We start from the raw sequence: 56,797 nt of genomic DNA, 5'->3' as shown, positions 1-56,797 counted from the left end.
ACCAGCGGGTCGTGGGGGAAAGGGGTGTCCATGCGCGGATTATCGCGCATGCGCCGCGCGGCCGGCGTGCGCCGGGCATGCGCGCCGGCGGACAGCCGCGGCTCAGCCGCCGCCGAGCGCGTGCACGATCTCCACCCGGTCGCCGGCGGCCAGCACCTGGCTGGCGTGCTGTGCGCGCGGGAGGATGCGCCCGTTGAGTTCGACCGCGACCCGCCGCCCGGCCAGGCCGGTGTGTTCGAGCAGGTCGGCCACGCGGGTGCCGGGAGCGACCGGATGCGGCTGTCCGTTGAGCACGATCTCCATGCGCGGATTGTCCCATGCCGGGCGCGCGCCGGCAGCCTCCTGCGCGTCCGGGCGGGGCGCTGCGCGGCGTGACGCGCTGCAGCGTGAGACGATGACGGAACGATGAAACCATTTCACCATGCGCCGTCGTATCGTCCGCGCCCCAACCCGAGGAACCCCATGAAGCCCCGATTCCTGCGCACTGCCCTGGCCGCCGCCCTCGCCCTCGCCGCGCTGCCCCTCGCGGCGCAGGCCGCCGACCGCTCGCCGTTCACCAAGACCATCTTCTTCGGCGACAGCCTGACCGACGGCGGCTACTTCCGCCCCATGCTGATCCAGATGCTCGGCCCGAACGGCGCGCTGGTCGGCCAGTTCACCACCAACCCCGGCTATGTCTGGGCGCAGTACCTGGCCGACTACTACGGCAGCAACGCGCAGCCGGCCTGGACCGGCAACACCACCGCCACCCCGACCCCGGCCTCCGGCAACAACTGGGCGGTCGGCGGCGCCCGCAACGGCACCAGCTACGTCGGCGGCCTCGGCTACACGCCCTCGCTGACCGCGCAGTACCAGGCCTACCTGGCGGCCGGCAACAAGGTCGATCCGGGCGCGCTGTACACCGTGTGGGGCGGCGCCAACGACCTGTTCGCGGTGCAGGCCAACCCGAGCCAGGCGCAGAGCATCATCTCCGGTGCGGTCAGTGCCCAGGTCGGGCTGATCGGCGCGCTGACCCAGGCCGGTGCGCAGTACATCCTGGTGCCGAACATCCCCGACCTCGGCCTGACCCCGTCGGCGCGCGCCGGCGGCGCCGCCGCCATGGCGCAGGGCACCGCCCTGGCCAATACCTACAACAGCGGCCTGTTCGGCGCGCTGGCCTCGGCCAACCTGCGGGTGATCCCGCTGGACACCTTCCACTTCCTGCAGGAGGTGGTGGCCAGCCCGGCTGCGTTCGGCCTGACCAACGTCACCTCGCCGGCCTGCGTCAGCCAGCCGGCCCCGGCCGGGGACTCCTCGCTGTTCTGCAACCCGTACTCGACGGTGCCGGGCGGGGCGACCAACTACCTGTTCGCGGACGGGGTGCACCCGACCACGGCGGCGCAGCGGGCGCTGGCGGATTTTGCGATCTCGGTGATCGAGGGCCCGCGCCAGATCGCGCTGCTGCCGCACTCGGCCGCGGTCACCGGGCGCGCGCGCGCGCAGCTGGTGCAGGCCGCGACCGCCGACTTGCTGGCGCAGGACGGCGACGGCATGCGCTGGTGGGGCAGCCTGTCCGGCGTGCAGCAGCGCTACGGCGCGCCGTTCCACTACGACGGGATCGGCCCGGCCGGCACCTTCGGGGTCGGCTGGCGCAGCGGCAACCTCGCCTACGGCGGGTTCGTGGCCTATGGCCGCCAGGACCAGGATTTCGGCCTGCGCCGCGGCAAGTTCCGCCAGAGCGACGCCAGCCTCGGCGGCTACCTCGGCTGGCGCTCCGGCCCGCTGTGGGCGGACGCCCAGCTGAGCTGGACCAAGCTGTCCTACGACGTGCGCCGGCAGGTCAACCTCGGCCAGGCGGTGCGCGTGCATTCCGGCTCGCCCGGCGGCGACAACCTCAGCGCCGGCGCCGATGCCGGCTGGGAGTTCGGCCAGGGGGCGTTCCGCCACGGCCCGGTGGTCGGCCTGCTGGCGCAGCGGATCACGGTAGACGGCTATGCCGAGAGCGACCCCACTCTGTCCACCTCGCTGGCCTATCCCAAGCAGCGGGTGGACTCGCTGATCGGCAGCGCCGGCTGGCAGGCGAGCTACGCCATCCACGAGGACCTGGTGCCGTATGCGCGGCTGACCTGGGACCACGACTTCAAGGCCAACCCGGCGCAGGCGTTCGCGCAGGCGCAGTCGATGCCGGGCACCCTGCCGTACGCGGTCCCGGGGCAGCCGTTCGACCGCACCTACGCCACCCTGAGCTACGGCGTGCGCAGCCGGGTGCTGGGGCTGGACGTGGCGACCGGCAGCCAGCTCACGGTCGGCCAGAAGGGCGGCAACGACGCCAGCTTCTACCTGACCGTCGGCGGCCGCTTCTGAGGGCCGCAGCCGGCACCGACGGATTGTCAGCGCGGCCAGCGCCGGCTTAGACTTCGCCCCGTCGCGGGTGTAGTTCAATGGTAGAACTGCAGCTTCCCAAGCTGCTAACGTGGGTTCGATTCCCATCACCCGCTCCATGACCGCAAGGGCGGCCCTCCGGGGCCGCCCTTTTCCATGCCGGCCGGGGGCGCCTTCACGCGGCTGCAACCCGTGCGCCGGATGCTGCTGGCGCAAGGCGATGCGATGAAGCTGGCGATCCTCTCCCGCAACGGCAAGCTGTATTCGACCCGCCGCCTGGCCGAGGCCGCGCGCGCGCGCGGGCACAGCGTGCGCGTGCTCGATCCCTTGCGCTGTTACCTCAAGATCGGCGAGGACGGCTTCGAGATGCACTACAAGGGCGCGCGGGTGACCGGCTACGCGGCGGTGGTGCCGCGGATCGGCGCCTCGGTCACCCGCTACGGTTGCGCGGTGCTGCGCCAGTTCGAGCTGATGGGCAGCGCCACCCCGAGCAGCGCGGACGCGATCGCGCGCGCGCGCGACAAGCTGCACGCGCACCAGCTGCTGGCCGCGCAGGGCATCGGCCTGCCGCGCACGGTGTTCGGCGACAACCCGGACGACACCACCGACCTGCTGGCGATGCTCGGGCCGCCGCCGCACGTGATCAAGCTCAACGAGGGCGCGCAGGGGGCGGGGGTGATGCTGACCGAGAAGCTGTCCGCCTCGCGCGGGGCGATCGAGACCCTGCGCGGGCTGTACGCCAACTTCCTGGTGCAGGAGTTCATCGCCGAGGCCAAGGGCGCCGACCTGCGCTGCTTCGTGGTCGGCGGGCGGGTGGTGGCGGCGATGCGCCGGCAGGCGGCCAAGGGCGACTTCCGCTCCAACCTGCACCGCGGCGGCACCGCGCGCGCGGCGCGCCTGAGCCGCGAGGAAGCGGCCACTGCGGTGCGCGCGGCGGCGGTGCTCGGCCTCGGCGTGGCCGGGGTGGACATGCTGCGCAGCCAGCGCGGCCCGCTGGTGCTGGAGGTCAATTCCTCGCCGGGGCTGGAAGGCATCGAGACCGCGACCGGGATCGACGTGGCCGGCTGCATCGTGGACTACGTCGCCGGGCTGGCCGGCGCGCGCCGCAAACGAACCGCGAACGCGGGCTTTACGGACGTTTAATCGCGCCTGCCGCATCGTGTGCATGCCGAGGCCCACTCCCCCGGGCCGTCGGCAGGGCAGCAGTGACCATCCTTCCGATGGTGTTAGGCCCGGGCGCGCAGGCGCCCGGGCCTTTGTTTGTCGGCCCGTGCGCCACGGCCCGCGCACAGGCGCGCGGGCATGTCGCCGCCGCCCGGCGCTGTGCCAGAATCGGGGGCATCCCGCGCGGGCGGGCCTCGCGGCCCGGCCGGGCCGCCTGCAAGGACCGACCATGCGCATCCTGGTGATCGAAGACAACGCCGACATCGCCGCCAACCTCGGCGACTACCTCGAGGACCGCGGCCATACCGTAGACTTCGCCGCGGACGGGGTGACCGGGCTGCACCTGGCGGTGGTCAACGATTTCGACGCGATCGTGCTCGACCTCAACCTGCCGGGCATGGACGGGCTGGAGGTCTGCCGCAAGCTGCGCAACGAGGCGCGCAAGCAGACCCCGGTGCTGATGCTGACCGCGCGCGACTCGCTCGAGAACAAGCTGTCCGGCTTCGATTCCGGGGCCGACGACTACCTGATCAAGCCGTTCGCGCTGCAGGAAGTGGACGTGCGCCTGCAGGCGCTGGCGCGGCGCGCGCGCGGGCCGCAGGCGCGGGTGCTCACCGTCGGCGAGCTGGAATACAACCTCGACACCCTGGAGGTGCGCCGCGAGGGCCGCCTGCTGCAGCTGAACCCCACCGCGCTGAAGATCCTGCAGGCGCTGATGGAGGCCTCCCCGGCGGTGGTCACCCGCCAGGACCTGGAGACCCGGGTGTGGGGCGAGGAGCTGCCCGACTCCGACTCGCTGCGGGTGCACATCCACGGCCTGCGCGCGGCGGTCGACAAGCCGTTCGCCAAGCCGATGATCCAGACCCGGCACGGCATCGGCTACCGGATCGCGCCGCCCGATGCCGACGGCTGAGGCACCCGCGGCGCGGCGCCCGGCGCGCGTCCGCCGCCGCCTGCGCACCCGCATCATCCTGTCGTTCGCGGTGTTCGGGCTGGCGCTGACCGCGCTGATCGCCGCCACCACCGTGTACCTGCGCAACCGGGTCGAGAACCAGGTCCTCGGCGCCGCGCTGGAGAAGAACAACAACGCCTTCGCCGAGGGCTTCTACCTGAACCCGAACGCGGTCGGCATCCCGTTCGAGAAGATCCAGGGCCGCCAGTTCAGCACCCGCAAGCTGGACCGGGTGCCGCCGGAGTGGCGCGACTTGCCCAACGGCGTGCACGAGATCAGCATGCGCGACCCGGTCACCCACCAGACCCGCGCCTACAAGCTGGCGGTGCGCAAGGATCCGGACTACTGGTTCTTCCTGGCCTACGACATCGCCGAGGAGCGCGAGAGCCAGCGCCAGCTGGTGCATGCGCTGATCGCCAGCGTCGGCGTGTTCACCCTGCTGTCGCTGCTGATCGGCTGGTGGTCGGCGTCGCGGGTGATGAGCCCGGTGACCGAACTGGCGCAGCGCCTGCGCCGCTCCGGCGCCAGCTCGGCGCCGGCGCCGCTGGCCCCGCATTTCGCCGACGACGAGGTGGGCGAGCTGGCGCGCGCCCTGGACGACTATGCCGCGCGCCTGACCGAGGTCGTGCAGCGCGACCGCGAGTTCAACGCCGACGTCAGCCACGAGCTGCGCACCCCGCTGGCGGTGATCCGCGGCGCGGTCGAGCTGCTGCTGGCCAAGCCCGACCTCGACGAGCGCACCCGCGTGCGCCTGCTGCGCATCCAGCGCGCCGAGCAGCAGTGCAGCGACCTGATCGGCGCGCTGCTGCTGCTGTCGCGCAACGAGCGCGGGGTCGGCCAGTGCGACGCGGCCAAGGTCGCCCAGCAGCTGCTCGACAGCCACCGCGCGCAGCTCGGCAGCAAGCCGCTGGAACTGCGCCTGGAGGGGCGGCCGAGCCTGCCGGTGGAGGTGCCGGAACCGGTGCTGGCGGTCGCGCTCGGCAACCTGATCGGCAACGCGGTCAAGTACACCCCCAGCGGCGCGGTGGTGGTGCGGGTGCTGGACGCCGCGGTGGAGGTGGTCGATTCCGGCCCGGGCCTGAGCGCCGAGGACGCCGCGCGCCTGTTCGAGCGCGGCTACCGCGGCACCCATGCCGGGCTTTCCCAGGGCGGCGGCATCGGCCTGTCGATCGTGCGCCGCCTCTGCGCGCTGTACGGCTGGGACGTGCAGGTGCGGCCGGGCGCGGAGAAGGGCGTGGTCGCCACCCTGCGCTTCGCGCCCGGGCGCGCTGCCCAGGCTCAGGCGTCGACCGGTTCCAGCCAGCCGTAGCGGTCCGGCGTGCGGCCGTCGAACAGTCCGAAGAACAGCGCCTGCATGCGCCGGGTGAGCGGGCCGGCCTTGCCGTCGCCGATCTGGCGGCCGTCCACCGAGCGGATCGGGGTGATCTCCGCCGCGGTGCCGCACATGAACAGCTCGTCGCACAGATAGAGGTATTCGCGCGGCAGGTCGCGCTCCACCACCGGGATGCCGGCGTCGCGGGCGAGCGTGATCAGGCTGTGGCGGGTGATGCCGTTGAGCAGCGCGGCGCTGACTGGCGGGGTGTGCAGCGCGCCGTCGAACACCAGGAACAGGTTCTCGCCGGCGCCCTCGCTGAGCAGGCCGCTGGCGGCCAGTGCGATGCCCTCGCCAAACCCGAGCCGGCGCGCCTCGCGCGCGACCAAGCTGCCGGAGAGGTAGTTGCCGCCGGCCTTGGCACCGGCCGGGATGGTGTTCGGCGCGAACCGCTGCCAGCTCGATACGCAGGCGTCGATGCCGGTCTCGAGCACGCCCTCGCCGAGGTACTTGCCCATTTTCCAGCTGGCCACCGCCACGTCCACCGGGGTGTCGGCCGACAGCCCCAGCCCGCCGAGGCCGCGGAACGCGACCGGGCGCAGGTAGTCGGTGGCGTAGCCGTTGGCGCGGATCACCTCGCGGCAGGCCGCGTTGATCTGCTCCAGCGAGTAGGGGATCGCGATCTCGTGGATCTTGGCGGAGGCGAACAGGCGCCGGTTGTGGTCGCTCAGGCGGAAGATCGCCGGGCCGCGCGCGGTGTCGTAGCAGCGGATGCCCTCGAACACCGAGGAGCCGTAGTGCAGGGCGTGCGCCATCACGTGGGTAGTCGCCTCGGCCCAGGGCTTGATCGCGCCGTTGTGCCAGATCCAGTCGGGGTAGTGCATGCCGCCGCTCCGCGTCGCTGCCGAAAGCGCCCATTGTGCCGCAAGCGTGGCGGCGTGCCTTGTTCGCGCAGGTCAGAGGCGGATCCACCAGCAGCCGTAGCGGCGGCTGAGGCCGAACAGCACCCGGCTCGGGGTGTGGCCGTCGGCCAGGGTCTGCTCCACCTGCAACCCGCGCAGGCGCGGGGGCGGCGGCGGTGCGGCCGGCGCGGGGGCGCCCGATTCGGCGGCCGGCGCCGGCAGCGGCGCGTCCGCGGGCGGTACGGCGTAGGCCGGCTGCACGTCCACCAGCGGCCGCGCGGCGATCGCCTGCAGCCGCTCCATCAGCCGGTAGCCGTCGGCGGTGCGCATCCCGCTCCAGTCGTACCAGGCGGCGAGGCGGTTGGCATCCCCCGCCTGCAGCGCCTCCTGCACCGCATAGGCCAGGTCCTCCACGCTGCGTGCGCAGGTCGGGCGCACGCCGGTGGCCGCATCGCCGCCGCGCGGCGGCGCCGGCGGCAGGCGCTCGCGCGCGCCGATCGCCTCGCAGGCGCGGTCGGTATAGACCTCGGTGCCGTCGGCCTGCACGCAGCGGCGGACCTGGGCCGAGGCCGGCCACGCCCATGGCAGCGCGAGGACGGCCAGCAGCATGGCGGGCAGGAAGCGTGGGAGCGGGCGCATCCGCGCAAGCTTACGCGCCGGCGCGCGCGCGGACTGCGGCGGCGGTCACTGCAGGCGCGCCAGCACCGCCAGGGTCGGCCGGGCCAGGTTCAGCGTATAGAAATGCAGGGCGGGCGCGCCGCCGTCGAGCAGGCGCCGGCACAGCGCGGCGACCAGGTCGGCGGCGAACGCACGCACCGCGTCGGCGTCGTCGCCGAACGCGCGCATGCGGCGGTCGATCCAGCGCGGGATCTCGGCCCCGCAGGCCTCCGAGAACCGGCGCAGCTGCGCGTAGTTGGAGATCGGCATGATCCCCGGCACGATCGGGATCTCCACCCCCAGCCGGCGCACGTCCTCGACGAAGCGGAAGTAGGCGTCGGCGTTGTAGAAGTACTGGGTGATGGCGCCGTCCGCGCCGGCCTCGACCTTGGCCTTGAAGTGGCGCAGGTCGGCCAGCGCGTCCTCGGCCTGCGGATGGAACTCCGGGTAGGCGGCGACCTCGACGTGGAAGTGCGCGCCATGCTCGGCGCGGATCAGCGCCACCAGTTCGCTGGCGTGGCGCAGGTCGCCGCTGCGCGCCATGCCGGAGGGCAGATCGCCGCGCAGCGCCACCACCCGGTCGCAGCCGAGCGCGCGGTACAGCTTGAGCAACGCGCGCAGCTCCTCGCGGCTGCCGCCGACGCAGCTGATGTGCGGCACCGCGGGGACCCCGTGGGTGTGGCGCAGGCGCTGCACGGTCTCCGGGGTGTGGCTGAGGGTGGAGCCTCCGGCGCCGAAGGTGACCGACATGAACTGCGCGCCCCACGGCGCCAGCCGCGCCACGGTACGGTCGAGCTGCGCGCGCTGCTCCTCGGTCTTGGGCGGATAGAACTCGAACGAGATGGGCAGCATGGCGTGGACGCTGGCGGGGATGGCGGGACTATATCGCTTCATGCGGATGCAATCTGCGCCGGGGAGGCAGGGCGAGCGGCGGGCGGTAGTGGGGGCGGGATGACCCTGCCGATGGGTTCACGCATGATGGGGTTCCATCGCCACCTGCGCCGAGCGCGTTGCCCGCATGACTTCGCCTTCGCCCCCGACCGCCCCCGATCCCGACGCCGAGCTGCAGCAGCGGCGCAGCTTCGTCCTCAGCGTGGTGCAGCCGGGGCTGGAAGGCCTGATGGACGGCTCGATCTCGTCGCTGGCCCCGCTGTTCGCGGCGGCGCTGGCCACCCACGACAGCCGCACCACCTTCCTGGTCGGGCTGGCGACCGCGGTCGGCGCCGGCATCAGCATGGCGTTCTCAGAAGGCCTGTCGGACGACGGCAAGCTCAGCGGGCGCGGCGATCCCTGGCTGCGCGGGGCGGTGTGCGGCGGCATGACCTTCCTCGGCGCGATTGGCCACACCCTGCCGTTCCTGCTGCCGTCCTTCACCACCGCGCTGGTGCTGGCGGTCGCGGTGGTGGTGGTGGAGCTGCTGGTGATCGCCTGGATCCGCCACCGCTACATGGACACCCCGCTCGGCTCGGCCGCGGTGCAGGTGATCGTGGGCGGGGTGATCGTGTTCGTCGCCGGGCTGGTGATCGGCAGTTCCTGACCCGCCACGCGAACGGGCGCCGCGCGGCACCCGTTCCCGTGTCCGCCGCCGGTGCGGGTCAGGATCAGTAGCGGTAGTGCGCCGGCTTGAACGGGCCGTCCTGCGGCACGCCGAGGTACTCCGCCTGCGACTTGCTCAGCCGGGTCAGCTTGACCCCGATCTTCTCCAGGTGCAGGCGCGCCACTTCCTCGTCCAGCTTCTTCGGCAGGATGTAGACCTTGGGGTCGTAGAACTCGCGGTTGGCCCACAGGTCGATCTGCGCCAGGGTCTGGTTGCTGAAGCTGTTGCTCATCACGAAGCTGGGATGCCCGGTGGCGCAGCCGAGGTTGACCAGGCGGCCTTCGGCCAGCAGGAAGATGCTGTGGCCGTCGGCGAAGGTGTACTTGTCCACCTGCGGCTTGATGTTGGTCTTCACCGCGCCGCTGGCGTTGAGGCGGTCGACCTGGATCTCGTTGTCGAAGTGGCCGATGTTGCAGACGATGGCCTGGTCCTTCATCGCCTGCATGTGCTCGAGGGTGATGATGTCGCGGTTGCCGGTGCAGGTGACGTAGATGTCGGCGGTGCCGAGGGTGTCCTCGACGGTCTTCACCTCGAAGCCCTCCATCGCCGCCTGCAGCGCACAGATCGGGTCGATCTCGGTGACGATCACGCGGCAGCCGTAGGCGCGCAGCGAGTGGGCGCTGCCCTTGCCGACGTCGCCATAGCCGCACACCACCGCCACCTTGCCGGCCAGCATCACGTCCATCGCGCGCTTCAGGCCGTCGGCCAGCGACTCGCGGCAGCCGTACAGGTTGTCGAACTTGCTCTTGGTGACCGAGTCGTTGACGTTGATCGCCGGCACCAGCAGCTTGCCGGCCTCGGCCAGCTGGTACAGGCGGTGCACGCCGGTGGTGGTCTCCTCGGACACGCCCTTCCAGTCCTTCACCACCCGCGTCCAGTAGCCGGGGCGCTCCTTGGCGACGCGCTTGAGCAGGTCCTTGATCACCTGCTCCTCGTGGCTGGTGGAGGGCGCGTTCACCCAGCGCTCGTCGCCCTGCTCCAGCTCGTAGCCCTTGTGGATCAGCAGGGTGACGTCGCCGCCGTCGTCCACCACCAGCTGCGGGCCGCCCAGGGTGCCGTCGGGCAGGGGGAAGGTCAGCGCGGCCAGGGTGCAGTCCCAGTATTCCTCCAGGGTCTCGCCCTTCCAGGCGAACACCGGGGTGCCGGACGCGGCGATCGCGGCGGCGGCGTGGTCCTGGGTGCTGAAGATGTTGCAGGAGGCCCAGCGCACGTCGGCGCCGAGGTCCTTCAGGGTCTCGATCAGCACCGCGGTCTGGATGGTCATGTGCAGCGAGCCGGTCACGCGCACGCCCTTGAGCGGCTGCTGCGGCGCGTACTTGGCGCGGATCGCCATCAGGCCGGGCATCTCGTGCTCGGCGATCTCGATTTCCTTGCGGCCCCAGTCGGCCAGCGAGATGTCGGCCACCTTGTAGTCGGCGGCGGCGGGGAGGGGCTGGATCTGTGCGTTCATGGCAGTGCTCCGTGAGTGCGGTGGAATGCGGTCACGGGCGCCGTTGTTCGATGCCGAGCCTGGTCGTGGTGGCCACGATCGCAGCGCCCCTCGGCGAATGGCGGAATTATACCGCTGCGGCCGGCAGCTTCTGCCGACGATGCCGCTGCGGCGGCGGTGGACGGTGCGCGCAAGCCGGTGCGCTTGCGCGAACGGGCCGCATCGCTGCGGCCCGTCCGGGTGTTGCCTGCCGCCGTCGCGGCTTACTTGACCTTGACCGCGCGCCGCAGTTCCTCGGCCTTGTCGGTCTTCTCCCACGAGAACGCGGTGGCGGTCTGCGGGTTGCCGTGGCCGTCGGTGTAGCTGACCTGCTTCGGCTTGCGCCCGAAGTGGCCGTAGCTGGCGGTCTCGCGGTAGATCGGATGCAGCAGGTCGAGCATCTGGATGATGCCGTACGGGCGCAGGTCGAAGTGGGCGCGGATCAGCTTCTCGATCAGCGCATCGTCGACCTTGCCGGTGCCGAAGGTGGTGACCGCGATCGAGGTCGGTTCGGCCACGCCGATGGCGTAGCTCACCTGCACCTCGCACTTGTCGGCCAGGCCGGCGGCGACGATGTTCTTGGCCACGTAGCGCGCGGCGTAGGCGGCCGAGCGGTCGACTTTCGACGGGTCCTTGCCGGAGAACGCGCCGCCGCCATGGCGGGCCATGCCGCCGTAGGTGTCGACGATGATCTTGCGCCCGGTCAGGCCGGCGTCGCCCACCGGGCCGCCGATCTCGAACTTGCCGGTCGGGTTGATGAACACCTTGTTCTTCGGCAGCGCGTCCAGCCACTTCTTCGGCAGCACCGGGCGCAGGATGTGCTCGCGCACGCCCTCCACGATGTCCTTGTGCTTGATGCCCGGGTCGTGCTGGGTCGAGAGCACCACCGCGTCGAGGCCGACGATGTCATGGCCGTCGTAGCGCAGGGTGACCTGGCTCTTGGCGTCCGGGCGCAGCCACGGCAGCGGCGACTTCTTCATCCTCCGCACCTTGGCCTGCTGCTCGACCAGGCGGTGCGCGTAGTAGATCGGGGCCGGCATGAACTCCGGCGCCTCGTTGCAGGCATAGCCGAACATCAGGCCCTGGTCGCCCGCGCCTTGGTCCTCCGGCTTCTTGCGGTCCACGCCCTGGTTGATGTCCGGGGACTGCTTGCCGATCATGTTGATGATCGCGCAGGTGTGCCCGTCGAAGCCGACGCCGCTGTTGTCGTAGCCAATGTGGTTGATGACCTTGCGGGTCAGCTCCTCGATGTCGACCCACGCGCTGGTGGTGATCTCGCCGGCGACGATCGCCGCGCCGGTCTTGACCAGGGTCTCGCAGGCCACGCGGGCGCGGGTGTCCTGGGCCAGGATCGCATCCAGCACCGCGTCCGAGATCTGGTCCGCGATCTTGTCCGGATGGCCTTCGGACACGGATTCGGACGTGAACAGGGTGGTCGCCATCGCGCTATATCCTTGTATTCGGATGAAAAGATGGGCGCGCATGATACAGGCATGCGCGCTCGCGTGCACCCTGCCTGCGGTCGCGTTAAGCAGGGGTTGCCGGCGCTGTCACCGCCGCGCAATCCGCGCGCAACCCGGCTGACGCGCGCCGGGCCCAGCATCGGCAGGCATCCGGGGATTGCCGACCGTCCGATGCTGCAACTGGAACAGCGCCTGCACGCCCGTTTTCCGCACTGGTTCCGCGGCCGCCGTGCGGCCGTGGTCAAGCCGCTGCTGCGCGGCCTGGCGCAATGGTCGCGGCTGGACGAGATCGAGGCGTTCATGGCCGGCAACCGCGGGCTGCGCGGCTTCGACTTCGTGCGCGCGGCGATCCAGCACCTCGGCGCCGGCTACGCGCTGGAGCCGGCCGACTTGGCGCAGATCCCGGCGCACGGGCGCCTGCTGGTGATCGCCAACCACCCCTCCGGCGCGCTCGACGCGCTGGCCCTGCTGGATGCGCTGGCGCAGGTCCGGCGCGACGTGCGGATCGTCGCCAACGACTTTTTGGCCGCGATCGACAACCTCGACGAGCTGCTGCTGCCGATCCGCATCCTCGGCGGCCGCCCGAGCGCGGACAGTGTGCAGGCGATCGAGCGCGCGCTGGCGCGCGAGGAATGCGTGGTCCTGTTCCCGGCCGGCGAGGTGTCGCGCCTGGGCCCGCGCGGGATCCGCGACGGCCGCTGGCGGCGCGGCTTTTTGCGCTTCGCCCGGCGCTGCGACGCACCGGTGCTGCCGGTGCGCATCCAGGCCCGCAACTCGGCGCTGTTCTACGGTGCCTCGGCGCTGTTCAAGCCGGCCGGCACCGCGCTGCTGGCGCGCGAGATGTTCGCCCGCCGCCAGCGCCGGATCGCGCTGTACGTCGGCAGCCCGCGCCGGCTGGCGCCGGCGATCGACGATGCGCGCGCGCTGCGCACCCTGCGCGAGGAGCTGTATGCGCTCGGCAGTGCGCGCAGCCGGCAGGCGCCGCCGCCCGCGCCCGGCCCGCAGGCGCTGGCGCCGCCCGAGGACCCGCGTGCGCTGGCCGACGGCATCGCGCGCCTGCGCCTGCTCGGCGAGACCGCGGACGGCAAGCAGATCCGGGTCGGTCCGCTGGCGCCGGACGCGCCGCTGCTGCGCGAGATCGGGCGCCTGCGCGAGCTGACCTTCCGCGCGGTCGGCGAGGGCACCGGGCGCGCGCGCGACCTCGACGCCTGGGACAGCTGGTACGAGCACATCGTGCTGTGGGATGCGGCGGCCGCGAAGATCGCCGGCGCCTACCGGATCGCGCGCGGCGCGCCGACCCTGGCCGCGCACGGCCTGCGCGGGCTGTACACCGCCAGCCTGTTCGACTACGGCGAGGGCATGCTGGCGCGGATTGCGCAGGGCATGGAACTGGGCCGCAGCTTCGTGGTCCCGGACTACTGGAGCAGCCGCAGCCTGGACTACCTGTGGCAGGGCATCGGCGCCTACCTGCGCGCGCACCCGCAGGTGCGCTACCTGTTCGGCGCGGTCTCGATCAGCGCGGCCCTGCCGCCGGCGGCGCGCGCGCAGATCGTCGCCCACTACGCGCGCTGGCACGGCGGCCCGCCGGGCGAGGCCACCGCGCGCCGGCCGTTCGCCTACGAGGCCGCGCACCCGGACGACGCGGCGCTGGACGCCGACACCGCGTTCCGGGTGCTCAAGGCCAACCTCGAGGCGCTCGGCGCCCAGGTGCCGATGCTGTACAAGCAGTACGTCGAGCTTTGCGAGCCCGGCGGCGCGCGCTTCCTCGCGTTCGGGGTGGACCCGGATTTCAGCGACGCTGTGGACGGCCTGATCGAGGTCGACCTGGCCTGCATGCGCGCGAAGAAGCGCCAGCGCTACCTCGGCGAGGCGCGCGCGGGAGCGCCGGCGTGAGCCCGGCCGCGCTGCCGCCGCTGCGGCGCGCGGTGTTCCTCTCCGACGTGCACCTGGGGTCGCGCCACTGCCACGCCGAGGAGCTGGCCGAGTTCCTCGCGCGCCTGCGCTGCCGGCGCCTGTACCTGGTCGGGGACATCGTGGATTTGTGGTGGCTGGCGCAGCGGCGCGCCAGCTGGGGCGCCGCCCACAACCGCGTGGTCGAGGCGCTGCACGCGCTGCGCCGCGCAGGCACCGAGCTGGTGTACGTGCCCGGCAACCACGACCGCCCGGCGCGGCGCCTGTGCGGCCTGGTCCTGCCGGCGATGCAGGTGCGGCGGCGGGTGGTGCACGTGACCGCCGACGGCCGCCGCCTGCTGGTCACCCACGGCGACGAGTTCGACAACATCACCCACTTCGGCACCCTGCAGGAGAAGTTCGGCGACTGGCTGTACTACCGCATCCTCAGCGGCAACCAGGCGCTCAACCGCCTGCGCCGCCGCGCCGGGCTGCGCTACTGGTCGCTGTCGGAGTTCCTCAAGCGCCAGAGCGGCGCGGCCGAGCGCTACATCGCGCGGTTCGTGCAGGCCGGGCTGGCGGACGCGCGCCGGCGCGGGCTGGATGGCATCGTGTGCGGCCACATCCACCGTCCGGCGCTGATCGAGCGCGACGGGCTGGTGTACGCCAACGACGGCGACTGGGTGGAGAGCCTGAGCGCGCTGGTGGAGGAGGCCGACGGCACCCTGCGCCTGCTCGGCCCGCACGGCGAGGTGCTGGCGGAGCTGCCGCCGCGCCCGCTGCCGGTGCTGGCGCGCGCGGCCTGAGTGGGTGTCGCGGGATCAGGCCACCGCCGGCAGCGCCGGCGGTCGTCCGTCGGCGAGCGCATCGAAGTACGCGGCGGTCAGATGCAGCTGCTCGGCCGCGGTCTGCGCGCGGTTGACCACCGCGCGGAAGGCGGCGTTCTCCGCGCGGTCGCGGGCGTACCAGCCCAGGTGCTTGCGCGCGATGCGCACCCCGGCTTCCTCGCCGTAGAAGGCGTGCAGGGCGCGCAGATGGCCGAGCAGCAGGTCGCGCACCTCGGCCAGCGCGGGCGGCGGCAGCAGGCGGCCGGTGGCGAGGAAGTGCGCGATCTCGCGCAGCAGCCACGGCCGCCCCTGCGCGGCGCGCCCGACCATCACCGCGTCGCAGCCGGTGTGGCGCAGCACCGCCGCGGCCTTGTGCGGGGAATCGATGTCGCCGTTGGCGATCACCGGGATCGCCAGCATCGCCTTCACCGCGGCGATGGTGTCGTACTCCGCGCTGCCGGCGTACAGCTGGTCGCGGGTGCGGCCGTGGATGGCGAGCGCGGCGATGCCGGCGTCCTCGGCGATGCGCGCGATCAGCGGCGCGTTGCGGTGCCCGGCATCCCAGCCGGTGCGGATCTTCAGCGTCACCGGCACGTCCACCGCCGCGACTACCGCGGCGAGGATGCGCGCCACCCGCCCCGGCTCGCGCAGCAGCGCGCTGCCGGCCCAGGCATTGCACACCTTCTTGGCCGGGCAGCCCATGTTGATGTCGATGATCTGCGCGCCGTGGGCCACGTTGTGGCGCGCCGCCGCGGCCAGTTGCTCCGGCTCGGTGCCGGCGATCTGCACGCTGACCGGCGCCGGTTCGCCGGCATGGTCCATGCGGTGGCGCGACTTGGCGGTGTGCCAGAAGCGCGGGTCGGCGGTGGTCATCTCCGAGACCGCCAGCCCCGCGCCGAGCTGCTTGCACAGCAGCCGGAACGGCTTGTCGGTGACGCCCGCCATCGGCGCCAGCACGACCGGCGGGTCGATCCGGTACGGGCCGATCTGCAGCGCCATCGCACTTTAGTCCAGCGCGAGGTGGGGCATCGCCAGCGCCGCCCCGGCGCGCTCGGTGGAGCGGCTGGCATAGCGCACGGCGAAGCGGACCAGGTCCGCGAACGCGGCCTGCGGCCGGCGCGCCAGGCCGGCGGCGAGCGCGCCATTGAGCGCGTCGCCGGCCCCGGTGGTGTCCACCACGTCGGCGGGCGGCGCCGGCACCCGGTAGGCCAGGGCCGCATCGCCGCGCGGCCGCTCCGCGGCATGCGAGACGAACACGCCCTGCGCGCCGAGGGTGACCACCACGCTGCCGCCCGGGTGCAGCCGCCGGCAGTGCGCGTGCAGGGCGGCGTCGGCCAGCCCCGCCACCGCGTCCGCGGCCAGCGCGATCCCGGCGTGGCGCGCCAGCAGCGCGGCGAATTCGGTCTCGTTCGGGGTCAGCACGTCCGCCAGCGCGAGCAGGTCGGCGTCCGTCGGCGCATTCGCTGGCGCCGGGTTGAGCAGGGCCAGCGCGCCGCGTGCGCGGGCCGCGGCGAGCGCGGCGTGCACGGCGGGCGGCGGGGATTCCAGCTGCGCCAGCACGACCGCGGCCGGATGCGCGGCGACCGCGGCGGCGGCCTGCGCCGGGGTGAGCCCGGCGTTGGCGCCGGCCGCCACCACGATGCTGTTGGCGCCGTCGGCGGCAACGAAGATCCCGGCGCTGCCGGTCGGCGCGTCCACCCGCGCCGCGGCCAGGGCGATGCCGTCCTGCGCGCACAGCCGCTGCGCGAGGCGGCCGCCGTCGTCGTCGCCGAGGCAGCAGGCGAATGCGGTCGCCGCGCCGGCGCGGCGCGCCGCGACCGCCTGGTTGAAGCCCTTGCCGCCGGGCCCGCAGGCATAGCTGCCGGCGAGGGTCGCGCCGGGCGCCGGCAGCCTGTCCACCCGCCAGGCGTGGTCGACGTTGAACGAGCCGACGACCAGGACGTCCATCGCTCAGCTGAAATGGGTGAGCACGCCGGCGATGGTGGCGGTCATGAAGGTCGCGATCGAACCGCCCAGCACCGCGCGCAGGCCGAAGCGGGCGAGGTCGTGGCGGCGCTCCGGCGCCAGCCCGCCGATGCCGCCGATCTGGATCGCGATCGAGCTGAAGTTGGCGAAGCCGCACAGGGCGTAGGTCGCGATCAGCGCGCCCTCGCGGCTCAGGTGCACGCCCGGTACCTGGCCGTTCACGATCTGCGACAGCTCGGTGTAGGCCACGAACTCGTTGATCACCACCTTCTGCCCGATCAGCGCGCCGACCGTGGTCGCGTCCTGCCACGGGGTGCCGATCACCCACGCCACCGGCGCCAGCAGGTAGCCGAGCAGGGTGGACAGGTTGGTCGGCTTGCCCAGCAGCGCCTGCAGGCCGGTGACCTCGCCGAGCCAGGTCAGCGGGGCGTTGAGCAGCGCGATCAGGGCGATGAACGCCAGCAGCATGGCGCCGATGTTGAGCGCCAGGCGCAGGCCGTCGGCGGCGCCGGAGGCGGCCGCGTCGATCACGTTGCTGGTGGTCTTCTCGACCTCCATCTTCACCGTGCCGCGGGTGAGCGGGGTGCCGGTCTCCGGGATCAGCAGCTTGGCCACCACCAGGGTCGCCGGCGCGGCCATGATCGAGGCGGCCAGCAGGTGCTTGGCGAAGAACGCCTGCTGCGCCGGGTCGCTGCCGCCGAGCATGCCGACGTAGGCGGCCAGCACGCCGCCGGCGATGTGCGCCATGCCGCCGATCATCATCGTGATCAGCTCCGACTCGGTCATCCGCGGGATGTACGGGCGCACCGTCAGCGGCGCCTCGGTCTGACCGATGAACACGCTGGCGCACACGCTGGTGGTCTCCGCGCCGGACACGTTCATCACCTTGGTGATCGCCCAGGCCATCGCGCGCACCACCGCCTGCATCACCCCCAGGTGGTAGAGCACGCCCATCAGCGCGGAGAAGAAGATGATGGTCGGCAGCACCTGGAAGGCGAAGATGAAGCCGAACTTGCCGGTGTCCAGCAGGCTGCCGAACACGAAGCCGGAGCCCTCGCCGACGAAGCCCAGCACCCGCACGAAGCCCTTGCTCAGCGAGTCGAACACCGCGCGCCCGCCCGGCACCAGCAGCACCAGCGCGGCAAAGCCGACCTGCAGCAGGATGCCGGTGCCGACCAGGCGCCAGTCCACCGCGCGCCGGTTGTTGGAGAACAGCCACGCGATCCCCACCAGCACGGCCAGCCCGAACAGGCCAAACCCGATCCGCCAAATCCCTTCCATCCCGGTCAATCCCCGGCCCGTCGGCCGCTCGAGCGATCAGGCAGGGTAGTCAGCGGCGGCCGGGGCGGCAAGCGGGGCGGTCAGTCGTCGCGCGCCAGGCAGCGGTTGCGCCCGGCGCGCTTGGCCTGGCGCAGGCGCGCATCGGCCCGGCGCAGGAGGCCGGACAGGTCGCTGCCGTCCTGCGGCCAGCAGGCGACCCCGGCGCTGAAGGTCAGCCGGCGCGGCGGCTCGCCGGGCTCGTCCACGAACGGATGCGCAGCGAGCGTGCGGCGCAGGGTCTCCGCGCGCTCCCAGGCGTGCCCGAGCGGGTGCGGCAGCACCACCACGAATTCCTCGCCGCCCAGCCGCGCCAGGATCTCGCCCGGCTGCAACTGCTCGGACAGCACCTGCGCCACGTGGTGCAGGGCGCGGTCGCCGGCCGGATGGCCGGCCTCGTCGTTGACGCGCTTGAAGTAGTCCAGGTCGAGCAGGCAGACCGACAGCGAGGTCGCCTCGCGGCGGGCGTCCTCCAGCAGGCTCTGGAAGCGGTGCACCAGCCAGGTGCGGTTGGGCAGGCCGGTCAGGCCGTCGCTGCCGGACAGGTCCACCAGCCGCTGCATGCGGTACACGATGGCGGCGGTCAGCGCGGTCATCAGCAGCACCAGCACCAGCCGCTGCACCTGGTTGGAGACCGTCACGGTGCCGTACTCCAGCGAGATCCGCTGCTCCGGCGTGGTCAGCTGGAACACCAGCAGCACCAGCAGCAGGTACTGGCCGAAGGCGAGCGCGCCGGCGTACAGGGTCAGGCGGCCGTCGTTGCGCAGCGCGGTCATCGCGATCGACAGTGGGTACAGCACCCACACCACCATGCTGTTGAGCGCGATCGGCGGCGACTGCGTGGCCAGGCCGGCGAGCGCGAGGGTGGTCAGGCTGATGTCGTAGGTGGTGGTCGCCCACGGCAGCCAGCCGTAGCGCCCGCGCCGGCGCGCGAGCGCCAGCCACAGCTGCGAGCAGACGATGGCGACGGTCACCGCGGACAGCCCGGCCAGGCTCTCCCACAGCGCGCCGCCGCCGAGCTGGTTGGCCAGCGGCAGCGCCAGCAGCGCCAGCGACAGCCAGGCCCGGATCTGCGCCACCAGCAGCTCGCCGCCGGCGCCCAGCTCCAGCATCAGGGCGTCCGGGCGCGCCAGCAGGCGCTGGCGGAAGTCGCGGAATCCGGTGGGCAGCTCGAGCACGGCGCGGCGGGTCGGGGGTCGCCGGCAGCATACGGCAAGCCGGCGGGCTCAACCTGCGCCGGCCAGCGCCGCCCACAGCCCGAGCGCGAGGAACACCAGCGCCGCGGCGATCCGCGCCGCCTTCAGCGGCAGGCGCGCGGCGAAGCGGCTGCCGAGCAGCACCACCGGCACGTTCGCCAGCAGCATGCCGGCGGTGGTGCCGGCGACCACCTGCCACAGCGGGTGGTACTTGGCCGCCAGCAGCACGGTCGCGACCTGGGTCTTGTCGCCGATCTCGGCCAGGAAGAAGGCGAGCACGGTGGCCACGAACGCCCCGCGCGCCGGCAGCGGCGCGTCCGCGTCCAGCCGGTCCGGGCGCAGCGTCCACAGCGCGATCGCGATGAAGCTGGCGGCCACGCTCCAGCGCAGCACCTGCGGCGTCAGCCAGTGCGCCGCCAGCGCGCCCAGCCAGCCGGCCAGGGCATGGTTGAGCAGGGTCGCCAGCAGGATGCCGGCGATGATCGGCCACGGCCGGCGGAAGCGCGCCGCCAGCAGCAGCGCCAGCAGCTGGGTCTTGTCGCCGATCTCGGCCAGGGCCACCGCGCCGGTGGACACCCACAACGCATCGAACATCAGGACACTCCGGGCCGGGCGCAATGGCAGGGACGCGAACGCAAACGCCGCGTCGCCCGGCCGGGTGCGCAGCGCCTGCCTTCGGTCTTGCCCGTGCCGGCGGTGCCGGCAGCGCGCGCCATGGCCGGTCGGCCAAGCATGTTGACGCGCGGGCCGCGGCGGCGCCGCGGCGGGCTACTCCCCGGAGGGACTAGCGATAATGATAGCCGTCTCAATTTTGTTGACGCAAACTTGCCCCCCCCCCCTGATCTGTTAATCAAGAGACCGCCGCGAAGGGTTGTATTTGCGCGCGGCACCCTAAAGCCCAATCTCGGAGGTTGACTATGAGAAAGTCACGCGTTAAGAGCTTCTCGGCAATCCTGATGCTTTTGGTGATGGCTGGGCCTGCGATGGCGCAAGGCTTCGCACAGATTCGCGATTCCTGCTTCCGTTGCCGCAGTGGTACTGTGTGTACGCCGACGGAATGTCGTGTTGATACGACTTGCTGGGAAATTCCCTGCCGGTGATAGTTCTGTTCTAAGGCATCATCGTTGAGCAGCGCATCTGATGCGGGTGCGCTGTTTTTTCTATTCATTCATGATAAACGGGTGAAGGCGATGGCCCCTGAAAACAAAGTAACCCGCATGCTGATAGCCATCGCCGTGGTGGCCTTCGTGGGATTGGTGGCGATCGGGCTCTGGCGTCGCTCCGTGCCGGTGTCGAGTGCCCCTGCGGCAACGCCGGCGGTCGTTACGCCGCCGGCAGGGAGCGGCGGCAATGCCGGCAATCCCTTCATGCAGGCCATGCAGCGGGCCGCTGCGCAGGTGGGGCAGCCCGTGCCCGGGGACGTGCAGGTTCGCCTCGCCGCGGGCCAGCCGCCGCGCCCGCTGCGCGAGCTTCTCGCGGATGGCGGCATCGTGATGACCTATGCCGAGCCCTGCCCGCAGTGCGATTCGCTGCTCGCGCTGCGCGCGCGCCTGCAGCAGGAGGGCAAGCTGGCGCAGCCCGATCGCTTCTGGCTGCTGGCCTACCGCCCAGGCGCCGCCTTGCCCGCAGGCGCGGCGAACCTGCCGCGGATCACCCTGGCCGGCGACCGCGAAAGGTATTACGCGGTGGCCGGGGAGCAGGTCATGCCCAGCCTGTGGCGCTATGCGTCGGGCGCGCGTTTGCAGGACTACCTGATCGGCTACGATGGCGGCACCGCGGAACGCTTCCTGCAGGGCGAGCCCGGGGATGCCGGGGACATGCCGCCGGCATCCGCGGCACGTTGAGCGGAGCACCGCGCATGGACCGCCCGCATGGCCAGTCCCCCGCTCGCCTGCGTCCTGCGGCCCTGCGCTGGGGCCTGCCGCTCGGCCTGCTGGCGTTCCTGGGGCTGGGGATCGGAGTATGGCGGCAGCATGCCGCGTTGCCGGACGGCGTGGTACTGGCCACCGTGGTTCGTGGCGATCTGGAGGAGACGGTCGAGGGACAGGGGGAGTTCGTCTCCGACGAGCAGCGCCTGATCACAGCGCCCGTGGCCGGCCGGGTCGAACGGCTGGCGATATCGCCAGGTAGCCGGCTTGCACCGGGTGAGTCGCTGCTGCAGCTGGCGGTGCCTGCGTTGCTCGAGGAGCGTGATCGCGCCCGTCTGGACCTGCAGCGCACCGAATTCGGCAGCGCGCAGCGCCTGGGCGAGAACGCCAAGGCGGTCGAGGCCGCGCGGCTGCGCGAGCGCGAGGCCAGGATCGCCCTCAAGACGGCGCAGGTCGAGCGCGATGCGATGCAGCAACTGCTGGCCGACAAGATCGTCTCGCGCCTGCAGTATGCGCAGGCACAGGCGCGGGTGGACCAGGCCCAGGCCGCGGCGGACGCCGCGCGCCGGCTCGCGGCGATGGAGCAGCAGGCGTTTGCACGCCAGCAGCGCCTGGGCCAGGACGATCTGTCGCTCGCACGCGTCCACCTGCACCAGCTGGACGCCAAGATCGCCGCCGCGGACGTGCGTGCGCCGGCGGCCGGCGTGGTCAAGCGGGTGATGGTCAAGCTGGGTGACAGCGTCTCCGAAGGGGCGCCGCTGCTCGAGATCGGCCCGCTGCTGCCGAACATGGTCAGGGTGATGGTCCCGCAGCGGGCCCTGGACCGGCTGGCGGTCGGCCAGCCGGCGCTGATCCGGATGCCGGATGGCCAGCAGGTGCCGGGGCGCGTAGCCGGGATCGCGCCGGATGCGGTCGAAGGCCTGGTCGCGGTGCGGGTGCGTCCGTTGCGGATGCCTGCGCAGGCGCGCAACGGCCTGGCAGTGCAGGCGGAGATCGTGCTCGGGCGCCTGCGGCAGGTGCTGTTCGTTCCGTCGGATCTGGACCCGCTGGACAGCGGCCCGTCGCGGGTGTTCTGGGAACGCGACGGCCGGCTGCAAACGTTGAAGCTGGCCGGCCTGCGCCGCATCGGCCGCGTCTTGGTGCTGCCGCCGGAGACCCCGATTCGCGCCGGTGACCGCGTTGCGCTGGCACCCGACGAAATGGATCCTGCGCCGTGAATGCCGCTGCGGACGACCCGTCGGTGCTGCTGCGGGCGCGGGGGCTGGCCAAGGCTTACCGCACGGAAACGGTGCTGACCCAGGCCCTGGCCGATGTGGAACTGGTGCTGCGCCAGGGCGAGTTCGTTTCGATCATGGGGGCATCCGGCTCCGGCAAGTCCACCCTGCTGGCGGTGCTCAGCCTGATGGAGCCGGTGGATGCCGGCGAGATTTGGTTGCGCGGGCAACCCTGCCACCGGCTGGACGCACGTGCGCGCGCCGCGCTTCGGCTGCAGGCCATCGGCATGGTGTTCCAGTATTTCCACCTGCTGGCCGACCTCGATGTGTACGACAACATCGCACTGCCGATGCGCTATCTCGGGATGGCCGAGGGCGCCGTCCGCGAGCGGGTCGAGGAGCTGGCCGACGCGCTGGCGATCGGGCACCGGCTGCACCATCTGCCTGCGCAGCTGTCCGGTGGCCAGCAGCAGCGGGTCGCGATCGCACGCGGGCTGGCGAACCGGCCGGCACTGCTGTTGGTGGACGAGCCGACCGGCAATCTCGACAGCGCCAGCAGCGCTCAGGTGCTGGATCTGCTGAGCGCGCAGCATGCCGCCGGCCAGACGCTCTGCCTGGTCACCCACGATCCGGCCTGCGCCGCGCGTGCGCAGCGGCAGCTGCGGATGCGCGATGGGCGCCTGGATGCCCGCGACCCGTGAAACGCGCGGGCGCGCAGGATGGCGCCGGCATCGCCGCCGCACCGCTTGGCGACGCTGGATGCACACGCCGGGGCAGGCGCTGTTGGTCGTGCTGTTGGCCGGCCTCGGCAATGCGGTGCTCGCGCTTGCGCTGGCCTGGCTGCTGATGCTGCACTGGCAGGTCCATGCCTGGCCGCAGGCCGGACAGCTGTGGGCGGTCTGGCTGCATGCGCAGGACGACGCCTCCATGTCTGCCCCGGTGCAGGCATCGGTCGCGGCCCTGCAGCGGCTGCAGGCCCTGCCGCCGGCCGGCGTACGCCTGGCACTCGTGCGGCGGACGTTGCGCCCGGTCGCCGATGGCCGCAGCGCCGAGCCGCAGATGTGGTTGCAGGTCTCGCCGGGCTTCTGGTCGCTGCTGCACCCGCCGTTGCAGACCGGTTCGCCGCCGGCGCCGGACAGCGGCCAGGTCGTGCTGACGGCGCCGTTCGCGCGGGACCGTTGTCCGGCGGCCATGGGTAGCCACTGCCTCCTGCAGATGGAAGGGCGGCCGCTGCGGGTCTCGGGTGTCCTCGCGGCGGACGCGCTCGCGCCTTTGCCGCTGCTGCAGCAGCAGGGCGGGTCCGCCGTGGCCGGCTACGAGACCCGGACCGATCCGTTGGGCGGCCTGCCCCGGCAGGCACGCGTGGAGGCCGTATTGCTGGCGCGCAGCGATCTGCCTCGGCCCCGCCTGCGCGCGCGCCTGCAGCGGCAGGTGGCCGCCCTGGGCATCGAGGTGGATGGGCGTCCGCTGCAGGTCCGGGTGCAGCCGCTGGTGGACTTCGTGCGCGCCGGCCTGGTGCGGCCTGCGCTGGTGCTGGCGATGGTCGCGGCATTCGCCTGGGCGGTGCAGCTGCTGGTGCTGTGGATGCTGCTCATCGCGCGGTTCGGCCAGCATGGACACGAACAGTTCGTGCTTGCGGCGGTGGGTGTTCCGCCGCGCGACGTCACCGCCTACGCGCGCAGTGAAGCGCGGATCGCCGCCGGCCTGGTAGCGGCGGTTTCGCTGCTGGCCGTCCTCGCGCTCCTGGCCTTGCTGGCGCAGGGCGGATGGCTGCCGGCGGCCATGCGGATCGGAACCGCGTTCGTCGCGTTGGCCGCGGCATCGTGGCTGTCGGTGATGTCCCTGTGGGTCATGGGCGGGGCGGCCCGGGCCTCGGTCCGGATCGGTGGCGGTGACGCCGGACTGTGGCGCAATGCGCGCGGCAGCGGGCTGGCGGGTTGGCGCAACCGGTTCCTGCAGGCCTTGCAGGGCTTGCTGTACGTGCTCGCGGCGATCGCCCTGGCCTGGGCCGTGCCCTTCGCGCTGCGGGCATGGGCGGATTGGCAGGCGGCGCGCCAGCTTCGTCCGGCGGACTTGCTGCAGCTGCAGGTGCAATTCCCGCCCGGCCTGCCGGCGGCGGCCGTGCTCGACTCCGCCGATCGTCTGTCGGCGGGCCTCGCGCGCCTGCCGGGGCTGCATCGTTTGGGTGTCGGCAGCCTCGCGCCGCTCGACCTTGCCACGGTGGACGTCGTGCATTACGCCGGGCCCGCCTATGCCGAGGCGAGTGAACTGGTCGGTGGGCGGACGGGCGAGGGCGGCGACTATGTCCTGCGCATCCGCGGCGATGCGGCCGCGCGCAGCCAGCATGTCGATTACACGCTGAGCATCGGCTATGCCGAGCCGGCCTTCCTGCAGCTGCTGCGGTTCCGGCGGCTGCAGGGACATGGGCTGGACGCCATCGCAGGCAGCGAAGCCTTGCTCGATCGCGAAGCCGCCGCGGTGCTGTTCCCCGGGCGCGCCTGGGTGACGGGCCAGCGTGTCCCCGGCCCGGTGGCGGCGGCCGGCGTGCGCGGGTGGCACAACCATCGCGCCGTTGCCGGCGTCGTCGAGATCGCGCGCATGCGGGCGGACGCCCGCGAGCCGCTGGCCTCGACCGCTGTCGCCTTCCTGCCCCTGCGCGAACTGCCGACCCTGGAGGCAGGGCGGCCGCGCACCCTGTATTGGCTGCTGCGCGCGAACCCGACGGCCGCCGCCGCGCGCTCGGCGCCTGCGATCGCCCGCACGATCGCCGCGCTGCCATTGCGGCCACAGGCCTGGCGCTTGGATGCGCTGTCCGATCTGGTGCGGCGACGCCTGCATCAGGCCATTCTCGCCTCGCTCGGCAGCCTGCTTCTAGCACTGCTGATCGGGCTGCAGTTCCTGCTGGCGGTGCTGGCACTGGCGCGGATCGCGCTGCAGGCCCGCCTGCCGATGCTGGCGGTCCACCTGGCCGTCGGTGCCGATCCGGTGCCCTTGGGGCGGCAGGAGACGCTGCACCTGCTGCGCGCCACCCTCTGGTCTGGATTGGGCCTGTCGCTCGCCGTGGCGGCCGGATTCGCGCTGGGCATGCTCGATGGCGGCAGCGTGCTGCGGGTGACGCTCGCCGCCTGCGCACTCGCCCTGCTCTCCGCGGGGATGGTGCACCTGCTGGTGCGCGCCGCGGTCGTGCGGGCACCTGGCGTGCTGCTGCGGGATGCACGCTGAACCAACGGCCACCCGCCTAGAATGCGCGTTGGTCCCGATCACACGTATGCAAGGAGTCCAGCATGCTCTACCGCCGCCTCGGGGCGTCCGGCCTGCCGCTGTCGGTGCTGTCGTTCGGGGCCTGGGCCACCTTCGGGGTGCACGTCGGTCGCGGGGTCGCGCGCGAACTGGTGGCGATGGCCTGGGACCACGGCATCAACTTCTTCGACAACGCGGAGACCTACGCCAACGGCGAGGGCGAGCGGGTGATGGGCGACGTGCTGGCGGACCTGCGCCTGCCGCGCGACGGCTGGTGCGTGTCCAGCAAGGCCTACTTCGGTGCGGTCGATGCCCCGCGCCCGACCCAGCGCGGGCTGTCGCGCAAGCACCTGCGCGATGCCTGCGACGCCGCACTGCGGCGGCTGCGGGTGGACTACCTCGACCTGTACTTCTGCCACCGCCCGGACCCGGAGGTGCCGGTCGAGGAGATCGTCACCACCATGGACCTGCTGGTGCGCCAGGGCAAGGTGCTCTACTGGGGCACCTCCGAGTGGCCGGCCGAACGCATCGCCGAGGCCTGCGCGCTGGCGCGCGCGCACGGGCTGCAGGCGCCGGTCGCGGAGCAGCCGCAGTACAACCTGCTCGAGCGGCGGCGGGTGGAGGCCGAGTACGCGCCGCTGTACGCGCAGTACGGGCTTGGGACCACGATCTTCTCGCCGCTGGCCTCGGGCCTGCTGACCGGCAAGTACAACGCCGGAGTCCCCGCCGACAGCCGGCTCGGGCGCGAGGGCTACACCTGGCTGCAGCGCAACCTGGACGCGGCGCGCCGGCAGGCGCTGCAGCGCTTCGCGGCGGTTGCCGGCGAGCTCGGGGTGGCGCCGGCGCCGCTGGCGATCGCCTGGTGCCTGCGCAATCCGCATGTCTCCAGTGTGCTGCTGGGCGCGTCCACCCCCGAGCAGCTGGCACAGAACCTGCACGCGCTGCAGGTGCATGCGCAGCTCGACGAGGCGGCCTGGGAGCGGGTCGAGGCCTGCTTCGCGCCGCTGTCGGGCGAGGGCGCTTGACTACGTAACGCGAATCATTATCATTTCCTTCGGGTCCCCCGAAGGAGCCTCGTGATGCCCCTCGATGTCCGTCCGACGCCCGCCACGCCCGCGTCCCCCGTGGTCGCGCCCCTGCCGCCGGGCACGCCGCCGGTGCTCGACAGCGACCGCCTGCTGCAGGGGCAGCGCCAGGTCTGGATCCGGCATGCCGGCCAGACCTACCGCCTGTGCCATACCCGCAACGGCAAGCTGATCCTCACCAAGTAAGCCGTAAGCCCACTGCCCGATCCCAGCGCCGCGGCCGCCGCCGCGGTATGCCAGCCAGCGCCGCGCCGGGCGCCAGCGCGCAGCCCTCCGCCCGACCGGAGCCTGCTGCATGCGCCTGCCTGTCCCGCTCCTGATCCCGCCGCACGCGGCCGCCGCCGCGCTCCCCGACCGCGGGCGCGCCGCCGCCGGTCGCGCACAGGCGGTGCCGGCATGCGCACCGATGCCGCATCCGGCGCAACTGGCCGCGCTCGGCGCGCTGCTGTGCCTGTCGCGGCGGGAAGCCGGCGGGGATCTCGACGGCTGGCGCCAGGCCGTGCGCGCCGAATGCCGCTGCGAGCTGGACAGCGACGGCCTGCGCGAATCGCTCGAATTCCACGATGCGCGCGGGGCCTGCTGCTGGCGCCTGTGCCTGCTGCCGGACACCGATTTCCTCGCCTGGGACGAGCTCGCGGCGGGGCTGGCGCCGGCCGCGCCGCGTGCTGCCGGCGAGGGCGTGCGCGAGCGCCTGTGGCGGCGACTGCGCGTGCAACTGCGCGGGCCGCGCTGGCGCGCCTCGGTGCTGCGTTTCCATGTGCGCCGGGATATCGGCGGCGGGACGCTGCTGGCCGCGAGCCAGCCGCCGCTGTCCGCGCTCGGCCTGCAGGTCGCGCAGCGCCTGCTGCGTGGCGAAGGCATCCGCGAGGGGCTGTCGCCGCCACAGGCTGCCCCCGCATTCCCATCGGCATTGCCCGGCGATGCCCCCCCTCCCTCACCCCCTCCAGGAGCCTGCCGTGATGCCTTCCTCTGAGCGCCTGCCCGCCCGGATCCTGCCCGTCCTGTTTGCCGCCCTCGTGTGGCCTGCGGCCTGTGCGCAGCCGCCCGTCGCCTTCGCCGATGCGCCGCCGGAGGCCGACCGCCGCGCCATCCTGGCCATGCAGGGCGAGTACGCGGTCGATTTCGCGTTCGAGGAGACCGCACTGCTGCAGCCCGGGTATACCCGCGCTCCGGCCCAGCATTCGCGCGGCAGCGAATGGGTCACGGTGGTCGAGGACCGGCCCGGCCGGATCGTGCTGCAGCATCTGCTGCTGGATCCGCGCAGCGGGCGGGTGACCAAGCACTGGCGCCAGGACTGGACGTGGCAGGCGGCCTCGCGCTTCGAGTACGTGGGCGATGAGACCTGGCGCGTGCGCGCCTTGCCGGCCGCGGTCACCGCCGGCGCCTGGACCCAGTGCGTGTACGAGGTGGACGACGCGCCGCGCTACTGCGGAACCGGCCGCTGGACGCATGCCGACGGGGTTTCGACCTGGACCAGCGATCCGGTCTGGCGGCCGCTGCCGCGGCGCGAATACACCAAGCGCCACGACTACGACGTGCTGGAGAGCGTCCACCGCCACACCATCGTGCCGGGCGGCTGGACCCACGAGCAGTTCAGCACCAAGCTCGCGCCAGGCAAGGAGGGCGGTCGCCACCCGCTCGTGCGCGAGGTCGGCTTCAACGACTACCGGCGGGTGCAGGGCGTGGACTTCGCGCCGGCGCGCGCCTACTGGGAGGCGACCGCGGGCTACTGGGCGCAGGTGCGCGCACGCTGGGCGCGCGGGCTGGCGCAGCCGCCGGGCGTGCACGTGAGGGCCGGGGTCGACGGCATGCCCCTGATCGAGGCCCTGTTCGCGCAGGCGGCGCAGGCACAGGCCGGCAATCCGCCAACGCCGGCCGCCATCGATGCGGTGTTCGCGCAGTGGGTGGAGCCGGCGCCGCCCGCATCGCCGCCCGCGCGCTGAGGGCCGGGGGCGCGGCGCGTCGGCACCAGCGCCGCCGCGCTGCCTATACTGGCGGCCTCACCGGGGAGGAGACTGCCATGGGCTTCGCGTTGACCCTGATCCTGCTGTTCGCCGGCGTGGTGCTGCTGGCCAAGGCGGTGCGCACCGTGCCGCAGGGCTATGAGTGGACGGTCGAGCGCTTCGGCAAGTACACCCACACCCTCGATCCCGGGCTGCATTTCCTGGTCCCGCTGTACCAGGGCATCGGCCGCAAGATCAACATGATGGAGCAGGTGATGGACGTGCCCAGCCAGGACGTCATCACCAAGGACAACGCGGTGGTGAAGGTGGACGGGGTGGTCTACTTCCAGGTGCTGGACGCGGCCAAGGCCGCCTACGAGGTGGCGCAGCTGGACGTGGCCATCCTCAACCTGGTGATGACCAACATCCGCACCGCGATCGGCTCGATGGACCTCGACGAGTCGCTGTCCAAGCGCGACGAGATCAACGCCAAGGTGCTGCGCGCGGTGGACGAGGCGACCCACCCCTGGGGGGTCAAGGTCAACCGGATCGAGCTGAAGGACATCCAGCCGCCGCGCGACCTGGTGGATTCGATGGCGCGCCAGATGAAGGCCGAGCGCGAGAAGCGCGCCAACATCCTGGAGGCCGAGGGCCTGCGCCAGGCCGCGATCCTGCGCGCCGAGGGCGAGAAGCAGTCGAAGATCCTGGAGGCGGAGGGCGAGCGCGAGGCCGCGTTCCGCCACGCCGAGGCGCGCGAGCGGCTGGCCGAGGCGGAGGCGCGCGCGACCCAGGCCGTGTCCGAGGCGATCGCCAAGGGCGACGTGCAGGCGATCAACTACTTCGTCGCCCAGAAGTACATCGAGGCGTTCAAGTCGCTGGCGGAGGCGCCCAACCAGAAGTTCGTGCTGCTGCCGATGGAGTCCAGCGGCGTGCTCGGGTCGCTGGCCGGGATCGCCGGGCTGGCGCGCGAGGCGCTGCAGCCGGCGGCGGACGCCGGCGGCGCGCGCCGCGCCCCGGCCGAACGGGCCTGAGCCGTGCGCTGGGACGTGTTCGCCTGGGCGGCGCTGGCGCTGCTGCTGTTCGCGGCCGAGGCGCTGGCGCCGGGCGCGTTCATGCTCTGGCTCGGGTTGGCGGCGGCCGCGGTCTGCCTGCTGGTGCTGCTGCTGCCCGGCCTGCCGCTGCTGGTGCAGGCCGCGGCGTTCGTGGTGCTCGGCTTCCTCGCGGTGCTCGCGTACCGGCGCTGGTTCCGCGACCGCGCCCGGCGCGCGGATGCGCCGACCCTCAACCGCCGCAGCGCGGCGCTGGTCGGGCGGGTGGTCACGCTCGAGCAGGCGATCGTGCAGGGCCGCGGGCGGGTGCAGATCGCGGACGCCTACTGGGACGTGACCGGTCCCGACCTGCCGGCCGGCACTGCGGTGCGGGTGGTCGCGGCCGACGCCATGACCCTCACCGTCGCGCCGCTCGCGCCGGTGGAGTGACGCCCGCGGCCGGCGGCTCTGGGATAATCGCCGCTTTCCCAGCGCAGGATCCCGCATGAGCCGCACGACCCCCCTCCACGAGCGCCACCGCGCCCTCGGCGCGCGCATGGTCGATTTCGGCGGCTGGGACATGCCGCTGCACTACGGCTCGCAGGTGGACGAACACCACCGCGTGCGCCGCGACGCCGGCATGTTCGACGTCAGCCACATGACCGTGGTCGACCTGCACGGCGCCGGCACCCGGCCGTTCCTGCGCCGCCTGCTCGCCAATTCGGTGGACAAGCTCGCCAAGCCCGGCAAGGCGCTGTACACGACCATGCTCAACCCCGAGGGCGGGGTGATCGACGATTTGATCGTGTACTTCCTGGCGGAGGACTGGTTCCGGCTGGTGGTGAACGCCGCCACCCGCGACAAGGACCTGGCCTGGATCACCGCGCAGGCCGCGCCGTTCGCGGTCGAGGTGCGCGCGCGCCCGGACCTGGCGATGGTCGCGGTGCAGGGGCCGCAGGCGCGTGACAAGGTGATCGCCCTGCTGCGCGCGCAGGACCAGGCCGCGGTGGCCAAGCTCGCCCGCTTCGCCGCGCGCACGGCCACCACCGCGGACGGCACCGAGGTGTTCGTTGCGCGCACCGGCTACACCGGCGAGGACGGGTTCGAGGTGATCGTGCCCGGCGCGCGGGTCGTCGCCTTCTGGGACGCGCTGCTGGCGGCGGGGGTGGCCCCGGCCGGGCTCGGCGCGCGCGACACCCTGCGCCTGGAGGCCGGGATGAACCTCTACGGCCAGGACATGGACGAGACGACCACCCCGTACGAGGCGGCGCTGGGCTGGACGGTCGCGCTGGATGCCGGCGCCGACGGCGCGCCGCGCGACTTCATCGGCCGCAGCGCGCTGGAGGCGCAGCGCGCGGCCGGCGTGCCGCGCCAGTTGGTCGGCCTGGTGATGGACGAGAAGGGCGTGCTGCGCCATGGCCAGCGGGTGCTCACCGCGCAGGGCGAGGGCGAGGTGCTGTCCGGCACGTTCTCCCCGACCATCGGCAAGGCGATCGCGTTCGCGCGCATCCCGGCCGGCGAGCCGGGCGCGGTGCGGGTGGACATCCGCGGGCGCGAGGTCCCGGTGCGGGTGGTCGCCTTCCCGTTCGTGCGCGACAACACCGTGCAGCCCGGCATCTGATGCCGGCCGCCGCGCTTCGCTAGACTTTGCCCACCCCTCCACTGCCGCAGCCCCTCCAGGAGCCAGCCATGAGCGAGATCCCCGGCGACCTCAAATTCCTCAAGTCCCACGAATGGGTGCGCGTCGAAGGCGACGGCCGCGCCACCGTCGGCATCTCGGACCATGCCCAGGCGGCGCTCGGCGACCTGGTCTACGTGGAGCTGCCGAACGTCGGCGACCGGGTCGAGGCCGGCAACGCCTGCGCGGTGGTGGAGTCGGTCAAGGCCGCCTCCGACGTGTACGCGCCGGTCAGCGGCAAGGTGGTGGAGGTCAACAGCGCGCTGGCGGACAAGCCGGAGACGATCAACGAGGACGCCTACGGCGACGGCTGGCTGTTCGTGGTCGAGCTGGAGGATCCCGAGCAGCTCAACGACCTGCTCGATCCGGACGCCTACGCGGAGCTGCTGGACGAGGAAGACTGACGCCGGGCCGCGCAATCGCCGGCATGCAGCGCAGACCCGCGGCGGCGACGCCGCGGGTTTCGTTTTTCCGGGCGGCGAAAGCGGCACAGCCTGGCGCAGGCGCACCGCGATGCCGCCGCAACGCGCGCGGATTTCGCGCAAATCGCGCGCAAGCGCGCTTGTGCGGCGCGAAAAATCCGCCGCGCGCGTGCCCGCGGCGCGCAGTCGCATCCGCCGCGTCGGGCGCGGCATGCGCACGCCGGCGCACGTGCACGATGCCTGCGCATGCGCGCATCGCATGCGCGCAAAGCCGCGCCAATACTTGCTTTCAGCGCGTCGCGCGCGCGGACGCCACGCGCGGATGCAGGGCCTCGATGCGCGCGGCGACGTGCATTCGCGTGCCGCGCATGCTGACTTTCGGCGTTCGCATGCGTGCATTCGCATGCACAGTTGTTGACAGTGGAAAAAAGCGTGCTTAGCTTTCGCCAAGCAGACTTGGCCTGCGGAATCAAGTGAGCGGACGCGACGCGACAGCCGACGGCAGCAAGCCCACTTCGATCGCCAGCATCGGATCGACGGGCATCGGCAGCGCTCCCCTCCGCATCGACGCGATCCCTGCAGGCAGGACCTCGGTCAGCCGCCGGAACCGCCACGGGCAAGGCGGCGGGCAGTGCCACCGGGAGGTCCAGCACGGTAGCCGCGACGGGGAATCGCCGGCCGCCACCGCATCCGTTCCGGCGCGCACCGCGCGCCGGCGGTCGATCGCGGGTCCGACACCCGCGGTGTCTTTCGCAACTGGGCATCCACCGAGCTGTATCCATTGACGAGGAGCCATCCCATGGCCGTGAAGAAAGCTGCTGCGAAGAAACCCGCCGCGAAGAAGGCGGTGAAGAAGGCCGCCGCCAAGAAGCCGGCGGCGAAGAAGGCGGTGAAGAAGGCCGCCAAGAAGCCCGCCGCCAAGAAGGCGGTGAAGAAGGTCGCCAAGAAGCCCGCCGCGAAGAAGGCGGTGAAGAAGGCCGCTGCCAAGAAGCCGGCGGCGAAGAAGGCGGTGAAGAAGGCCGCTGCCAAGAAGCCGGCCGCGAAGAAGGCCGCCCCGAAGAAGGCCGCGGCGCCGAAGAAGAAGGCGGCGCCGAAGAAGGCCGCCAAGCCGGTCGTGATGCCGGCGACCCCGATGCCGGCGATGTGAGCCGGCGGCGATCCGGCCCGTCCGGATCGCACGCAGTGATCCTCAAGAGCCCTTCCCGTTGCCCAGGCGGGAGGGGTTTCTTTTCGGCCGTCGGCGCGCCGGCGCCGCGCGCGCTGCGCAGTCCCGATCAGTGCGGCGAGGCCTGCGCCGCGGAGGCGTCCGCGCCGGCCGGGGCTTGCCCGCGGGCGTACAGGGTCGGCAGCGGCTCTTCGGGCTCGCCCTCGTCCTCGATCCACTGGCCGCCGGGCAGCCCGAGCGCGCGGTCGAGCACGGTCGGCAGCAGCCCGGAGGGCAGGGCGCTCTCGCTGTTCCACAGGATCGCCACCCCGAGGTCCTGCTCCGGCAGCAGCGCCATCGCCGCGCGGTAGCCCTGCACGGCGCCGCCGTGGAAGACCACCGGATGCCCGGCGTAGGCGAACGCACGCCAGCCCAGGGCATAGCCGGCCGCGGTCAGGCGCGCGCGCCGCCAGGCGCTGCCGTGCAGTTCCACCGGGGTGTCCACCAGCGGGCGGTGCAGGGTGGCCAGGAGCGGCGCCGGCAGCACGTCCGGGCGGTCGCCGAGCTGGGCGATCAGCCACTGCGCCATGTCGCTGATGCTGGCGTTGACCCCGGCCGCGGGCGCGACCCGGTAGTAATTCGGCTTCGGCTGCACCGGCACCCAGCCGCCGCGGCCGCGCACGTGCGGGCGCGCCCAGCGCGCGCTGGCCTCGAGGCCTTCCAGCCCGTAGCTGGCGTCGTGCATGCCCAGCGGCTTGAAGATCCGGCGCGCCACCGCCTCGCCGTAGAACTGGCCGGTGGCCGCGAACACCACGTCGCCGATCAGGCTGAAGGCGACGTTCTGGTAGGCGTAGCACTGCCCGGGCGCGCACGCCATCGGCGCATTGGCCATGCGCAGCACCAGGCTGCGCGGGTCGGCATCGCGCTCGAGGTCGCGGTCGAAGGCGTTGCGGGTCAGCCCCACGCGGTGGCTGAGCAGGTCGGCGAGGGTGACCTGCTCGGCCGCGCCCGGCTGCGCCAGCCGGAACTGCGGGACGTAGTCGGTCAGGCGGCTGTCCCAGCGCAGCAGGCCGTCGTTGACCAGCAATCCGGTGAGGGTGCCGGCGAACGACTTCGACAGCGAGGCCAGGCGGAACACGGTGTGGGCATCGATCGGCTCGCCGCTGTGCACGTCGGTGACGCCGTAGCCGCGCAGGCTGAGGATGCGTCCGTCCTGCACGATCGCCAGCGCCAAGCCGGGCACCTTGCCGCTGGCGACCAGGCCGGCGGCGAGGCGTTCGATGTCGCGCGGATCGAACGCCAGCGCATGGCGCGGCGGGCGCTGCACCAGGCCGAGGCCGCTATCGGCGGGCGCGGCGGGCGATGCCGCGGGCGGCGCGGTGTCGATCGGTGCGGTGGATGCGGGGGCGGCCGCGGAGGCGTGGCCGATCTGGCTGGCGCCGCCGATCGCCACCGCGAGCAGGGTGGCGGCGAGGCCGGCAGGCCACAGGCGGCGCGCAGCGAGCTTCCCCATCGATCCCACCTTCGGCTGTCAGGACCGGCCCGATTCTAGCGCCGCGTGACGGTTTTGCATGAACAGGCCGAGGAAGGCGCGGCAAGGGCTTGATCGCGATCACATACGCCGGGTGGCGTGACCGCCGCCGCGGCGACTAGGCCGCGCGGATCACCCCGCGCGGATCAGATCCGCGGCGCGCTCGGCGATCATGATGGTCGGCGCGTTGGTGTTGCCGCTGGGCAGCGCCGGCATCACCGAGGCGTCCACCACCCGCAGTCCGTCCACCCCGCGCACGCGCAGCGCGGCGTCGACCACCGCGGCGGCGTCGTCGCCCATGCGGCAGGTGCCGACCGGGTGGTACACGGTCTCGGCCTTGGCGCGCACGAAGGCGGCCAGCGCGGCGTCGTCCAGGTCCTCGCGCGCCGGGAAGATCGGCGCGCCGCGGTAGGGGGCGAAGGCGGGCTGCTGCAGGATGTGGCGCGAGATGCGCGCGCATTCGACCATCATGCGCAGGTCGAAGCCCTCGGCGTCCGACAGGTAACCGGCCTCGATCCGCGGCTTGTCGCTGGCGCGGTTGCTGGCCAGCACGATCCGGCCGCGGCTGCGCGGATGCAGGAAGCAGGCGTGCAGGGTGTAGCCGTCGCCCGGCAGGCGGTGGCGGCCGTGGTCGTCGAGCATCGCCGGCACGAAGTGGAACTGCACGTCGCAGCGCTCGTCCGCCGCCAGCGGCGAGCGCCAGAACCCGCCGGCCTCGGCCAGGTTGCTGGTGCCCGGCCCGCGGTGGCCGCGCAGGTAGTAATCGAAGGCCAGTCGCAGCTCGCTGGTGCGGTCGTAGCTGACCGGGCGGGTGCAGTGGTACAGCGTGCAGATGTCCAGGTGGTCCTGCAGGTTGGCGCCGACCCCGGGGCTGTCGTGCACGACCGCGATCCCGAGCCGGCGCAGCGCGTCCGCCGGGCCGATCCCGGACAGCATCAGCAGCTGCGGCGAGTTGATCGCGCCGCCGCTGAGGATCACCTCGCGCGCGGCGGGCTGGTGGAAGGCGCGCCCATGCATGGCATAGGTGACGCCGCTGGCGCGCCCGCCGGCGAAGGTGATGCGGTTGACCAGTGCGCCGGTGTGCACGGTCAGGTTGGGCCGCCCGCGGATCGGCGCGAGGTAGGCGGTGGCTGCCGAGCAGCGCGCGCCGTCGCGCTGGGTCACCTGGTACAACCCGACCCCGGCCTGCTGCGGGCCGTTGAAGTCCGGATTGCGCGCCAGGCCGGCCTGCTCGGCGGCGGCGATGAAGACCTCCGACAGCGGGTTGTGGTAGCGCAGGTCATCCACCGCCAGCGGCCCGTCACCGCCGTGCAGCGCATCCGCGCCGCGGGTATTGGCCTCGGCGCGGCGGAAATAGGGCAGCACGCTGGCCCAGTCCCAGCCGCGCGCACCCTGCGCCCAGCGGTCGTAGTCGCCCGGGACCCCGCGCACGTAGCACATCGCGTTGATCGCGCTGGAGCCGCCGAGCACCTTGCCGCGCGGCCACCACAGGCGGCGGCCGTCGAGCTGCGGCTCCGGCGCGGTCTGGTAGTCCCAGTTCACGCCCTTGCGGTTGACCAGCTTGGCCAGCCCGGCCGGCATGTGGATGTAGGGGTGCCAGTCGCGCGGGCCGGCCTCCAGCAGCAGCACCTTGACCGCAGGATCTTCGCTGAGGCGGTGGGCCAGCACACAGCCGGCCGAGCCGGCGCCGATGATGATGTAGTCGTACAAGGCGGGCAGTCGCGGCGGGGACCGGCCGACGCTATGCCCGCGCGCTAGAGCAAATGCTCGGGGCGGCGGCGCGCGCGGGCTGGCGATGCGCCGCGGCTACGGTTACCGTGGCGCGTCCTTGCCGCCACCGTGTCCGCGCGATGCCTGCCCCCGCCTTCGCTCCCGCCGGCCGCCTGCGCCGGGCGCTGGCCGAGTCCCCGCCGCTGCTGTGGTCGTTCCTGTATTTCTTCAGCCTGTTGTGCGGCTACTACCTGCTGCGCCCAGTGCGCGAAGCGATGGGCGCCTCCAACGACGCCGCCACGGTGTTCCCGCCGGCGATGATCGCGTTCTTCGCCGCGCACGGGGTCGCGCTCAAGGAGCTGACCCTGCAGGTGCTGTTCACCCTGACCTTCCTGATCATGCTGGTGCTGCAGCCGGCCTATGGCTGGCTGGTCAGCCGCTGGCCGCGGCGGGTGTTCCTGCCGGTGGTCTACGGCGTGTTCATCGCCACCTTGCTGCTGTTCTACCTCGCCTTCGACAGCGGCATGCCCGGGCGCGGGATGGCGTTCTTCCTGTGGCTCACCGTGTTCAACCTGTTCGCGGTCGCGGTGTTCTGGAGCTTCATGGCGGACGTGTACGACGACCGCGCGGCGCGCCGCTACTACGGTTATATCGGCGCCGCCGGCACCCTGGGCGCGATCCTGGGTCCGCTGCTCACCCGGGCCCTGGTCGAGCGTTTGGGCATCGCGCAGCTGATGCTGGTCTCGGCCGGGTTCCTGCTGCTGTGCATCGTCTGCCTGCTGCGCCTGCGCCGCTATGCGGTCGCGCGCGAGCGCACGCAGCGGCTGGCCAGCGGCGAGGTGCCGATGGGCGGCAGCGTGCTGGCCGGGCTGCGCCTGGTCGCGCGCGAGCCCTTGCTGCGCTGGCTGGCGGTGCTGACGGTGTTCGGGGTCGGGGTCGGGACCCTGCTGTACAACGAGCAGGCGGCGATCGTGCGCCGCTTCTATCCGGATCCGGAGCAGGCCACGGCCTATTACGCGGCGATCGACCTGGCGGTGAACGGGTTGACCCTGCTGGTGCAGCTGGCGCTGACCCGCGCGCTGCTGTCGCGCTTCGGGATCGCGCCGGCGCTGCTGGTCCCGGCGCTCGGGCTGGTGCTGGGCTACGCGGCGCTGGCGGCCTCGCCGCTGCCGCTGCTGGTGGCGGTGGTGCAGGTGTTCACCCGCGCCAGCGAGTTCGCGCTGGCCAAGCCGGCGCGCGAGACGATCTATACCCGGGTCGCGCGCGAATGGCGCTACAAGGCCGGCGCGGCGATCGACACCGTGGTCTACCGCGGCGGCGACCTCACCTTCGTCTGGCTGCACAAGCTGCTGGCGCTGGCCGGGCCGCAGGCGGTGTTCGGCGCCGGCCTGGTGGTCGCCTGCGGCATGACCGTCGGCGCGTTCGGGGTGATCCGGCAGGCGCGCCTGCTGCCGGAGGCGCGCCCGGCGGACGCGCCAATGACCGCCGCCGGCTGAGCGGCGGGCCGCCCGGGGTCAGGCCGCCGCGCGCGGGGAGGCCGCGCCGGCCGCGGCGTCGGCGGCGGCCAGCGCGGCGTAGCCGGCCGAGCGCAGCTCGGCGGGGTCGAAGTCGTCGACCGTGATCGCGTCCAGGGTCATGGCCCGCAGCTCCTCCAACTGCGCGCGCTCCTCCGCGGTGATCCAGCCCTCGCGCACGCCCTCCTCCAGCTGCGCCTCGAACTCCAGTGCCTCGATGTCGCTGTTCTTGAGCGCCTTGAGGAACTTGCGCTCGACCGGCTCGGCCAGCACCACCTTGGGCAGGTAGCTGATGATGCGGCCGGCCGGGTTGTTGGCGCATGGGGTGGTGAAGATGCCCTCGGCGAGGCGGTCGCGGGCGTCGTTCGGGCTCATCAGCAGGGCCGCCACCTTGTGCCCGAGACGGTCGCTGGGCGCCTGCGCGCGCCGGCCCCAGGGGAAGATCAACGCCCACAGCAGCCAGCCGACCGGGCGGATCGGGAAGTTGCGCAGCGCGCCGGACAGCGCGGTCTCGATCTTGTTGACCGCGTCGTGGAAGGCATAGGCCAGCAGCGGCTGGTCGCCCGCGGGAGCGCCGCGGTCCTGGTGGCGCTTGAGCATCGCGCTGGCGATGTAGAGCTGGCTGAGCACGTCGCCGAGGCGGCCGGAGAGGGATTCCTTGAACTTGAGCTTGCCGCCCAGCAGCAGCATCGAGGTGTCGGCCATCAGCGCCAGCGCCGCCGAATAGCGGTTGAGCTTGCGGAAGTAGCGGCGGGTGTAGGCATCCCCCGGTGCGCTGCCGATGCGCGCGGCGGTCAGCCCGTACCACAGGCTGCGCACCGCGTTGCTGACCGCGTAGCGGATGTGCCCGAACAGGGCGGCGTCGAACTGGTCCAGGCGCTGGCGCGGGTCCGGCAGCTGCGCGGCCTTCATCTCCTTCATCACCCACGGATGGCACAGGATCGCGCCCTGGCCGAAGATCATCAGCGAGCGGGTCATGATGTTGGCGCCCTCGACCGTGATCATGATCGGGGTGGCCTGCCACGAGCGCCCGGCGAAGTTGCGCGGGCCGAGGATGATGCCCTTGCCGCCGAGCACGTCCATGCTGTCCATCGAGGCGCGCCGGCCCATTTCGGTGCAGTGGTACTTGGCGATGGTGGAGGGCACCGCCGGGTTCTCGCCGCGCGCGACCGCGGCGGCGGTCGCCTCCGCCAGCGCGCTGCAGGCGAAGGCGTTGCCGCCGATCCGCGCCAGCGCCTCCTCCACCCCCTCGAAGCGCCCGACCGACAGCCCGAACTGCTTGCGGATGCGCGCGTAGCTGCCGACCGCGACCGCGCCGAGCTTGGCGCCGCCGCTGGCGGTCGAGGGCAGGGTGATCGAGCGCCCGATCGACAGGCATTCCATCAGCATGCGCCAGCCCTGGCCGGCGTAGTCCTCGCCGCCGATCAGCTGCGACAGCGGCACGAACACGTCCTTGCCGTGGATCGGCCCGTTCTGGAACGGCGAGTTGAGCGGGAAGTGGCGGCGCCCGATCTCCAGCCCCGGCGTGTCGCGCGGCACCAGCGCCAGGCTGATGCCGATGTCGCGCTTGTCGCCGAGCAGGCCGTCCGGGTCGTACATGCGGAAGGCCACGCCGATCAGGGTCGCGACCGGGGCCAGGGTGATGTAGCGCTTGTTGAGGGTGAGGCGGATGCCGAGCACCCGCGCCCCGTTCCAGTCGCCCATGCAGACGATCCCGTAGTCCGGGATCGAGGTCGCGTCCGAGCCGGCGAACGGGCCGGTGAGGGCGAAGCAGGGCACCTCGCGGCCGTCGGCCAGGCGCGGCAGGTAGTGGCGCTTCTGCTCCTCGGTGCCGTAGTGCATCAGCAGCTCGGCCGGCCCGAGCGAGTTGGGCACGCCCACGGTGGAGCTGAGCACCGTGCTGGCGGTGGCCAGCTTCTGGATGACCTTGTGGTTCATCAGTGCGGAGAAGCCGAGCCCGCCGTACTCCTTGGGGATGTTCAGGCCGAAGAACTTGTGCTGCTTGATGAAGTCCCAGACCTGCGGCGGCAGGTCGGCGCGCACGTGGGTGATCTCCCAGTCGTCCACCATCCGGCACAGCTCCTCGCACGGCCCGTCGAGGAAGGCCTGCTCCTCCTCGGTCAGGGCCGGCGCCGGCTGTTCCAGCAGCACGTCCCAGTTCGGCTTGCCGGAGAACAGCTCGCCCTCGAAGCCGACCGTGCCTGCCTCCAGCGCGGTGCGCTCGGTGTCCGACAGCGGCGGCAGCAGGCGGGTGTAGAAGCGCAGCAGCGGGGCGGTGACCAGCGGCTTGCGCAGCTGCGGCACCAGCAGCAGGACGGTGACCAGCGCCAGCAGGGCGGCGGCGACCAGGGTCGCGCCGGTGGCGGCGCCGAACAGCCAGCCCAGCAGCAGCAGGCTGGCCGCCAGCGCGGCCCACACGGCCAGGCGCAGGCGGTGGTAGGCCGCGAAGCCCGCGGCGACCAACAGGGCGAGGAAGGGATAGAGCGTGCTCATGGCGGCATCCGGTGCGCGAAGGAGGCGACGGGGTGAGGATGGCGGCGGCCGGCGTAAGCCGGCGTCATCGTCCATACCGGAGCGTATGGCGACGCGCGCGCGGCTGTCAACGCGGAAAATCGAGCAGAAACTCGAGCATACTGGTGGCCCGTTCCCGCACCCGGCGTTCCCTGCGATGTCCCAAGCCGCCCCGCGCAGCCAGCGCCTGAGCGCCGACGACTGGGCCCAGGCCGCGCTCGAGCAGATCGCCACCCAGGGGGTGGCGGCGGTCGCGGTGGAGCCGCTGGCGCGCCGGCTGGGGGTGACCAAGGGCAGCTTCTATTGGCATTTCCCCTCGCGCGACGCCCTGCTGCAGGCGGCCCTGGAGCGCTGGGAGGCGGCCGAGCAGGAGTTGGTGTTCGGCGCCCTGGAGCAGGTGCCCGACCCGCGCGAGCGCCTGCGCGCGCTGTTCCGGCTGGTCGCGCACGAGGCGCGCTCGCACATTATTTATAGTGAGCTGCTGAAGGCACTCGACCACCCGGTGGTGAGCCCGGTGATGGAGCGCGTCTCCCAGCGCCGGCTGGACTACCTCGCCGCCAGCTTCCGCCAGGCCGGGCTGGGCCGCACCGACGCCCAGCACCGCGCGCGCCTGGCCTATGCCGCCTACGTCGGCTTCCTGCAGCTGAGCCTGCAGCTACACCAGCCGCGCCTGCACCACGACGAGTTCGAGGCCTACGTCGAGCACGTCATGGACACTCTGATCCCGCCGTCCTGAGCGCCGGCCGCGCCATGCCCGCCCTGCCGCCGCGCCCGCGCCTGCAATCGATTGCAACCCACCCCGACCGGAAGGAGCCGGTATGCCGAGCCGCCTCGATGCCCTGAACCGCTGGGTCGACGACGTCGCCCGCCTGACCCGCCCGGCCGCCATCCACTGGTGCGACGGCAGCGACGCCGAGCACGCGGCGCTGATCGCGCGGATGGAGGCCGACGGCACCCTGGTCCGCCTCAACCAGGCTACCCATCCCGGCAGCTGGCTGCACCGCTCGCACCCGGACGACGTGGCGCGGGTCGAGCACCTCACCTTCGTCTGCACCACGGAGCGCGAGGACGCCGGCCCCAACAATCACTGGATGGCGCCGGCCGAGGCGCACGCCAAGATGGACGCGCTGTTCGACGGCTGCATGCAGGGCCGCACGATGTACGTGATCCCCTACTGCATGGGCCCGATCGACTCGCCGCTGTCGCGCTGCGGGGTGGAGATCACCGACTCGCCGTACGTGGTCGTCAACATGCGCATCATGACCCGCATGGGCGCGCCGGCGTTGGCGCGGATCGAGCGCGAGGACCGCTTCGTCAAGGGCCTGCATTCCACCGGCGAGCTCGACCCCGCGCGCCGCTTCATCATGCATTTCCCCGAGGAGCTGACGATCAAGTCCTACGGCTCCGGCTACGGCGGCAATGCCCTGCTGGGCAAGAAGTGCCACGCGCTGCGGATCGCGTCCTGGCAGGCGCGCCAGGAGGGCTGGCTGGCCGAGCACATGCTGATCGTCGGCATCCAGACCCCGCAGGGGAAGACCCACTACATCGCCGCCGCGTTCCCCTCGGCCTGCGGCAAGACCAACCTGGCCATGTTGATCCCGCCGGAAGGCTACCGCCGCGCCGGCTGGAAGGTGTGGACGGTGGGCGACGACATCTGCTGGATGCGCCCCGGCGCCGACGGCCGCCTGTATGCCATCAACCCGGAGGCCGGCTTCTTCGGGGTGGCCCCGGGCACCTCGGCCAAGTCCAATCCGAACGCGCTGGCCACCGTGCAGGCCAACACCATCTTCACCAACGTCGGCGTCACCGCGGACAACCAGCCGTGGTGGGAAGGCCTCGACAACGGCCTCACCCCGGCGCTGGACTGGCGCGGCGAGCCGTTCGACCCGGCCACGCGCCCGGCCGCGCATCCGAACGCGCGCTTCACCGTCAGTGCCCGCCAGTGCCCGTCGTACTCGCCGATGGCCGAGGACCCGCAGGGCGTGCCGATCAGCGCCATCGTGTTCGGCGGCCGGCGCGCCTCGCTTGTGCCGCTGGTGTTCCAGGCGCGCGACTGGACCCACGGCGTACTGGTGGGGGCGGCGATGGGCTCGGAGACCACCGCCGCGGCCGCCGGTGCGGTCGGCGTGCTGCGCCGCGACCCGATGGCGATGAAGCCGTTCTCCGGCTACCACTTCGGCGACTACTTCGCGCACTGGCTGGCGTTCGACCGCGCGGGCGCGCAGCTGCCCGCCATCTTCCACGTCAACTGGTTCCGCAAGGGCGAGGACGGCAAATTCCTGTGGCCCGGCTTCGGCGAGAACCTGCGCGTGCTGGAGTGGATGATCGGGCGGGTGGAGGGCCTTGTCGGCGCGGTCGAGACCCCGATCGGCCTGTTGCCGCGGCCGCAGGACCTCGACCTCGCAGGCCTGGACCTGACCGACGCCGCCCGCGCAGCCCTGTTCGGCTTCGACCGCGACGGCTGGCGCGCCGAGTTCGACGCCCTCGCTGCGGACTTGGCGACCTATGCCCCGCGCGTGCCCGAGGCCCTGCTGCAGGAACACGCCCGCGTGCGCCAGGCTCTCGGCTGAGCCGCCAGTTCCATACGAAACTGAATGCGGCAAATCCGCCTGAACAGGCCCTGAGGGGCTTGTTAAAGATTTGTTGCCTGTTCTATAGTCGGACGGTCGCGCCGGTCTGGCCGGACGGCAACCCTAAAACGCAAGTCCATCACCATCCCGAAGGGGGATACATCCACATGGCTTCCAACTACTTCGCGAAGGGCCTCAAGCGCAGCGCCCTGGCGGTCGCCCTCGGCGTCTGCTTCGCTGGCGGCGTGCAGGCGCAGAGCAACACCGCGGGTGCTGTGACCGGCCGCGCCACTGCTGGCGACACCATCACCATCACCAATCCGGCCACCGGCTTCAGCCGCACGACGACGGTCGGCGCTGACGGCAGCTACCGCTTCTCCCAGCTGCCTACCGGCCAGTACCAGATCACCCGCAACGGCGGCAATGCGCGCAATGTCACGGTCAACGTGGGTAGCGCGAGTAACATCGATTTCGTCGGTGGCGATGCCAAGACCCTTGACGCGGTCACCGTGGTCGGGACTGGTGCGATCAACCCGATCGATGTGTCCTCGGTCGAGTCCACCACGATTCTGACGGCCCAGCAGATCGCGCGCATCCCGGTGCAGCGCGATGCTACTTCGGTGGCCCTGCTGGCGCCCGGCACGGTGCGCGGCGATGCCGCGTTCGGCAATCTCGCCTCGTTCGGCGGTTCGTCCGTGGCCGAGAACCAGTACTACTTCAACGGCTTCAACATCACCAACACCTTCAACAACCTGGGGTTCGCACGCATTCCGTTCGAGGCGGTGGCCGAGCAGCAGGTCAAGACGGGTGGCTACGGGGCCGAGTTCGGCCGCTCGACCGGCGGCGTCGTGAACCAGATCTCTAAGCGCGGCACCAACGAGTTCAAGGCCGGCGGCAATCTGTTCTGGACCCCGGAAAGCCTGAACGCCACCCCGAAGAACTTCTACCTGAACGACGGCACCCTCCGTGCCGATCGCTCGAACAATACCGTCGGCACGGCCCTGGTCGGCGCCGTCTGGGCCAGTGGCGCGCTGGTCAAGGACCGTCTGTTTGCCTACGGCCTGATCCAGTACACCAAGCAGGATGACAGCAACACCATGTCCTCCACTCGCGGTTTCAGCACCGCGGAGAGCAGCAAGCAGCCGAACTGGGTGCTCAAGCTGGACTGGAACATCAACGACAACAACATCCTCGAGTTCACCGGAATTTCGGACGAGCGCAAGTACGAGACCAAGTACTACTCGACCAACTATTCCGATCCCATCCTGCCGACTAATCCGACCTTCAATCAGTACAAGGGTACCGAGTACGACAAGTTCGGCGGCAACATCTACATCGCCAAGTACACCGGCTACATCACCGACAACTTCACCATCTCGGCGCTGGCTGGTCACGGCGAGTCCGCGCGCAGCAACTACTCGGTGACTTCGACCGGCCTGGTCAACAGCTACAACGGCCAAGTGGGCAGCGCGGTCAGCGGCTGCCCGGTGATCGTCGATGCGCGCCCGTCGGCGGTCAACAAGCTGGTGCCGCCGATCACCGGCTGCGCGCTGGCCAACTTCCTCGGTCGTCCGGATGCGAAGGACACCCGCGATCAGTACCGGATCGATGCCGAATGGCAGCTCGGCAGCCATCTGATCCGCGGCGGTATCGACGTCGACAACTTCAAGTCGGTGGCGGGCGAGTCCTACTCCGGCGGCATCGTCTGGCGCTACGGTCGTTATGCGGCGACCGGCTTCACCGGTGAAAACCAAGTGGTGCGCAAGCGCGTGTTCCAGTCGGGTTCCACCGTTGCGGTCGACCAGCGCGCCTTCTACATCGAAGATTCGTGGTCGATCACGCCCAACTTCGTGGCCTATCTGGGCGCGCGCTGGGATACCTTCGAGAACAAGAACGGCGACGGTCAGACCTTTGTCAAGATCAACAACCAGTTCGCCCCGCGCCTCGGCTTCAGCTGGGATGTCTACGGCGATTCCAGCTTCAAGGTCTTCGGGAATGCGGGCCGCTATGCGCTTCCGCTGACTGCGACCGTTGCCGTCCGCGGCGCCTCGAAGTCCCTCTACAGCGAGCAGTTCTACACCTACACCGGCATCGACCCGGTGACCGGTGCGCCGACCGGGCTCACCCTGATCAACAATCCCAACAACGGCCGGCCGATCCGCTATCTGAACAACGAGTTCGGGGTGGGCAAGAATCCGCAGACCATTGCGGATCTGAATCTCAAGCCGATGTACCAGGATGAGTTCATCATCGGCCTGCAGAAGGAACTGACCGACCACTTCACCCTGGGTGTGCGCGCCATCCATCGCGATCTGAAGGCCGCGATCGATGACAACTGCGATTATCGTCCGATCATCGCCTGGGCGCTGGCCAACGGCTTCAGCGATGCTGGCGGCATCTTCATCGAGCCGCAGGACAAGACCCAGCCGAACGATATCGCTGTCTACAACCCCGGCTTTGCGTTCTGCCACCTGTACAACCCGGGTCGTGACGCGACCTTCAAGATGGACATCAACGGGGATGGCCAGCTGGAAGAGGTGCATCTGACCGCCGACCAGCTCGGTCCGAAGGCGAAGCGCAAGTACACCGCGCTCGAAGTGTTCTTCGAAGGGCACTGGGACCGTGCGTTCATGCAGGGCTCCTACACCTTTGCCAAGAGCATCGGCAATACCGAAGGTGGCGTGAAGTCCGATATCGGCCAGGCCGATACTGGCACCACCCAGGACTTCGACTACCCGGAGCTCATGGAAGGTGCGTATGGCTATCTGCCTAACGATCGTCGCCACAGCCTGAAGCTGTACGGCAGCTACGACATCACCGACACCATCACCGTCGGTGCCAACCTGCTGGTCCAGTCGGGGCGCCCGATCAACTGCTTTGGCTTCCATCCGGTCAACTCTGGCTATGGCAACAGCTACTTCTATTGCCAGGGCCAGTTGGTGCCGCGCGGCACCGCCGGGACCACCCCGTGGACCCGCAAGCTCGACCTGAACGTCGCTTGGCGCCCGGCGTTCGCCGACAAGCATCTGACCTTCAAGGTCGACGTGTTCAACGTCTTCAACAATCAGGGCGTCGTCAGCGTCGAAGAGCATGGCGAGGATGCCTCGGCGAACTGGCAGCCGAACGTGTGGAAGTCGGCGACCGGCTATCAGACGCCCCGCTCGGTCCGCTTCATGGTGCAGTACGACTTCTGATCCGTCTGCATCGATGCTGCTTTGGACGGCCGCCTTGCGCGGCCGTCTTTTTTGCAGGGCTCGGCTGGTGCCGTCTAGTTTCATCAATGGAGGTAGGCATGACTTCTCCACAGCATTGGCAGGAGGCGGAGCGGGCGTACCGGGCGGGGCGGCATGAACAGGCCCGTGCACTCTATACGGAGCTCGCCGTGCATCCTGCCTATGCGGCGCATGCCCGCTTCCGCTTGCTCGAGCTCGACTACAACGCAGGCGCGCTGCGCCGGGCGACCGCGGAATTCCTGCAGCTACATCCAAAACTGACTACCGAGCCTACGCTGCTGGCCGCAGCGTGCCGTCTGGCTTTCCAGCTTGGAGAAACCAGGCTTGCGCTCGCATCCGCGGAGAGTCTCTTGGATGCGGGCGCACCCGTCCCGCTGCTTGCACAGACCGCGATGCTCTTGTCGGACTGGATGGAACCGCGGGCGTGCCTGCGGCTGTTGGCTGGGGCCCGTCATCGTGGGTTGCCGCGTACCGCTGGTGCGGCCTACCTAGAGGGGCTGAATGCCATGTACCTCGGAGACCTGGATCATGCGGCCAGGATGCTGCAGGAGGCCTTGGATCTGGATCCCAACTTCGTGCCGACGTACTGGGCTCATGCCAAGCTCAGGCGCGCGGACAGGCGTAGTGAGCGAATCGACTACCTACGGAAGCTGCATAAAACATTGGGTGAGGCGCACGCGGACACTCCGTTGGTGCTTTACAGCCTGTTTCAAGAGCTGGACGCAAACGATGACATCCAGCATGCGTGGCCGGTGCTGTGCGAGGCTGTACGAACGCGGCGCGCCCAAGTGCGGCACTCGGAAGCCGATGAGTGCGCATTATTCCAGAGTGCCGCCGACGGGATCCGACGCTGGGCTGCTACTGATCCTGTCGCGCCAGGAAGCCACACCAGTGGGCCGCGTCCGATCATGATCGTTGGCTTGCCACGCACCGGGACGACGGTGGTTGAACAGAGCCTGTGCCGGGAGTATTCCGTAGTCGCCGCAGGTGAGCTGCGTGATTTCGTGTTCCAGATGCGCTGGTCAGTGGACCTACCCGGGCCTCCGCATCCCGACCCGGCCTTGATGGGCGCGCTAGGTGATCCGCAATTGGCGGAAGTAGGAAACCGCTATTTGCACCACACCCAGTGGAGGGCGGGCGGAGCCGATGCCTACATCGACAAATGGCCTGAGAACTACTTGATAGCGGCTGCGGCACTGGCGTCGATTCCGAGCTTGCGTGTGTTGGCGCTTCGTCGGGGAGCGATGGATGCGTGTTGGTCGAACCTGAAGGAATGGTTCGGCAATTCCTACTACTACAGTTACGAATTCGAGGCAGTCGCAAGACGCTGGGTACGCTATGACATGCTGGTTGAGCTACTGCAGGCATCGTTCCCGGAGCGTGTGCTGATCGTGAACTACGAGGAATTCGTCGCTGCTCCGTCTGGCATGGCGGCTAAGTTGGCGGGCTGGCTTTCGTTGCCTGAGCGAGAATTCGCCCGAACCGGATCTGATGCGGTCGTGGCGACCGCCAGCACGGTGCAAGTCAGGCAGGGGGTGAGCACACGTCACGTAGAACAGTGGCGGCGCTATGCGCAGTACCTGGCCCCGCTTGAGGCTGAAGTCGAACGGGCACAGCGGCAACTGTCGAAGGAAGCATAGTGATGCAGCAAAATCCTGTTCCGGACGCTCTACGTAAGTTGCTGGCGTATGCGCAGCCCCAGGCCGAAGCCAGGGATTTGCCCGGATTGCGGACGTTGGTCGCCGCGGTCGGCGTGGAGCCGGAGCGCAAGGCTGCGGGGTTCGTGAACTATTCCTACCAGTTGTCGCTGGAGGGCAGCTATCGCACAGCTAGGGTTGCAACATTGTGCGCACTTGCCCTGCAGCCGCGTAATGTACATACGCGGGTCCAGCTCGCGGCCCGGTTGAGGACCTTCAACGAGGCAGGGCTGCTGGAGGAACTGGTGGCGGCATCGGGCAGGCTCGTGGACATGCCAATTCCGCTACTGCTCTCGTATGCCGCACAGTGGTCATACTTCAACCGGCAGGAGCTCGCGATCAAGTTCCTCGACGAAGCCTACCGTGCCGATCCAGATTATCCTCCCACGCTGGTCTCGCGGGGTCAGGTCCTGACCTATCTCGGCCGCCTGGATGAAGCAAGGCGCTGCTTCGAGCGCTGCATCAAGCGTGCGCCTGAGTTGCCGCAGGCCTATTGGCATCTGGCGCATGTTCGCAAGGCAAGTCTGAACGACAATCAGATCGACGCGTTGCGGAGGAGGTTGCATCAGGCGCAGAGCGGCTCGGATGCGAAGGCATTGCTCGGTTTTGCGTTACACAAAGAGCTGGACGACCTTGGCGATTTCGCCGGGGCATGGCAGGCACTGGTAGAGGGATGCAATGCGAAGCGTGCGATGCTCGGATATGACCGTGCGGAATCCAGGCGCCTGTTCGACGAGCTCCATGATTGGCGGCCAAAAACTGGACATGACACCGATAGCGGCTGCCATGGGCGCACGCGCCCAATATTCATCCTTGGCATGCATCGCTCTGGCACGACCTTGCTGGAACAAATGTTGGATGCAAGCGAGGATGTCATTTGCACCGGGGAGCTTTACGACTTCACCACTGCAATGCGATATGCCACCGACCATCACTGTCGCGGCGTGATCGACCGTGAGATCGTGGTGCGTGCAAGAGCCATCGATTTTCGCGAGGTAGGGAAACGCTATCTTGATGGCTTGCAGTGGCGAGTCGGAACTGCGCGCGCGTTCACAGACAAATTGCCATCCAATTTCCTCAATCTTGGTTTCATCTGCGAGGCGCTGCCCGATGCCCGCATCTTGCACATGGTGAGGGATCCGGTCGAGGTGTGTTTTTCGAACCTGCGCGAGCTTTTCTCGGACGCCAATCCCTATTCGTATGATCAGGATGAATTGGCAGAGTGGTACCAGTTGTATGCGCGTTTGATGCAAGAGTGGGAGAGCCGCTATCCGGGCCGGATACTGAATGTGGCGTACTCCGAACTGGTCGCCGATCCGCGCCGGACCATGAAGGCGGTCGCGGAGTTTTGTGGAATCGACTACATCGAGCGGATGTCAGATCCGCGCGCAAGTGCGCGACCGGTGGCGACTGCCAGCGCGGTCCAAGTGCGTGGTGGCCTTGATCGGCGCGACGTGCCCAAGTGGAAGCCTTACGAGAAGTGGCTCGGGCCGCTATTGCGCGGGCTCGCCAAAATTCCGGGGTAGGGCGCACGCCGGCGTTGTGGCGACGACGTGGCATCGCGCCGGGGAGCGCACGATCGCCCCGCCCGCGCTCACCTAGCTCAGAGATCCTGCTGGTAGCGGATGTACGGCACGGTGCCGTCTTCGTTCTTGCCGCCGGCGGCGGAGAACGGGTTGCGCCCGCTGGTGACCACGTTGTCGGCGCCGACGGTGAGCTCGCCGCTCCACGGGGTGCGCCAGCTGAGGCCGAGGCCGAGGCCCTTGAACGCTTCGCTGCCGCCGGGGACGTTGACCACCCGGCCGACGATGCTGGCGCTGAACGCGCCGTAGCCGCCGCCGATGCTCAGGCTGCGGGTGTTCCATTCGTCCGCCAGCTGCGGCACGTCGGCGGCGGGCACCAGCCTAGCGCGGGCGAGAGTGCCGCCGACGCTGACGTAGGCCTCGCGGCCGATGCTCTTCTCGGCGAACAGGGACAGGTCGCTGCCCTGCACCCGGCCGGGCACCTGCGCCGGGGTCAGCCACGCCGGCAGCAGGCCGGAGCGCTCGCTGCCGAGGCTGAGCCCGACCCGGCCGCCGTCGCGGGCCAGCGCGAGGCCGGCGCTGCTGCGCTGGGCGCTGCGGTCGCCGTCGAGCGCGGCCAGCACGCAGTTGCTGGCGAGCTGGCCGATGCCGCTGGCGAGGCCGCCGCGCTGGTCGCACAGCAGGGCGAGCGAGCTGCCGCGCTGCAGGCCGTAGGTGGTTTCCAGGGTGGTGCTGCCGAACCGCCAGCGCGCGCCGACGCCGCTGGCGGTGGTCGCCGGCTCCAGCAGCAGCACGGCCTCGAGCTTGCCACTGTCGCGGTTGAGGACCGGCACCACCGCGGCGTCGCGCGTGCCCGGCTTGGCCTTGGCCTGCGCCAGCGCGCCGCCGCTGGCGAGGGCCAGGGCGACCAGGGCAGCGAGGGCGGTGGCAACGGGCAGGCGCATGGCGCGGTTGGGACAGCCGGCGGGCGGCGGAGTTCCGGGGAATGACGAGGGCAGCCTAGCGCATTTATGAATCCTTAACAAGCCCGCAACACGCCGCGGGCGCCTCAATGCAGCCGCGGGGCCTCCAGCGGCAGGGCGCGTTCGGAGTCGGCAAAGAGCGCCGCGACCTGCGCCGGATCGAACCGGTAGGTCTGCCCGCAGAACTCGCATTGCACCACCGCCTCGCCGCCGCCGGCGGCGACCGCGGCCTCCGCCTCGGCGCGGCCGAGGGCGACCAGCATCGCCCCGACCCGGTCGCGCGAGCAGGAGCAGCCGAAGCGCAGCGGGCGTTCGCCCAGGGCCTGCGGTTGCTCCTCGTGGAACAGGCGGTGGATGAGGCGGTCGGGGGGCACGGCGAGCAGTTCGTCAGCGCCGAGGGTGTCGAACAGCGCGCCCACCCGGGTCCAGCCGTCGGCGTCGCCGCCGTCGCCCGGCAGCGCCTGCAGCATCAGGCCCGCGGCGCCTTGGTCGTCGCAGGCCAGCAGGATCCGCGTGGGCAGCTGTTCGGACTGGCGGAAGTAGGCCTCGAATGCACCGGCCAGATCGTCCGCGGCCAGCGGCACCACGCCCTGGTAGCGCAGCGCATCGCGCTGGCCGAGGCCGGGATTCTCGATGGTGATCGCCAGCATGGCGTCATCGCCCAGCGCGCGCAGCCGGTCCGGCACCGCGGCGGCATCCTCCGCCAGGCGGGCGATGCCGCGCAGGGTACCGGCCGCGGTGCATTCGGCGAACAGGGTGCGCAGCGCACCGCTGCCACGCAGCTGCACCGACAGCCGGCCCTCGACCTTGGCATGCGCGGTGAACAGCGCCGAGGCCGCCAGCGCCTGGCCCAGCCAGACCGCGACCGGCGCGGGATAGTCCGCGCGCGCCCGCACCTGGCGCCAGGTGGCGTCCAGATGCACGGCCACCCCGCGCACGCCGGCGCCGGGCAGCAGGAAACGGGACAACAGATCGGCTTGGGGCGCGGCAGGGGACATGCGGGGTACCGGTGGCGGCCGCGCCTGCGGATAATCGGGCGGCATCGAGGATGCCGGTGCAGATGGGGATCGGGATGCGGATCGGCAAGGGGCGGCCGTGGCGGGGCGCGGCGTGAGCGGCTGGCGTGCACGCCTGCGCGGGTGGTGGTGGAAGCTGCCGCTGCTGGCGCTGGCGTTCAGCGTGCTGCAGGTGCTGCTGCTGCGCTGGGTGGACCCGCCGGGGTCGATGTTCATGGCGATCCGCCAGGCCGAGGCCTGGATGCAGGGCGACGTCGGCTTCCGCCTGCGTTACGACTGGCGCGGCTGGGACCGGCTGTCGCCGCAGCTGCCGCTGGCGCTGGTCGCGGCGGAGGACCAGAACTTCGCCCGCCACCACGGCTTCGATTTCGCCGCGATCGAGCAGGCGCAGGCGCACAACGCGCGCATGATCGCGCGCGCGGAGCGGCGCGGCACCCCGGTGCGGCGCCTGCGCGGGGCCAGCACCATCAGCCAGCAGGTGGCCAAGAACCTGTTCCTGTGGCAGGGCCGCGGCCCGCTGCGCTGGCTGCGCAAGGGGCTGGAGGCCTGGTACACGGTGCTGATCGAGGCCTTGTGGCCGAAGCGGCGGATCCTCGAGATGTACGCCAACATCGCCGAGTTCGGCGACGGCGTGTACGGCGCGCAGGCGGCGGCGCGGCGGTTCTTCGGCAAGGACGCCGCGGCGCTGACGGCCGCCGAGGCCGCGCGCCTGGCCGCGGTCCTGCCCAGCCCGCGGCGCTACGATGCCGCCCGCCCGGGGCCCTACGTGCAGCGCCGCAGCGCGCAGATCCAGCGCCAGATGCAGTTGCTCGGCGGCCCCGCCTGGCTGCAGGTGCTGCCGTGATCGGGCACGATCCGCGCATGCACGAGCTGCCCGTCGAGGAGCGCTGCGTCACCGTGGTGGTCGCGGCCTGGAACGAGGCCGCGGCGCTGCCGCTGCTGCATCCGCGGGTGCAGGCCGCGCTGGCCGCGGCCGAGGCCGACGGCCTGGCCGCGCGCGTGCTGTACGTCGACGACGGCAGCAGCGACGGCACCTGGGAGGTGCTGCAGGGGCTGCAGGCGCAGGATGCGCGGGTCGCGCTGCTGCGGCTGTCGCGCAACTTCGGCAAGGAGGCGGCGCTGACCGCCGGGCTGGACCATGTCACCCGCGGTGCGGCCTTCATCGTGGATGCGGACGGCCAGGACCCGCCGGAGCTGCTGCCGGCCTTCCTGGCCAAGTGGCGCGAGGGCTACGACGACATCCACGGCACCCGCACCGGGCGCGACGGCGAGGGCTGGCTCAAGCGCGCCAGCGCGCACCTGTTCTACCGGGTGATCGGGCGGCTCTCGCGCACCCCGGTGCCGCGCGACACCGGCGACTACCGGCTGCTGTCGCCGCGCGCGCTGGCCGCGCTGCGCACCCTGCGCGAGCGCCACCGCTTCATGAAGGGCCTGTTCGGCTGGGTCGGGTTCCGCCGCGCCGCCATCCCCTACCGGCGCGGGCCACGGGTGGCCGGCGCCAGCAAGTTCGACCTGTGGAAGCTGTGGAACTTCGCGCTGGAGGGCATCACCAGCTTCTCCACCGCCCCGCTGCGGGTGGCCACCTACCTCGGGCTGGCGACCGCGCTGCTGGCCTTCGCCTACGCCGCCTGGGTGGTGGTCAAGGCCCTGCTGTGGGGCGATCGGGTGGCCGGCTGGCCCTCGCTGATGGCGGTCATCCTGCTGCTTGGCGGGGTGCAGCTGATCGCGCTCGGGCTGATCGGCGAGTACCTCGGGCGGCTGTACGAGGAGGCCAAGCAGCGCCCGCTGTACCTGGTGGAGGACTGGCGCCCGCCGGCGGGCGTATGCTTGCCGCAGTCCCCCGCAACGCAAGGAGAATCCCATGCGCACGGTACGGCAACTGCTGGCGGACAAGTCCCCTGAAGTCCACGCGATCGCGCCGGATGCGCCGGTGCTGGAGGCGCTGCGGCGGATGGCCGCGCACGGCATCGGCGCGCTGCTGGTGATGGACGGGCCGCGCCTGGTCGGGCTGGTGTCCGAGCGCGACTACGCGCGCAAGGTGGTGCTGCTCGGGCGCGCCTCGCAGGACACCCCGGTGCGCGAGATCATGACCGGCGAACTGGCCACGGTGGCGCCGGGCGACACCGTGGAGCACTGCATGCAGCTGGTCACCGACCGCCGCATCCGCCACCTGCCGGTGCTGGAACAGGGCCAGGTGGTCGGCGTGCTGTCGATCGGCGACCTGGTCAAGGCGGTGATCGAGGAACAGCAGCAGCAGCTGGAGCAACTGCAGCGCTACATCGCGTCCTGACCGCGCGGCGCCCGTGCGGGCGCCTGGGCGCGTCGTGGGGCAGTCCCTGCATGGTTCGACAGGCGCACCACGAACCGCTGGCGTTGCGGGCGCTCAGACCGCGACGGCCTGCGCGTGTTCGCGGGTGGCCAGGAACTGCACCTTGGGCGCGCGCTCCTGCGCCAGTTGCAGGTTGACTCGCGAGGGCGCGAGGTAGACCAGGGCGCCCGCGGCATCCAGCGCCAGGTGCAGCGCGTTCTTCTCGCGGAATTCCTCCAGCGCGCGCGCGTCGTCGCAGCGGATCCAGCGCGCGGTGGCGACCTGCACCGGCTCGAACGCGGCCTCGACCCCGTATTCGTCCTTCAGCCGGTAGGCGGCCACGTCGAACTGCAGCATGCCGACCGCGCCGAGGATCAGGTCGTTGCTCATCAGCGGCTTGAAGAACTGGGTCGCGCCTTCCTCGGACAGCTGCGCCAGGCCCTTCTGCAACTGCTTGAGCTTGAGCGGATCGCGCAGGCGCGCGCGGCGGAACAGCTCCGGCGCGAAGCTGGGGATGCCGGTGAAGGCCAGCGGCTCGCCTTCGCTGAAGGTGTCGCCGATCGCGATGGTGCCGTGGTTGTGGATGCCGATCACGTCGCCGGGGAAGGCGCTGTCGGCGATCTCGCGGTCGGAGGCCATGAAGGTCAGCGCGTTCGCCAGCTTGACCTCCTTGCCGCTGCGCACGTGGAAGGCCTTCATGCCGGCGCGGAACTCGCCGGAGCAGATGCGCATGAAGGCCACCCGGTCGCGGTGCTGCGGGTCCATGTTGGCCTGGATCTTGAACACGAAGCCGGTGAGTTTCGGCTCGCTGGCCAGCACCTCGCGGGTGGTGGTGGCGCGCGCGCGCGGCGCCGGCGCATGCTCGACGAAGAAGTCCAGCAGCGGCTGCACGCCGAAGTTGTTCACGCCCGAGCCGAAGAACACCGGCGACTGCCGGCCGGCGAGGTAGGCTGCGGCATCGAACGGATGGCTGGCGCCCTGCACCAGTTCCAGCTGCTCGCGCAGCTCGGCCAGGAGATCGGCGCCGATCGCGGCTTCCACCCCCGGCGCCTCCAGCGACGGGAAGATGGTGGAATCCTGGCGGGTGAAGTTGCGGCCCGGCTCGTACATGTGCACTTCGCCCGTCACCAGGTGCACCACGCCCTTCAGGCGGCTGCCCATGCCGATCGGCCAGGTCACCGGCGCGCACTGGATGCCGAGCACCGATTCGATCTCGTCCAGCAGCTCGACCGGGTCCTTGCCCTCGCGGTCGAGCTTGTTGACGAAGGTCATGATCGGGGTGTCGCGCAGGCGGCAGACCTCCATCAGCTTGATGGTGCGCTCCTCCACGCCCTTGGCCACGTCGATCACCATCAGCGCGGAGTCCACCGCGGTGAGCACGCGGTAGGTGTCCTCGCCGAAGTCGGCGTGGCCGGGGGTGTCCAGCAGGTTGACGATGCGTCCGGCGTAGGGGAACTGCATCACCGAGCTGGTGACCGAGATCCCGCGCTCCTTCTCCAGCGCCATCCAGTCGGAGGTCGCGTGGCGCGCGGCCTTGCGGCCCTTGACGCTGCCGGCCATCTGGATCGCCCCGCCGAACAGCAGCAGCTTCTCGGTGAGGGTGGTCTTGCCCGCGTCGGGGTGGGAGATGATGGCGAAGGTGCGCCGGCGCGCGGCTTCGGTGGCGACGTCTGACATTGTGGAATTATACCGGCTGGGGTGGGGCCGCTTTCGGGGAAGGGCATGCAGGACGACGCCACGCAGGGCTTGGATCCGCAGGCGCAGGCGCGCGCCGGCCTGCCGCCGCGGATCGGCCCGTACGAGATCCTGGGCCTGCTCGGCGAGGGCGCGATGGGGCGGGTCTACCTCGCGCGCGAGGCGCATCCGCCGCGCGAGGTCGCGCTCAAGGTCGTGCGCGGGCTCTCCCGCGGCGCGCTGGAGCGCTTCCGGAGGGAAGTGGAGATCCTCGCCCGCCTCGAGCATCCCGGCATCGTGCGCCTGTACGCCGCCGGCGAAGAGGAGCTGGGCGGGCTGCCGACGCCGTGGTTCGCGCTGGAGGTGGTGCGCGGTCCGGACCTGCGCCGCTACCTGCAGCAGGCGCAGCCGGACCTGCGCGCGCGGGTGGCGCTGCTGGCCCGGCTGGCGCGTGCGGTGGACTACGCGCACCAGCGCGGGATCGTGCACCGCGACCTCAAGCCGTCGAACGTGCTGGTGGACCCGCACGGACAGCCGAAGATCCTCGACTTCGGCATCGCCCGCCTGCAGGACGACGCGCGCGGCGAGATGACCCAGGCCGGGCAGGTGCTCGGCAGCCTGCCGTACATGAGCCCGGAGCAACTGGCCGGGCAGGGCCATGCCGCGGATGCGCGCAGCGACGTGTACGCGCTGGGCGCGATCGGCTACGAGCTGCTCGGCGGCCGCCTGCCGCATCCGGAGCTGACCACATCGACCCTGTTCGAGGCGCTCGACGTGGTCCGCCGGCAGTCGCCGCTGCCGCTGGGGCGGCTCAACCGGCGCGCGCGCGGCGACCTCGAGCGGGTGGTGATGAAGGCACTGGAGAGTGCGCCGGAGCGCCGCTATGCCAGCGCCGGCGCCTTCGCGGACGACCTCGAAGCGGTGCTGGAGGCACGCCCGGTGCAGGCGCGCGCGCCGACCGCGCTGTACCGGGCCGGTCGCTTCGTGCGCCGCCACCGGGCGTTGACGGCGGCGGTCGCCAGCATCGTGCTGGCGCTGTCGGTGGCGACCGTGGTCAGCGTGCGCGCGGCACGCCAGGCGCGCGCGGCCCTGGCCGAGGCCGAAGCGCGGGTGGCCGAGCTGGCGGCGGTCAACGGCTTCGTCGAGCGCATGTTGGCGGAGGCCGACCCGGATGCCGGCGGCTCCGCCGACATGCCGCTGCGCGAAGTCCTGCAGCGCGCCGAGCGCACCCTGGGCGACGGCCACGACGCGACCCGCGTGCGCGGGCAGGTGGCGATGCTGCTGGCGCGGACCTGGAGCGCGCTGGGCGAGGGCGCGCGGGCGCAGGCCCTGCTCGACCGCGCCGACGGCTGGCTGCGCGCGGGTTTCGGTGCCGACAGCCGCGAGCAACTGCAGGCCGACTACGTGCGCCTGGAGGACGCCGCGCGCGGCGACGATCCCGCGCGCACGCTCGCGCTCGCGGACGCCCTGCAGCAGCGCTTGGCACGCCGCCCCGAGCCGTGGGCGCAGGCGCTGGCCCTGCGCACCGGGGTGCTGCGTGCGCAGGGGTTGGAGCAGGCCGGCCGGCAGGACGAGGCCATCGCGCTCGACCGCGCCCTGCTGGCCGACCCGCGCTTGGCTGGCCTGCCCGATCGGGCGGAACTGACCGACGTGCTGCGCCACAACCTTGCCTTCGCGCTCAACAACGCCGGGCAGTTCGCCCAGGCCGAGGCACTCATCCGGCAGGTGCTGGCCTCCGAATCGCAGCGGCTCGGCGCGGACCACCCGCAGACCCTCTACACCAAGAAGGTGCTCGGCCAGACCCTGCACCGCCAGGGCCGGCTCGAGCAGGCGGTGGCGCTGTATGCCGAGGTGC

At 71.4% G+C, this 56,797-nt stretch carries 49 protein-coding genes, 1 tRNA gene and 1 riboswitch (2 of these 51 cut by a window edge); of the genes, 32 read left to right on the top strand and 18 right to left on the bottom strand.

Translation table 11 applies throughout. The annotated features are described in order from the left end of the window. Both ML340_RS07425 and thiS read right to left on the bottom strand, forming a co-directional pair. A protein-coding gene (locus ML340_RS07425) for a thiazole synthase (RefSeq protein ID WP_240098250.1) crosses the window boundary here: on the bottom strand, positions 1–32 show its start. 763 nt of this gene lie to the left of the window's left edge; 32 of the gene's 795 nt are visible here — the first part of the coding sequence; the start codon lies at positions 30–32; the stop codon falls past the left edge of the window. A 70-nt stretch (positions 33–102) separates the two neighbouring features. Then, the gene (gene thiS / locus ML340_RS07420) at positions 103–303 is read right to left on the bottom strand and encodes a sulfur carrier protein ThiS (RefSeq protein ID WP_240098248.1); all 201 of its coding nucleotides are present in this window, start codon (positions 301–303) and stop codon (positions 103–105) included. A gap of 186 nt (positions 304–489) precedes the next feature. Here thiS and ML340_RS07415 point away from each other — a divergent pair, with 186 nt between their 5' ends. The 5 genes from ML340_RS07415 to ML340_RS07395 all read left to right on the top strand — a co-directional run bounded on the left by ML340_RS07415 (position 490) and on the right by ML340_RS07395 (position 5,786). After that, positions 490–2,343: an autotransporter domain-containing protein gene (locus tag ML340_RS07415; RefSeq protein WP_425608295.1), complete on the top strand. Its 1,854-nt coding sequence runs from the start codon at positions 490–492 to the stop codon at positions 2,341–2,343. A gap of 63 nt (positions 2,344–2,406) precedes the next feature. Continuing rightward, positions 2,407–2,480 (top strand) — tRNA-Gly (locus ML340_RS07410). A 106-nt stretch (positions 2,481–2,586) separates the two neighbouring features. After that, the gene (rimK, locus tag ML340_RS07405) at positions 2,587–3,504 is read left to right on the top strand and encodes a 30S ribosomal protein S6--L-glutamate ligase (RefSeq protein WP_338064421.1); all 918 of its coding nucleotides are present in this window, start codon (positions 2,587–2,589) and stop codon (positions 3,502–3,504) included. Between the two features lie 250 nt (positions 3,505–3,754). After that, positions 3,755–4,438 carry a response regulator transcription factor gene (locus ML340_RS07400; protein ID WP_240098244.1) on the top strand — a complete coding sequence of 228 codons (684 nt, stop codon included), beginning with the start codon at positions 3,755–3,757 and terminating at the stop codon, positions 4,436–4,438. Then, positions 4,425–5,786 (top strand): sensor histidine kinase, encoded by a 1,362-nt coding sequence (locus tag ML340_RS07395; protein ID WP_240098242.1) that lies wholly within the window; start codon positions 4,425–4,427, stop codon positions 5,784–5,786. Before ML340_RS07400 ends, ML340_RS07395 begins: the two co-directional genes overlap by 14 nt. Here the strand turns inward: ML340_RS07395 and ML340_RS07390 are convergent. The 3 genes from ML340_RS07390 to metF form a co-directional block, all read right to left on the bottom strand. Continuing rightward, positions 5,756–6,673: a branched-chain amino acid transaminase gene (locus ML340_RS07390; protein WP_240098240.1), complete on the bottom strand. Its 918-nt coding sequence runs from the start codon at positions 6,671–6,673 to the stop codon at positions 5,756–5,758. The two genes, ML340_RS07395 and ML340_RS07390, sit on opposite strands and share 31 nt — an antisense overlap. Positions 6,674–6,745: 72 nt before the next feature. Next, positions 6,746–7,330 (bottom strand): hypothetical protein, encoded by a 585-nt coding sequence (locus ML340_RS07385; RefSeq protein WP_240098238.1) that lies wholly within the window; start codon positions 7,328–7,330, stop codon positions 6,746–6,748. A gap of 45 nt (positions 7,331–7,375) precedes the next feature. Further along, entirely contained in the window at positions 7,376–8,200 is an 825-nt protein-coding gene (metF, locus tag ML340_RS07380) for a methylenetetrahydrofolate reductase [NAD(P)H] (RefSeq protein ID WP_240098372.1), read from the bottom strand. A gap of 166 nt (positions 8,201–8,366) precedes the next feature. On the opposite strand from metF, the gene ML340_RS07375 reads away from it, so the two are divergent. Next, entirely contained in the window at positions 8,367–8,885 is a 519-nt protein-coding gene (locus ML340_RS07375) for a VIT1/CCC1 transporter family protein (protein ID WP_275672660.1), read from the top strand. Positions 8,886–8,949: 64 nt separating this feature from the next. Here ML340_RS07375 and ahcY read toward each other — a convergent pair whose 3' ends face one another. Beyond that, complete coding sequence (gene ahcY / locus ML340_RS07370) at positions 8,950–10,395, bottom strand: adenosylhomocysteinase (protein ID WP_240098236.1); 1,446 nt, start codon at positions 10,393–10,395, stop codon at positions 8,950–8,952. 28 nt (positions 10,396–10,423) lie between these two features. Further along, a riboswitch (S-adenosyl-L-homocysteine riboswitch) is annotated at positions 10,424–10,493 on the bottom strand. A gap of 144 nt (positions 10,494–10,637) precedes the next feature. After that, complete coding sequence (gene metK, locus ML340_RS07365; protein WP_240098234.1) at positions 10,638–11,855, bottom strand: methionine adenosyltransferase; 1,218 nt, start codon at positions 11,853–11,855, stop codon at positions 10,638–10,640. Positions 11,856–12,047: 192 nt separating this feature from the next. Here metK and olsF point away from each other — a divergent pair, with 192 nt between their 5' ends. Then, positions 12,048–13,769 carry a bifunctional ornithine lipid synthase OlsF gene (gene olsF, locus ML340_RS07360; RefSeq protein WP_240098232.1) on the top strand — a complete coding sequence of 574 codons (1,722 nt, stop codon included), beginning with the start codon at positions 12,048–12,050 and terminating at the stop codon, positions 13,767–13,769. Further along, positions 13,766–14,572, top strand: coding sequence for a UDP-2,3-diacylglucosamine diphosphatase (locus ML340_RS07355; RefSeq protein WP_240098230.1), 807 nt, complete (start codon positions 13,766–13,768; stop codon positions 14,570–14,572). The genes olsF and ML340_RS07355 overlap by 4 nt, the downstream gene beginning before the upstream one ends. 15 nt (positions 14,573–14,587) lie before the next feature. On the opposite strand, the gene dusB is transcribed toward ML340_RS07355, so the two are convergent. From dusB to ML340_RS07330, 5 genes are all read right to left on the bottom strand, one after another. Then, the gene (gene dusB / locus ML340_RS07350; protein WP_240098370.1) at positions 14,588–15,586 is read right to left on the bottom strand and encodes a tRNA dihydrouridine synthase DusB; all 999 of its coding nucleotides are present in this window, start codon (positions 15,584–15,586) and stop codon (positions 14,588–14,590) included. A gap of 12 nt (positions 15,587–15,598) precedes the next feature. Beyond that, positions 15,599–16,540, bottom strand: coding sequence for a PfkB family carbohydrate kinase (locus ML340_RS07345; RefSeq protein WP_240098228.1), 942 nt, complete (start codon positions 16,538–16,540; stop codon positions 15,599–15,601). A 3-nt stretch (positions 16,541–16,543) separates the two neighbouring features. Next, positions 16,544–17,839 carry a NupC/NupG family nucleoside CNT transporter gene (locus tag ML340_RS07340; protein WP_240098227.1) on the bottom strand — a complete coding sequence of 432 codons (1,296 nt, stop codon included), beginning with the start codon at positions 17,837–17,839 and terminating at the stop codon, positions 16,544–16,546. Between the two features lie 80 nt (positions 17,840–17,919). Further along, entirely contained in the window at positions 17,920–19,053 is a 1,134-nt protein-coding gene (locus ML340_RS11935) for a GGDEF domain-containing protein (protein ID WP_338064420.1), read from the bottom strand. Positions 19,054–19,101: 48 nt separating this feature from the next. After that, positions 19,102–19,665, bottom strand: coding sequence for a TMEM165/GDT1 family protein (locus tag ML340_RS07330; RefSeq protein WP_240098225.1), 564 nt, complete (start codon positions 19,663–19,665; stop codon positions 19,102–19,104). 587 nt (positions 19,666–20,252) lie between these two features. On the opposite strand from ML340_RS07330, the gene ML340_RS07325 reads away from it, so the two are divergent. The 14 genes from ML340_RS07325 (at position 20,253) to ML340_RS07260 (ending at position 32,696) form a co-directional block, all read left to right on the top strand. After that, positions 20,253–20,915, top strand: a complete 663-nt coding sequence (locus tag ML340_RS07325) for a hypothetical protein (RefSeq protein WP_240098223.1) — start codon at positions 20,253–20,255, stop codon at positions 20,913–20,915. Positions 20,916–20,929: 14 nt separating this feature from the next. Then, complete coding sequence (locus ML340_RS07320; RefSeq protein ID WP_240098221.1) at positions 20,930–22,156, top strand: HlyD family secretion protein; 1,227 nt, start codon at positions 20,930–20,932, stop codon at positions 22,154–22,156. Then, the gene (locus tag ML340_RS07315) at positions 22,153–22,854 is read left to right on the top strand and encodes an ABC transporter ATP-binding protein (protein WP_240098219.1); all 702 of its coding nucleotides are present in this window, start codon (positions 22,153–22,155) and stop codon (positions 22,852–22,854) included. The genes ML340_RS07320 and ML340_RS07315 overlap by 4 nt, the downstream gene beginning before the upstream one ends. After that, a complete protein-coding gene (locus ML340_RS07310) occupies positions 22,826–25,375 on the top strand; it encodes a hypothetical protein (RefSeq protein WP_240098217.1) in 2,550 nt (849 codons plus the stop codon). Before ML340_RS07315 ends, ML340_RS07310 begins: the two co-directional genes overlap by 29 nt. A gap of 62 nt (positions 25,376–25,437) precedes the next feature. Continuing rightward, a complete protein-coding gene (locus ML340_RS07305) occupies positions 25,438–26,418 on the top strand; it encodes an aldo/keto reductase (RefSeq protein ID WP_240098215.1) in 981 nt (326 codons plus the stop codon). Between the two features lie 54 nt (positions 26,419–26,472). Further along, a complete protein-coding gene (gene hemP / locus ML340_RS07300) occupies positions 26,473–26,664 on the top strand; it encodes a hemin uptake protein HemP (protein WP_240098213.1) in 192 nt (63 codons plus the stop codon). 109 nt (positions 26,665–26,773) lie between these two features. After that, the gene (locus tag ML340_RS07295; RefSeq protein WP_240098211.1) at positions 26,774–27,451 is read left to right on the top strand and encodes a Hemin transport protein; all 678 of its coding nucleotides are present in this window, start codon (positions 26,774–26,776) and stop codon (positions 27,449–27,451) included. After that, complete coding sequence (locus tag ML340_RS07290; RefSeq protein ID WP_240098209.1) at positions 27,438–28,421, top strand: DUF6607 family protein; 984 nt, start codon at positions 27,438–27,440, stop codon at positions 28,419–28,421. Before ML340_RS07295 ends, ML340_RS07290 begins: the two co-directional genes overlap by 14 nt. A 77-nt stretch (positions 28,422–28,498) precedes the next feature. Further along, positions 28,499–29,452 (top strand): SPFH domain-containing protein, encoded by a 954-nt coding sequence (locus ML340_RS07285; protein ID WP_240098207.1) that lies wholly within the window; start codon positions 28,499–28,501, stop codon positions 29,450–29,452. Between the two features lie 3 nt (positions 29,453–29,455). Next, a complete protein-coding gene (locus tag ML340_RS07280; protein WP_240098205.1) occupies positions 29,456–29,899 on the top strand; it encodes an NfeD family protein in 444 nt (147 codons plus the stop codon). 55 nt (positions 29,900–29,954) lie between these two features. Further along, on the top strand, positions 29,955–31,070 hold the full coding sequence (gcvT, locus tag ML340_RS07275; protein ID WP_240098202.1) for a glycine cleavage system aminomethyltransferase GcvT: 1,116 nt from the start codon (positions 29,955–29,957) through the stop codon (positions 31,068–31,070). 68 nt (positions 31,071–31,138) lie between these two features. After that, positions 31,139–31,531 (top strand): glycine cleavage system protein GcvH, encoded by a 393-nt coding sequence (gcvH, locus tag ML340_RS07270; RefSeq protein WP_240098200.1) that lies wholly within the window; start codon positions 31,139–31,141, stop codon positions 31,529–31,531. A gap of 109 nt (positions 31,532–31,640) precedes the next feature. Then, positions 31,641–31,967, top strand: a complete 327-nt coding sequence (locus tag ML340_RS07265; RefSeq protein WP_240098199.1) for a hypothetical protein — start codon at positions 31,641–31,643, stop codon at positions 31,965–31,967. A gap of 381 nt (positions 31,968–32,348) precedes the next feature. Beyond that, complete coding sequence (locus ML340_RS07260) at positions 32,349–32,696, top strand: hypothetical protein (protein WP_240098197.1); 348 nt, start codon at positions 32,349–32,351, stop codon at positions 32,694–32,696. A gap of 127 nt (positions 32,697–32,823) precedes the next feature. Here ML340_RS07260 and ML340_RS07255 read toward each other — a convergent pair whose 3' ends face one another. Together ML340_RS07255 and ML340_RS07250 are read right to left on the bottom strand one after the other, a co-directional pair. Continuing rightward, complete coding sequence (locus tag ML340_RS07255) at positions 32,824–34,206, bottom strand: serine hydrolase domain-containing protein (RefSeq protein WP_338064419.1); 1,383 nt, start codon at positions 34,204–34,206, stop codon at positions 32,824–32,826. Positions 34,207–34,356: 150 nt separating this feature from the next. Further along, positions 34,357–35,934, bottom strand: coding sequence for a GMC family oxidoreductase (locus ML340_RS07250; protein WP_240098195.1), 1,578 nt, complete (start codon positions 35,932–35,934; stop codon positions 34,357–34,359). Positions 35,935–36,074: 140 nt separating this feature from the next. On the opposite strand from ML340_RS07250, the gene ML340_RS07245 reads away from it, so the two are divergent. Beyond that, entirely contained in the window at positions 36,075–37,430 is a 1,356-nt protein-coding gene (locus tag ML340_RS07245; protein ID WP_240098193.1) for an NTP/NDP exchange transporter, read from the top strand. Positions 37,431–37,448: 18 nt separating this feature from the next. Here the strand turns inward: ML340_RS07245 and ML340_RS07240 are convergent, their stop codons facing one another. Then, positions 37,449–39,941, bottom strand: a complete 2,493-nt coding sequence (locus ML340_RS07240) for an acyl-CoA dehydrogenase (protein WP_240098191.1) — start codon at positions 39,939–39,941, stop codon at positions 37,449–37,451. Positions 39,942–40,116: 175 nt separating this feature from the next. On the opposite strand from ML340_RS07240, the gene ML340_RS07235 reads away from it, so the two are divergent. The 5 genes from ML340_RS07235 to ML340_RS07215 all read left to right on the top strand — a co-directional run bounded on the left by ML340_RS07235 (position 40,117) and on the right by ML340_RS07215 (position 48,985). Next, positions 40,117–40,695, top strand: coding sequence for a TetR/AcrR family transcriptional regulator (locus ML340_RS07235; RefSeq protein ID WP_240098189.1), 579 nt, complete (start codon positions 40,117–40,119; stop codon positions 40,693–40,695). An 82-nt stretch (positions 40,696–40,777) separates the two neighbouring features. Next, positions 40,778–42,529 (top strand): phosphoenolpyruvate carboxykinase (GTP), encoded by a 1,752-nt coding sequence (locus tag ML340_RS07230; protein WP_240098187.1) that lies wholly within the window; start codon positions 40,778–40,780, stop codon positions 42,527–42,529. Between the two features lie 167 nt (positions 42,530–42,696). Beyond that, on the top strand, positions 42,697–45,723 hold the full coding sequence (locus tag ML340_RS07225) for a TonB-dependent receptor (RefSeq protein ID WP_240098184.1): 3,027 nt from the start codon (positions 42,697–42,699) through the stop codon (positions 45,721–45,723). 98 nt (positions 45,724–45,821) lie between these two features. Next, positions 45,822–47,402 carry a tetratricopeptide repeat-containing sulfotransferase family protein gene (locus ML340_RS07220; RefSeq protein WP_240098183.1) on the top strand — a complete coding sequence of 527 codons (1,581 nt, stop codon included), beginning with the start codon at positions 45,822–45,824 and terminating at the stop codon, positions 47,400–47,402. A 2-nt stretch (positions 47,403–47,404) separates the two neighbouring features. Then, positions 47,405–48,985, top strand: coding sequence for a tetratricopeptide repeat-containing sulfotransferase family protein (locus ML340_RS07215; RefSeq protein ID WP_240098181.1), 1,581 nt, complete (start codon positions 47,405–47,407; stop codon positions 48,983–48,985). A 77-nt stretch (positions 48,986–49,062) separates the two neighbouring features. Here ML340_RS07215 and ML340_RS07210 read toward each other — a convergent pair whose 3' ends face one another. Beyond that, positions 49,063–49,893, bottom strand: a complete 831-nt coding sequence (locus ML340_RS07210; RefSeq protein WP_240098364.1) for an XOO1806 family protein — start codon at positions 49,891–49,893, stop codon at positions 49,063–49,065. 137 nt (positions 49,894–50,030) lie between these two features. After that, positions 50,031–50,942 carry an Hsp33 family molecular chaperone HslO gene (gene hslO, locus ML340_RS07205; RefSeq protein WP_240098179.1) on the bottom strand — a complete coding sequence of 304 codons (912 nt, stop codon included), beginning with the start codon at positions 50,940–50,942 and terminating at the stop codon, positions 50,031–50,033. Between the two features lie 112 nt (positions 50,943–51,054). Here hslO and mtgA point away from each other — a divergent pair, with 112 nt between their 5' ends. Genes mtgA through ML340_RS07190 form a run of 3 tightly spaced genes read left to right on the top strand, consistent with a single transcriptional unit; the run spans position 51,055 to position 53,250 of the window. After that, the gene (gene mtgA, locus ML340_RS07200) at positions 51,055–51,804 is read left to right on the top strand and encodes a monofunctional biosynthetic peptidoglycan transglycosylase (RefSeq protein WP_240098177.1); all 750 of its coding nucleotides are present in this window, start codon (positions 51,055–51,057) and stop codon (positions 51,802–51,804) included. Between the two features lie 17 nt (positions 51,805–51,821). Further along, positions 51,822–52,862, top strand: coding sequence for a glycosyltransferase family 2 protein (locus ML340_RS07195; protein WP_240098168.1), 1,041 nt, complete (start codon positions 51,822–51,824; stop codon positions 52,860–52,862). Then, entirely contained in the window at positions 52,822–53,250 is a 429-nt protein-coding gene (locus ML340_RS07190; RefSeq protein WP_240098167.1) for a CBS domain-containing protein, read from the top strand. The genes ML340_RS07195 and ML340_RS07190 overlap by 41 nt, the downstream gene beginning before the upstream one ends. Positions 53,251–53,343: 93 nt before the next feature. On the opposite strand, the gene ML340_RS07185 is transcribed toward ML340_RS07190, so the two are convergent. Next, positions 53,344–54,945 (bottom strand): peptide chain release factor 3, encoded by a 1,602-nt coding sequence (locus tag ML340_RS07185; RefSeq protein WP_240098165.1) that lies wholly within the window; start codon positions 54,943–54,945, stop codon positions 53,344–53,346. A 45-nt stretch (positions 54,946–54,990) separates the two neighbouring features. On the opposite strand from ML340_RS07185, the gene ML340_RS07180 reads away from it, so the two are divergent. Further along, positions 54,991–56,797, top strand: the 5' portion of a protein-coding gene (locus ML340_RS07180) for a serine/threonine-protein kinase (protein ID WP_240098162.1). 638 nt of this gene lie beyond the right edge of the window; the window shows 1,807 of its 2,445 coding nt (coding positions 1–1,807); it begins with the start codon at positions 54,991–54,993; its stop codon lies beyond the right edge, outside the window.

Source organism: Thermomonas flagellata (genome assembly GCF_022419185.1).
Taxonomy (GTDB): Bacteria; Pseudomonadota; Gammaproteobacteria; order Xanthomonadales; family Xanthomonadaceae; genus Thermomonas; species Thermomonas flagellata.
The sequence above is the reverse complement of the archived record's forward strand: the minus strand, read 5'-3'. Positions and strand labels throughout refer to the sequence as shown.

What these genes read in the sequence shown, in the direction of transcription:
- ML340_RS07385 (WP_240098238.1), bottom strand. Translation starts at nt 7,330, where the DNA reads ATGCGCCCGCTCCCACGCTTCCTGCCCGCCATGCTGCTGGCCGTCCTC.
- ML340_RS07320 (WP_240098221.1), top strand. Translation starts at nt 20,930, where the DNA reads ATGGACCGCCCGCATGGCCAGTCCCCCGCTCGCCTGCGTCCTGCGGCC.
- ML340_RS07195 (WP_240098168.1), top strand. Translation starts at nt 51,822, where the DNA reads ATGCACGAGCTGCCCGTCGAGGAGCGCTGCGTCACCGTGGTGGTCGCG.
- ML340_RS07240 (WP_240098191.1), bottom strand. Translation starts at nt 39,941, where the DNA reads ATGAGCACGCTCTATCCCTTCCTCGCCCTGTTGGTCGCCGCGGGCTTC.
- metF (WP_240098372.1), bottom strand. Translation starts at nt 8,200, where the DNA reads ATGCTGCCCATCTCGTTCGAGTTCTATCCGCCCAAGACCGAGGAGCAG.
- ML340_RS07400 (WP_240098244.1), top strand. Translation starts at nt 3,755, where the DNA reads ATGCGCATCCTGGTGATCGAAGACAACGCCGACATCGCCGCCAACCTC.
- ML340_RS07295 (WP_240098211.1), top strand. Translation starts at nt 26,774, where the DNA reads ATGCGCCTGCCTGTCCCGCTCCTGATCCCGCCGCACGCGGCCGCCGCC.
- ML340_RS07190 (WP_240098167.1), top strand. Translation starts at nt 52,822, where the DNA reads ATGCGCACGGTACGGCAACTGCTGGCGGACAAGTCCCCTGAAGTCCAC.
- ML340_RS07330 (WP_240098225.1), bottom strand. Translation starts at nt 19,665, where the DNA reads ATGTTCGATGCGTTGTGGGTGTCCACCGGCGCGGTGGCCCTGGCCGAG.
- ML340_RS07235 (WP_240098189.1), top strand. Translation starts at nt 40,117, where the DNA reads ATGTCCCAAGCCGCCCCGCGCAGCCAGCGCCTGAGCGCCGACGACTGG.
- ahcY (WP_240098236.1), bottom strand. Translation starts at nt 10,395, where the DNA reads ATGAACGCACAGATCCAGCCCCTCCCCGCCGCCGCCGACTACAAGGTG.
- hslO (WP_240098179.1), bottom strand. Translation starts at nt 50,942, where the DNA reads ATGTCCCCTGCCGCGCCCCAAGCCGATCTGTTGTCCCGTTTCCTGCTG.
- ML340_RS07265 (WP_240098199.1), top strand. Translation starts at nt 31,641, where the DNA reads ATGCCGCCGCAACGCGCGCGGATTTCGCGCAAATCGCGCGCAAGCGCG.
- thiS (WP_240098248.1), bottom strand. Translation starts at nt 303, where the DNA reads ATGGAGATCGTGCTCAACGGACAGCCGCATCCGGTCGCTCCCGGCACC.
- ML340_RS07260 (WP_240098197.1), top strand. Translation starts at nt 32,349, where the DNA reads ATGGCCGTGAAGAAAGCTGCTGCGAAGAAACCCGCCGCGAAGAAGGCG.
- rimK (WP_338064421.1), top strand. Translation starts at nt 2,587, where the DNA reads ATGAAGCTGGCGATCCTCTCCCGCAACGGCAAGCTGTATTCGACCCGC.
- ML340_RS07215 (WP_240098181.1), top strand. Translation starts at nt 47,405, where the DNA reads ATGCAGCAAAATCCTGTTCCGGACGCTCTACGTAAGTTGCTGGCGTAT.
- gcvH (WP_240098200.1), top strand. Translation starts at nt 31,139, where the DNA reads ATGAGCGAGATCCCCGGCGACCTCAAATTCCTCAAGTCCCACGAATGG.
- hemP (WP_240098213.1), top strand. Translation starts at nt 26,473, where the DNA reads ATGCCCCTCGATGTCCGTCCGACGCCCGCCACGCCCGCGTCCCCCGTG.
- ML340_RS07255 (WP_338064419.1), bottom strand. Translation starts at nt 34,206, where the DNA reads ATGGGGAAGCTCGCTGCGCGCCGCCTGTGGCCTGCCGGCCTCGCCGCC.
- olsF (WP_240098232.1), top strand. Translation starts at nt 12,048, where the DNA reads ATGCTGCAACTGGAACAGCGCCTGCACGCCCGTTTTCCGCACTGGTTC.
- ML340_RS07285 (WP_240098207.1), top strand. Translation starts at nt 28,499, where the DNA reads ATGGGCTTCGCGTTGACCCTGATCCTGCTGTTCGCCGGCGTGGTGCTG.
- ML340_RS07305 (WP_240098215.1), top strand. Translation starts at nt 25,438, where the DNA reads ATGCTCTACCGCCGCCTCGGGGCGTCCGGCCTGCCGCTGTCGGTGCTG.
- ML340_RS07395 (WP_240098242.1), top strand. Translation starts at nt 4,425, where the DNA reads ATGCCGACGGCTGAGGCACCCGCGGCGCGGCGCCCGGCGCGCGTCCGC.
- ML340_RS07340 (WP_240098227.1), bottom strand. Translation starts at nt 17,839, where the DNA reads ATGGAAGGGATTTGGCGGATCGGGTTTGGCCTGTTCGGGCTGGCCGTG.
- metK (WP_240098234.1), bottom strand. Translation starts at nt 11,855, where the DNA reads ATGGCGACCACCCTGTTCACGTCCGAATCCGTGTCCGAAGGCCATCCG.
- gcvT (WP_240098202.1), top strand. Translation starts at nt 29,955, where the DNA reads ATGAGCCGCACGACCCCCCTCCACGAGCGCCACCGCGCCCTCGGCGCG.
- ML340_RS07230 (WP_240098187.1), top strand. Translation starts at nt 40,778, where the DNA reads ATGCCGAGCCGCCTCGATGCCCTGAACCGCTGGGTCGACGACGTCGCC.
- ML340_RS07390 (WP_240098240.1), bottom strand. Translation starts at nt 6,673, where the DNA reads ATGCACTACCCCGACTGGATCTGGCACAACGGCGCGATCAAGCCCTGG.
- ML340_RS07290 (WP_240098209.1), top strand. Translation starts at nt 27,438, where the DNA reads ATGCCTTCCTCTGAGCGCCTGCCCGCCCGGATCCTGCCCGTCCTGTTT.
- ML340_RS07245 (WP_240098193.1), top strand. Translation starts at nt 36,075, where the DNA reads ATGCCTGCCCCCGCCTTCGCTCCCGCCGGCCGCCTGCGCCGGGCGCTG.
- ML340_RS07220 (WP_240098183.1), top strand. Translation starts at nt 45,822, where the DNA reads ATGACTTCTCCACAGCATTGGCAGGAGGCGGAGCGGGCGTACCGGGCG.
- ML340_RS07185 (WP_240098165.1), bottom strand. Translation starts at nt 54,945, where the DNA reads ATGTCAGACGTCGCCACCGAAGCCGCGCGCCGGCGCACCTTCGCCATC.
- ML340_RS07375 (WP_275672660.1), top strand. Translation starts at nt 8,367, where the DNA reads ATGACTTCGCCTTCGCCCCCGACCGCCCCCGATCCCGACGCCGAGCTG.
- ML340_RS07345 (WP_240098228.1), bottom strand. Translation starts at nt 16,540, where the DNA reads ATGGACGTCCTGGTCGTCGGCTCGTTCAACGTCGACCACGCCTGGCGG.
- ML340_RS07310 (WP_240098217.1), top strand. Translation starts at nt 22,826, where the DNA reads ATGGGCGCCTGGATGCCCGCGACCCGTGAAACGCGCGGGCGCGCAGGA.
- ML340_RS07225 (WP_240098184.1), top strand. Translation starts at nt 42,697, where the DNA reads ATGGCTTCCAACTACTTCGCGAAGGGCCTCAAGCGCAGCGCCCTGGCG.